Origin of the sequence: Actinoplanes subtropicus (assembly GCF_000721705.1) — a bacterium.
In the GTDB taxonomy this organism is placed as follows: domain Bacteria; phylum Actinomycetota; class Actinomycetes; order Mycobacteriales; family Micromonosporaceae; genus Actinoplanes; species Actinoplanes subtropicus.
In genome coordinates, this window is the sequence record NZ_JOJL01000018.1 from 1 (window position 1) to 56,641 (window position 56,641).

At 70.8% G+C, this 56,641-nt stretch carries 52 protein-coding genes and 2 pseudogenes; 22 read left to right on the plus strand and 32 right to left on the minus strand.

Features of this window, described 5'->3' with window-relative positions; translation table 11 throughout:
* Positions 1–260: 260 nt before the first annotated feature.
* Complete coding sequence (locus IH26_RS53915) at positions 261–971, minus strand: hypothetical protein (RefSeq protein WP_051808447.1); 711 nt, start codon at positions 969–971, stop codon at positions 261–263.
* A gap of 287 nt (positions 972–1,258) precedes the next feature.
* Between IH26_RS53915 and IH26_RS64265 the strand changes: the two are divergent.
* Positions 1,259–2,200: pseudogene (locus IH26_RS64265) on the plus strand (DUF2786 domain-containing protein); the annotation flags it as partial.
* Here the strand turns inward: IH26_RS64265 and IH26_RS58210 are convergent.
* The 4 genes from IH26_RS58210 to IH26_RS0124005 all read right to left on the minus strand — a co-directional run bounded on the left by IH26_RS58210 (position 2,187) and on the right by IH26_RS0124005 (position 4,983).
* Complete coding sequence (locus IH26_RS58210) at positions 2,187–2,597, minus strand: type II toxin-antitoxin system VapC family toxin (RefSeq protein WP_084599036.1); 411 nt, start codon at positions 2,595–2,597, stop codon at positions 2,187–2,189. The pseudogene IH26_RS64265 and the gene IH26_RS58210 overlap by 14 nt on opposite strands.
* Positions 2,594–2,872: a type II toxin-antitoxin system Phd/YefM family antitoxin gene (locus IH26_RS0123995; protein WP_030438475.1), complete on the minus strand. Its 279-nt coding sequence runs from the start codon at positions 2,870–2,872 to the stop codon at positions 2,594–2,596. The genes IH26_RS58210 and IH26_RS0123995 overlap by 4 nt, the downstream gene beginning before the upstream one ends.
* 487 nt (positions 2,873–3,359) lie before the next feature.
* A complete protein-coding gene (locus IH26_RS0124000; RefSeq protein WP_157437362.1) occupies positions 3,360–4,475 on the minus strand; it encodes a hypothetical protein in 1,116 nt (371 codons plus the stop codon).
* The gene (locus tag IH26_RS0124005; RefSeq protein ID WP_030438477.1) at positions 4,402–4,983 is read right to left on the minus strand and encodes a SigE family RNA polymerase sigma factor; all 582 of its coding nucleotides are present in this window, start codon (positions 4,981–4,983) and stop codon (positions 4,402–4,404) included. Before IH26_RS0124005 ends, IH26_RS0124000 begins: the two co-directional genes overlap by 74 nt.
* 282 nt (positions 4,984–5,265) lie before the next feature.
* Between IH26_RS0124005 and IH26_RS53925 the strand changes: the two genes are divergently transcribed.
* The 7 genes from IH26_RS53925 to IH26_RS0124040 all read left to right on the plus strand — a co-directional run bounded on the left by IH26_RS53925 (position 5,266) and on the right by IH26_RS0124040 (position 13,140).
* On the plus strand, positions 5,266–5,649 hold the full coding sequence (locus tag IH26_RS53925; RefSeq protein ID WP_034215889.1) for an SAV_915 family protein: 384 nt from the start codon (positions 5,266–5,268) through the stop codon (positions 5,647–5,649).
* A complete protein-coding gene (locus IH26_RS0124015) occupies positions 5,642–5,956 on the plus strand; it encodes a DUF6317 family protein (protein WP_030438478.1) in 315 nt (104 codons plus the stop codon). The genes IH26_RS53925 and IH26_RS0124015 overlap by 8 nt, the downstream gene beginning before the upstream one ends.
* 121 nt (positions 5,957–6,077) lie before the next feature.
* On the plus strand, positions 6,078–7,277 hold the full coding sequence (locus tag IH26_RS0124020) for a hypothetical protein (protein WP_030438479.1): 1,200 nt from the start codon (positions 6,078–6,080) through the stop codon (positions 7,275–7,277).
* 16 nt (positions 7,278–7,293) lie between these two features.
* Complete coding sequence (locus IH26_RS0124025) at positions 7,294–7,890, plus strand: DUF3592 domain-containing protein (RefSeq protein WP_030438480.1); 597 nt, start codon at positions 7,294–7,296, stop codon at positions 7,888–7,890.
* Between the two features lie 245 nt (positions 7,891–8,135).
* Positions 8,136–9,347: a polysaccharide deacetylase family protein gene (locus tag IH26_RS0124030; RefSeq protein WP_051808448.1), complete on the plus strand. Its 1,212-nt coding sequence runs from the start codon at positions 8,136–8,138 to the stop codon at positions 9,345–9,347.
* 129 nt (positions 9,348–9,476) lie between these two features.
* Positions 9,477–11,492, plus strand: a complete 2,016-nt coding sequence (locus tag IH26_RS0124035) for an ArnT family glycosyltransferase (RefSeq protein WP_030438482.1) — start codon at positions 9,477–9,479, stop codon at positions 11,490–11,492.
* Between the two features lie 94 nt (positions 11,493–11,586).
* Positions 11,587–13,140, plus strand: coding sequence for a M1 family metallopeptidase (locus tag IH26_RS0124040; RefSeq protein WP_034215890.1), 1,554 nt, complete (start codon positions 11,587–11,589; stop codon positions 13,138–13,140).
* Positions 13,141–13,215: 75 nt separating this feature from the next.
* Here the strand turns inward: IH26_RS0124040 and IH26_RS63070 are convergent, their stop codons facing one another.
* Together IH26_RS63070 and IH26_RS64595 are read right to left on the minus strand one after the other, a co-directional pair.
* Entirely contained in the window at positions 13,216–13,401 is a 186-nt protein-coding gene (locus IH26_RS63070) for a hypothetical protein (protein ID WP_245665452.1), read from the minus strand.
* A 188-nt stretch (positions 13,402–13,589) separates the two neighbouring features.
* A pseudogene (locus IH26_RS64595) lies at positions 13,590–13,904 on the minus strand (FAD-dependent oxidoreductase); the annotation flags it as partial.
* Positions 13,905–14,236: 332 nt separating this feature from the next.
* On the opposite strand from IH26_RS64595, the gene IH26_RS0124050 reads away from it, so the two are divergent.
* The 3 genes from IH26_RS0124050 to IH26_RS0124060 all read left to right on the plus strand — a co-directional run bounded on the left by IH26_RS0124050 (position 14,237) and on the right by IH26_RS0124060 (position 18,580).
* Positions 14,237–15,931 carry a serine/threonine-protein kinase gene (locus tag IH26_RS0124050; RefSeq protein WP_030438484.1) on the plus strand — a complete coding sequence of 565 codons (1,695 nt, stop codon included), beginning with the start codon at positions 14,237–14,239 and terminating at the stop codon, positions 15,929–15,931.
* 9 nt (positions 15,932–15,940) lie between these two features.
* Positions 15,941–16,624 (plus strand): hypothetical protein, encoded by a 684-nt coding sequence (locus IH26_RS0124055; RefSeq protein ID WP_030438485.1) that lies wholly within the window; start codon positions 15,941–15,943, stop codon positions 16,622–16,624.
* 96 nt (positions 16,625–16,720) lie between these two features.
* Positions 16,721–18,580, plus strand: a complete 1,860-nt coding sequence (locus tag IH26_RS0124060) for an Hsp70 family protein (RefSeq protein WP_030438486.1) — start codon at positions 16,721–16,723, stop codon at positions 18,578–18,580.
* A 23-nt stretch (positions 18,581–18,603) separates the two neighbouring features.
* Here IH26_RS0124060 and IH26_RS0124065 read toward each other — a convergent pair whose 3' ends face one another.
* The 7 genes from IH26_RS0124065 to IH26_RS0124095 all read right to left on the minus strand — a co-directional run bounded on the left by IH26_RS0124065 (position 18,604) and on the right by IH26_RS0124095 (position 23,605).
* Complete coding sequence (locus tag IH26_RS0124065; RefSeq protein WP_030438487.1) at positions 18,604–18,969, minus strand: helix-turn-helix domain-containing protein; 366 nt, start codon at positions 18,967–18,969, stop codon at positions 18,604–18,606.
* The gene (locus IH26_RS57130; RefSeq protein WP_211268741.1) at positions 18,953–19,120 is read right to left on the minus strand and encodes a hypothetical protein; all 168 of its coding nucleotides are present in this window, start codon (positions 19,118–19,120) and stop codon (positions 18,953–18,955) included. Before IH26_RS57130 ends, IH26_RS0124065 begins: the two co-directional genes overlap by 17 nt.
* A 47-nt stretch (positions 19,121–19,167) precedes the next feature.
* The gene (locus tag IH26_RS0124075) at positions 19,168–19,578 is read right to left on the minus strand and encodes an RpiB/LacA/LacB family sugar-phosphate isomerase (protein WP_030438489.1); all 411 of its coding nucleotides are present in this window, start codon (positions 19,576–19,578) and stop codon (positions 19,168–19,170) included.
* A 213-nt stretch (positions 19,579–19,791) separates the two neighbouring features.
* Positions 19,792–21,015 (minus strand): RNA polymerase sigma factor, encoded by a 1,224-nt coding sequence (locus tag IH26_RS0124080; RefSeq protein ID WP_030438490.1) that lies wholly within the window; start codon positions 21,013–21,015, stop codon positions 19,792–19,794.
* Positions 21,012–21,353 (minus strand): YciI family protein, encoded by a 342-nt coding sequence (locus IH26_RS0124085; RefSeq protein WP_030438491.1) that lies wholly within the window; start codon positions 21,351–21,353, stop codon positions 21,012–21,014. The genes IH26_RS0124080 and IH26_RS0124085 overlap by 4 nt, the downstream gene beginning before the upstream one ends.
* A gap of 68 nt (positions 21,354–21,421) precedes the next feature.
* Entirely contained in the window at positions 21,422–22,489 is a 1,068-nt protein-coding gene (locus IH26_RS0124090) for a TFIIB-type zinc ribbon-containing protein (RefSeq protein ID WP_030438492.1), read from the minus strand.
* Positions 22,490–22,495: 6 nt separating this feature from the next.
* The gene (locus IH26_RS0124095) at positions 22,496–23,605 is read right to left on the minus strand and encodes an SPFH domain-containing protein (protein WP_030438493.1); all 1,110 of its coding nucleotides are present in this window, start codon (positions 23,603–23,605) and stop codon (positions 22,496–22,498) included.
* A 243-nt stretch (positions 23,606–23,848) separates the two neighbouring features.
* Between IH26_RS0124095 and IH26_RS53930 the strand changes: the two genes are divergently transcribed.
* Both IH26_RS53930 and IH26_RS0124105 read left to right on the plus strand, forming a co-directional pair.
* Entirely contained in the window at positions 23,849–25,816 is a 1,968-nt protein-coding gene (locus IH26_RS53930; protein ID WP_245665453.1) for a prolyl oligopeptidase family serine peptidase, read from the plus strand.
* A gap of 158 nt (positions 25,817–25,974) precedes the next feature.
* Complete coding sequence (locus IH26_RS0124105) at positions 25,975–26,208, plus strand: TM2 domain-containing protein (RefSeq protein ID WP_030438494.1); 234 nt, start codon at positions 25,975–25,977, stop codon at positions 26,206–26,208.
* Between the two features lie 23 nt (positions 26,209–26,231).
* On the opposite strand, the gene IH26_RS0124110 is transcribed toward IH26_RS0124105, so the two are convergent.
* Positions 26,232–27,173, minus strand: coding sequence for a nucleoside hydrolase (locus IH26_RS0124110; RefSeq protein ID WP_030438495.1), 942 nt, complete (start codon positions 27,171–27,173; stop codon positions 26,232–26,234).
* Positions 27,173–29,272 (minus strand): ATP-binding protein, encoded by a 2,100-nt coding sequence (locus IH26_RS0124115; protein WP_051808449.1) that lies wholly within the window; start codon positions 29,270–29,272, stop codon positions 27,173–27,175. Before IH26_RS0124115 ends, IH26_RS0124110 begins: the two co-directional genes overlap by 1 nt.
* Before the next feature lie 71 nt (positions 29,273–29,343).
* Between IH26_RS0124115 and IH26_RS0124120 the strand changes: the two genes are divergently transcribed.
* The gene (locus tag IH26_RS0124120) at positions 29,344–29,766 is read left to right on the plus strand and encodes a hypothetical protein (RefSeq protein ID WP_030438497.1); all 423 of its coding nucleotides are present in this window, start codon (positions 29,344–29,346) and stop codon (positions 29,764–29,766) included.
* A gap of 17 nt (positions 29,767–29,783) precedes the next feature.
* Here IH26_RS0124120 and IH26_RS0124125 read toward each other — a convergent pair whose 3' ends face one another.
* Positions 29,784–31,334 carry a sugar transferase gene (locus IH26_RS0124125; RefSeq protein ID WP_084599041.1) on the minus strand — a complete coding sequence of 517 codons (1,551 nt, stop codon included), beginning with the start codon at positions 31,332–31,334 and terminating at the stop codon, positions 29,784–29,786.
* A gap of 283 nt (positions 31,335–31,617) precedes the next feature.
* Between IH26_RS0124125 and IH26_RS0124130 the strand changes: the two genes are divergently transcribed.
* Positions 31,618–32,721 carry an LCP family protein gene (locus IH26_RS0124130; protein WP_342668302.1) on the plus strand — a complete coding sequence of 368 codons (1,104 nt, stop codon included), beginning with the start codon at positions 31,618–31,620 and terminating at the stop codon, positions 32,719–32,721.
* A gap of 82 nt (positions 32,722–32,803) precedes the next feature.
* Here IH26_RS0124130 and IH26_RS0124135 read toward each other — a convergent pair whose 3' ends face one another.
* Positions 32,804–34,051 (minus strand): glycosyl hydrolase family 28-related protein, encoded by a 1,248-nt coding sequence (locus IH26_RS0124135; protein WP_245665455.1) that lies wholly within the window; start codon positions 34,049–34,051, stop codon positions 32,804–32,806.
* Between the two features lie 401 nt (positions 34,052–34,452).
* On the opposite strand from IH26_RS0124135, the gene IH26_RS0124140 reads away from it, so the two are divergent.
* Entirely contained in the window at positions 34,453–35,532 is a 1,080-nt protein-coding gene (locus IH26_RS0124140) for an acyltransferase family protein (RefSeq protein ID WP_281179775.1), read from the plus strand.
* A 56-nt stretch (positions 35,533–35,588) separates the two neighbouring features.
* Here the strand turns inward: IH26_RS0124140 and IH26_RS0124145 are convergent, their stop codons facing one another.
* The 6 genes from IH26_RS0124145 to IH26_RS0124170 form a co-directional block, all read right to left on the minus strand.
* The gene (locus tag IH26_RS0124145) at positions 35,589–36,302 is read right to left on the minus strand and encodes a hypothetical protein (protein WP_157437366.1); all 714 of its coding nucleotides are present in this window, start codon (positions 36,300–36,302) and stop codon (positions 35,589–35,591) included.
* Positions 36,303–36,845: 543 nt separating this feature from the next.
* Positions 36,846–38,063 carry a hypothetical protein gene (locus IH26_RS0124150; RefSeq protein ID WP_030438503.1) on the minus strand — a complete coding sequence of 406 codons (1,218 nt, stop codon included), beginning with the start codon at positions 38,061–38,063 and terminating at the stop codon, positions 36,846–36,848.
* The gene (locus IH26_RS0124155) at positions 38,060–39,643 is read right to left on the minus strand and encodes a hypothetical protein (RefSeq protein WP_157437367.1); all 1,584 of its coding nucleotides are present in this window, start codon (positions 39,641–39,643) and stop codon (positions 38,060–38,062) included. Before IH26_RS0124155 ends, IH26_RS0124150 begins: the two co-directional genes overlap by 4 nt.
* Positions 39,640–40,827, minus strand: a complete 1,188-nt coding sequence (locus IH26_RS0124160; protein ID WP_063763734.1) for a glycosyltransferase — start codon at positions 40,825–40,827, stop codon at positions 39,640–39,642. Before IH26_RS0124160 ends, IH26_RS0124155 begins: the two co-directional genes overlap by 4 nt.
* A gap of 1 nt (position 40,828) precedes the next feature.
* Positions 40,829–41,929 (minus strand): glycosyltransferase family 4 protein, encoded by a 1,101-nt coding sequence (locus IH26_RS0124165; protein ID WP_063763735.1) that lies wholly within the window; start codon positions 41,927–41,929, stop codon positions 40,829–40,831.
* A 27-nt stretch (positions 41,930–41,956) separates the two neighbouring features.
* A complete protein-coding gene (locus tag IH26_RS0124170) occupies positions 41,957–43,087 on the minus strand; it encodes a glycosyltransferase (RefSeq protein ID WP_245665456.1) in 1,131 nt (376 codons plus the stop codon).
* 142 nt (positions 43,088–43,229) lie between these two features.
* Between IH26_RS0124170 and IH26_RS63955 the strand changes: the two genes are divergently transcribed.
* On the plus strand, positions 43,230–43,361 hold the full coding sequence (locus IH26_RS63955; protein ID WP_281179774.1) for a hypothetical protein: 132 nt from the start codon (positions 43,230–43,232) through the stop codon (positions 43,359–43,361).
* Positions 43,362–43,371: 10 nt separating this feature from the next.
* Here the strand turns inward: IH26_RS63955 and IH26_RS0124180 are convergent, their stop codons facing one another.
* Entirely contained in the window at positions 43,372–44,286 is a 915-nt protein-coding gene (locus IH26_RS0124180) for a sugar phosphate isomerase/epimerase family protein (RefSeq protein ID WP_030438508.1), read from the minus strand.
* Between the two features lie 533 nt (positions 44,287–44,819).
* On the opposite strand from IH26_RS0124180, the gene IH26_RS0124185 reads away from it, so the two are divergent.
* Positions 44,820–45,950: a YihY/virulence factor BrkB family protein gene (locus IH26_RS0124185; protein WP_030438509.1), complete on the plus strand. Its 1,131-nt coding sequence runs from the start codon at positions 44,820–44,822 to the stop codon at positions 45,948–45,950.
* Between the two features lie 5 nt (positions 45,951–45,955).
* On the opposite strand, the gene IH26_RS0124190 is transcribed toward IH26_RS0124185, so the two are convergent.
* From IH26_RS0124190 to IH26_RS0124215, 6 genes are all read right to left on the minus strand, one after another.
* Positions 45,956–46,780, minus strand: a complete 825-nt coding sequence (locus IH26_RS0124190; protein WP_030438510.1) for an ABC transporter permease — start codon at positions 46,778–46,780, stop codon at positions 45,956–45,958.
* Between the two features lie 7 nt (positions 46,781–46,787).
* A complete protein-coding gene (locus IH26_RS0124195) occupies positions 46,788–47,546 on the minus strand; it encodes an ABC transporter permease (RefSeq protein ID WP_030438511.1) in 759 nt (252 codons plus the stop codon).
* Positions 47,547–47,742: 196 nt separating this feature from the next.
* Positions 47,743–48,666: an ABC transporter ATP-binding protein gene (locus IH26_RS0124200; protein WP_030438512.1), complete on the minus strand. Its 924-nt coding sequence runs from the start codon at positions 48,664–48,666 to the stop codon at positions 47,743–47,745.
* 41 nt (positions 48,667–48,707) lie between these two features.
* Entirely contained in the window at positions 48,708–49,229 is a 522-nt protein-coding gene (locus IH26_RS0124205; RefSeq protein WP_030438513.1) for a hypothetical protein, read from the minus strand.
* Positions 49,226–51,082, minus strand: a complete 1,857-nt coding sequence (dnaG, locus tag IH26_RS0124210; protein ID WP_030438514.1) for a DNA primase — start codon at positions 51,080–51,082, stop codon at positions 49,226–49,228. Before dnaG ends, IH26_RS0124205 begins: the two co-directional genes overlap by 4 nt.
* 11 nt (positions 51,083–51,093) lie before the next feature.
* Entirely contained in the window at positions 51,094–52,308 is a 1,215-nt protein-coding gene (locus IH26_RS0124215; RefSeq protein ID WP_030438515.1) for a deoxyguanosinetriphosphate triphosphohydrolase, read from the minus strand.
* Positions 52,309–52,352: 44 nt separating this feature from the next.
* On the opposite strand from IH26_RS0124215, the gene IH26_RS0124220 reads away from it, so the two are divergent.
* Complete coding sequence (locus IH26_RS0124220) at positions 52,353–53,939, plus strand: methyl-accepting chemotaxis protein (protein WP_245665458.1); 1,587 nt, start codon at positions 52,353–52,355, stop codon at positions 53,937–53,939.
* Here the strand turns inward: IH26_RS0124220 and IH26_RS0124225 are convergent.
* A complete protein-coding gene (locus IH26_RS0124225) occupies positions 53,933–54,292 on the minus strand; it encodes a VOC family protein (RefSeq protein ID WP_030438517.1) in 360 nt (119 codons plus the stop codon). The genes IH26_RS0124220 and IH26_RS0124225 overlap by 7 nt on opposite strands.
* Before the next feature lie 361 nt (positions 54,293–54,653).
* On the opposite strand from IH26_RS0124225, the gene IH26_RS0124230 reads away from it, so the two are divergent.
* The 3 genes from IH26_RS0124230 to IH26_RS0124240 are packed head-to-tail and all read left to right on the plus strand — an operon-like array spanning position 54,654 to position 56,587.
* Positions 54,654–55,001 carry a roadblock/LC7 domain-containing protein gene (locus IH26_RS0124230; RefSeq protein WP_245665460.1) on the plus strand — a complete coding sequence of 116 codons (348 nt, stop codon included), beginning with the start codon at positions 54,654–54,656 and terminating at the stop codon, positions 54,999–55,001.
* 20 nt (positions 55,002–55,021) lie between these two features.
* Complete coding sequence (locus IH26_RS0124235) at positions 55,022–56,056, plus strand: DUF4388 domain-containing protein (protein ID WP_030438519.1); 1,035 nt, start codon at positions 55,022–55,024, stop codon at positions 56,054–56,056.
* Between the two features lie 42 nt (positions 56,057–56,098).
* Positions 56,099–56,587 (plus strand): roadblock/LC7 domain-containing protein, encoded by a 489-nt coding sequence (locus tag IH26_RS0124240; protein WP_030438520.1) that lies wholly within the window; start codon positions 56,099–56,101, stop codon positions 56,585–56,587.
* The last annotated feature ends 54 nt before the right edge of the window (positions 56,588–56,641 follow it).

Below are 56,641 nucleotides of genomic sequence, written 5' to 3' on the forward strand. Positions count from 1 at the left end.
TCAATCACCAGACACCACGCGAAGCACGTGTCTGCTATCGTCCACCCATCGCCCTCGCGGCATAAAACTCCGGTGTCCGGTCCCGGGGTGGAACTTCAGTCCCGGACCGTGATCTGTGGCTGGCGCGATGGTCGTCGACGGTCGGGTACGGATTGTCCGATCAAACGGCGGTCGACGGCGCTGTGCGCGCACTCAACGCCGAGCGCCTTGCCCGGTACGTCACCGGTGTGTAACCGGTCCGTGCACGACGGTCTCGGGCGTCATGGGCTAAGCGTGGGTCCGCAGAACGTAGTGGTAGTTGCCTTTCCCGACGGTGCGGTTGAGGGTGGCCGTGATCGAGGCGGCGTTGTCCCGTGGGCCCTGGACGTACAGGGGCTGGCCGTTGCGGCCGAACGTGATTGCGCTGGGTGGCGTCCATTCGCCGAGATGCCGGGCGACCAGGTCGAAGTCGGGGTGCGGCTCGAATCCCAGGCACGTGCGTACTCGATGCCACCGAACACCAGATGCTGGACGAGGTCCAGCCCGACCGGCAGTGGCGGCTCGTCGTGGGCGTCGAAGTAGAAGGCGACGAACGCGTCCAGATCACCGGCGGCCATCGACCTCGGCCCGAGGGTGTTCTTCAGCCCCAGGCAGAAGGTGTCAACCAGGTACCCGCAGACCGTCACCCGATCGCGGCGCTCCTGACGGGCGACAACCACGTTGGCCAGACCGCCGTGCAGGTCGGAGCGGTCGAAATCGACATCAGGCCACTCGGGATGCCCGGTCACCGTCAGCCCACCGCTCCACCGCGGACTCACCCAGCAACCCACCAACTGGTGCGGGTTGGCGGCGGCCTGCTCTGCGGCCATGGCCCGCACCAACGCCGTCACCCGCGCGGCGGGGACCCCGACCGTACGAGCGATCTGCTTGGGCGTACATCCTTGGGTCCGCAGCGTGCGCACCCGCTCGATCAACTCGTCATCCGTGCTCATTTACCTGGTCCTTCTCCAGCCGCACTGCTTGGGTCACCCGCTGTTGCCGGCTGCTGCCCACGCCCGTGCCTGGGCGAAGGCCCGCAGCTGATGGTGTCGTCGTCTACCTGCGGGACACGGCATCCTATTCGAGGAGTACGGGACGACACGATGCCTCGTCAGCGTGATGACCAGCCTGGGCACGCGGTATCGAGTAGGTCGTCCGCAACGGCCGCCGATGCTTGGTCAGCAGGTGAACACGTAACGGGCGTAGGTGTCCATGTGTCTCCGGCGCCGAGCAGGCCGTCCCGGGTGGTGCAGCCGGGATCCAGGCTGTCAACCGTGCCCTGCTGGCCCGGTTGCTGCGCGATGTGGAGCAGGCGTGGCGGCGTGGCTGGCAGCCGGCCGAACTGGTCCGGGTGGCGCGCCGTGAATGCGGCGCACGGCACGGCCGGCTGATGGTCGATGGCATCGCGGCGCGGATGCGCGGCTATCCGAAGGCGGCCGTCGACCAGCGGTGGCAGGCACAGCTGACGATTCTCGACGCACGGGTGTGGTGGGAACACGATGACCATTACGTGACGGTCTAGGGTGACCGGCTGGGCCTGGACCGGGCCGCGGTGATCACCGTGATGATCGGCGTGCTTTATCTGCTCGCGACGCTGCCGGCGATCGAGGTGGTCGGTCCGCCGCCTGGCGATGCCCGGCCGGCTGGGGCTGCCGCACCGGCCGATCTCGACCAGCGGATGCTGGATCGGGTTCGGGCGTTGCTGGCCAAGGCGGAATCGACCGACTTCCCAGAGGAGGCGGACGCGTTCACCGCCAAGGCACAGGAGTTGATGGCCCGGCACCGCATCGACCATGCCCTGCTGGTAGCGGCTACGGGCGAACGCGACCAGCCGGTCACCCGGCGGATAGCCGTCGACAATCCGTACGAGGCGCCGAAGTCGCTGCCGCTTCAGGTCGTCGCGGAGGCGAACAGTTGCCGGGCGGTGTGGACGAAGCGGTTCGCCTTCACGACCGTCGTCGGCTTCCCCTCGGATCTGGACTCCACCGAGTTGCTGTTCACGTCGCTGCTCGTTCAGGCGACCAGGGCGATGACCCAGGCCAAACCCGCCACCGACGAGTACCGGCGCAACACCACCCGCTCGTTTCGGCAGTCATTCCTGACGGCGTACGCGTCGCGGATCGGTGAACGACTCAGCGCCGCCGCCGACGAGGTCGGCCAGGAAGCGGTCAGTTCTGGCCGGGACTTGCTGTGGGCAATCCTGCGGCCTTGGCGCATGCGAGCAGTCGCCGGTCGTAGGTGACGAAGGCGATCAATGTCGTCCCGGACTCGTTGGTGAGAACCTGGGCGGTGGCGAGGTGGATGGCGTCGAGGCTGCGCAGCGTCGGCTCGGCGTACGCGGCTGCGGTCGCGCGGATGGTGTTGTCGATCTCCAGTCGGAAGAGCCGTCCGACGGCCGCCGGGACACCGATCAATGCCTGCGGGGCTGACCGGCGCAACGCCCGCGGCACTTCCACTTCGACGAGAGCGGACGAGACCAGCGGCACGTCGTCGTGGGTGTTGAGCCAGGAGACCAGGTCAGCGCTGCATGCTTCCTGCCGAACCAGCTTGACGACGGCGGCGGAATCCAGATAAATCACCAGCGCTCCTCGTCTCGCATCGCGGCGACCGTGTCGGCAACGTCCACACCCTCGTCACCGAGCTTCGGCGGAAGCGGAACAGGACCGCCGCCGGCCGGGGCGACGGCCCGGCCCGAGGCCACCAGCTTGGCCAGCGTCGACCTGTCGTCACCCACCGGAACGAGCCGGGCAATCGGGTGCCCCCGGTCCGTGATCTCCACGGTCTCGCCACCGCGCACCCGAGCCAACACCTGGCTTGTGTTCTGGTTCAGCTCCCGCACACCGATACGCTCCATGCAGCCGAGTGTAGAACAGAATGTTCTACGTCACCAGTCGCTCGGCCGCGGCGGCTTCGATCAGGTTCCTCGTTCATCTTGACCTGCGCAAACGCAGCGACAACGGGTCACCGACTATTCTCGCCGGTTGGTTCGCACGGTGTTGCCTTCGGCCCACGGTACTGGTCTGGGGGCGACCCCAGACCCCACGGTCCGGTGGTCGCTCTGGGCGGTTCGGTCACAGCCGGAGCTTGGCGGCGCCTGAAATCCCGGCGCCGCGACTTGACGGCACTATTGGGCCCCATGACACGTTGCTTGACGACAAGGAACGTCAAGGTGGGCCGCTCACGGCGATAGGTATGACTGGCAGCACGGCCGGCCGCCGGGGACACTGCGGTTTCGGTCGGCGAACTCAAGGAGGCGGTAGCGGCTCGAGCCGTACCGTGAACGCCGTTGGCGAACTGCTGGGAAAGGCCCGGCGGCAAGCCGCCGGGCCGCACCACCGCGATCAGCCGTTGATCGGTACCCAGGTGTTCTGGTCGGTGAGATCCTTGAGTTGCAGGCCCTCGGCGATCTTTCGGATGATCGCGTCGGGCACCGCCGAGGTGAAGTCCGCCACGCCGATCAGGTAGTCGCCGTGTTTGATCGTGCACGAGTGGCGGCCGGCGAAGCAGTTCAGGCCCTCGGCCAGGGGATCCTTGGGCTTGCCCGTCGAGACGACGATCTTGACATTGCCGGGCAGCACCTCGTCGACCGTGGTGGCCGGGTCGGCGACCGGGCCGGCGTGCAGGTAGACGTCGGACTCTTCGCTGCTGTTCGCCGCCGCGGTCTGCTTGACCGCGATCGCCTGCCAGCCCGAGGGCAGGTAACCCAGCTTGTACGGCACCTTGAGCTGGTGCTTCTTCGCGGAGGTGACCAGCTTTGCGGATATTTTCACCGCATCGGCGCGGGTGAGCGCGACGTGGTCGTAATTCGGCACCAGCGTGGCCCAGGCGCCGTCCCGGTACTGCCAGGCCAGCGCGGTGCGGACGTACTTGGTGACCTTGTCGACCGGCGAGAGGTAGGTCAGGTCGATCGCGATGGCCGGGCGGCCGCCGACATCGACGGTGTACCGCTCACCGACCCTGAGGGTCGAATCCTCGCCGAAGGTGAAGTCCCCCGGATCCCATACGCCGGCCCCGTATACCGTGATGGTCGCCCCGGCGTACGGATAGTTCGTGCCGTCGGCGTCGGTCCAGACGTCGCCGTCGCGGTATACCGGAATCTGCTGGTAGCCGGCGGTGATCTGACCAACCGGGCCGACCTGATACGCGCCCACCCGGTAGTCACCGAGCGTAGAACTGAAGTCGACCTTCTTCACCGGAAGTGGCGACGGTGTGGTCACCGGACCGGTCGGCCCCGAGGCCGCCGGCTGGGCCGCGCTGAGCGTGTCCGCGCTGCCGGGCAGCGTGTTCACCGCCGCGAGCACCACACCGAGACAAGCCGCGACGCCCACGGCGCCGGCCGCGACCGCACGCCGCCGCCGGATCCGGCGGCCGCGGGCGATGATGTCATCGGTCGTCGTGTGCGGCGCGGGCGCCCCGCCCCGCACCCGCTTCAACACGTCCAGGATGTCGTAGGACATTGTCGTTCCCTTCGTATGCATAAAGAGTGATGTCGGCGGCGGCCAGCACGGCGCGCAGCGTGTCCAGACCCCGTGCGCTCTGGCTCTTGACGGTGCCCGGCCGGCAACCCAGGACTTCAGCGGTCTCGTCGACGCTGAGACCCTCGAGGAACCTCAGGACGAGGACCGCCCGCTGCCGGGCCGGCACCCGCGCCAGCGCGGCCCGCAGCCGTAGCCGTTCGTCGACCTCGTCGGCCGGATCTTGTCCGCCGACCTCGGGCAGCGCGTCCCCGGCCGGGCGCTCACGCCGCCACGGCCGGCGTTTCTGCCCGATAGCGGCGCGGACCACCATCGTGCGGGCGTACGCGTCCGGCGTCGCGACCTTGTGCCAGCGCAGGTAGAGCTTGGCCAGCGCGGCCGCCACCGCGTCCTCGGCCGCCTGCCAGTCGCCGCAGGTCACATAGGCGAGCGCGCGCAACGGCTCGAACCGCCCGCGCACGAACTCGCGGAAGTCGTCCTCGGCTTCCAATCGGTGTCGCTCCCTCCGACGTCTCGGTCGTGTGTCGCCGGTAAGAGGCGAGGCAGCGCCGGCGAGGTTGCACGCCCGGACGACGAGTTTTCCCGTCCCGGTCAACCGCGGGACGGTCCGATGCCGATAACCCGGGCAGGCGGCAGGAAGCATTCGGTGTCGCCGGCTAGTCGTCTACATCGGAGTGAACGAATGTTTGAACCAAGGTTTACTCTCGGTTCAGGCTTACGCTGCGGATAGCCGCGGAAAGCACTGCTGGACGAATCGCATGGGACAGGAAGCATGCCAATTGATCCAGATGATGGCTCGAGTCCGGTTCCCGCGCGCGTCGAGGCGCAGGCGCAACAAGCGCTGGATTCGACCATCGTGTACGTCCCGGCCCACCCTGGTCCGAAGCCGGGCAGCGGCGTCGTGCGCTTCGAGACCCGCCGCCTTCCCGGCGGCGAGGCCGTGGGCGTGGCCTATCGCAGCCAGTCGGCGCTGGTGGAGGCGCTGGGCCACGCCCAGCCCTGGATAGCCTTGCCGCTGTCGCGCCTGGAACTGATCCTGGGTGCCGCCGGCATTGCTCGCACGCTGATCGACCCCGCGGCCGAGGAGTCGGCCGTCTGGTGGACCCCGGAACGGGTGTCCGCCTTGACCGAGCGCCTGGATGGTGAACATGGGTAGCGGCTTTCAGACGACGTTGCAGGACCTGGCCAACGCCGCGGGGTCGTTTCACGACGGCGCGGACCAGTTCGCCAAGGCGCTCGGTGCCATCACGACGCTCAAGGCCGACTCCGGTGACGGCGGGCTCGACGAGACTGTCCAGGCCGTCCTCGCGGCTATCGACGCCCTGCACAGCCGGGTGGTCCAAGGGCTGCGGGAAACAGGTGACAACCTCGACAAGGTTCGCGCGGACTACCAGCGGTCGGATGTGAGCTCGCGGGAGCTCTACGACGACATCATGCGGGCCGAACCGATCGACAAGGGCTGAGGTAGCGACGGTGGCGGAGCTTTGGGTGGGCGGTGACTCCGCTTCCCTGCGTACGGTGTCGGAAGCTCTTGAACCTTGCGAGTCACGAGCGAAAGCCGTCGTCGGCGTCATCGGCGACGACGTGCGGAAGATCACGCAGGACAACAGCTGGAGCGGCGACGCCGCGACGGCGTTCGCCACGCACTGGGAGATCGCCTCGGTGGCCGCCTCCGCGGTCGGCTCATTCTGCTCGGCCGCGGCGCATATCTTGAGCAACCTGGCGGGGCAGCTCGACAAGACCGACGCGGCTCTGCGCCAAGCGGCGGCCGACGCCCGCGCCCAGGGTGCTCCCATCGGCTCGGACGGCCGTCCGATCACGGGACCGGTCAGCGCGGCCGAGTACCAGGCCGCGGCCGAGTACGAAAACGTCTGGCAGGTGGCGCAGGACGAGGCGGAAGGCTTCCGCGTCGAGGCGAACCGGGCGCTGCAGGATCTTCTGAACGAGATGATGAAGCTGGTCGACGGCGCCGGCGACGGGGTCGAGCTGGCCGGTGCGGACAAGGTGGCGCTGGCCGACTATCTGCGCGGCATCGGGGCCATTCCCGCGGCCACCCGCGCCCACGTCGACGGCCTGGTCGAAACGGCCCGCGCCGACTACCAAACCCGGCGGGCGGCGTGGCTGAAGGAGCGGGACGTGGCCCGAGCCGAGCAACGGGCCATGTCGCTCGACGTCAAGCTCGCCCGCAGCGGGGCATTACGCGATCTCAACGCCCTGCAAGGCGAGCTGGATGCGCTGACCCGCGAGAGCCATCCGATCGCCGGCATGCTCAACGTGAGCGTCGGCGACGTGGTGGACGGTGTGCGGGCGCTGAGCGGGGCGAGCAAGGCCGCCGAGGGGTCGAAAGCGCTCAGCTTCCTGGACGACGTGCCGGTAATCGATGTCGCCGCCGCCGGTCTGGGCACCTATTTCCAGGCGACCGACGACATGTCCAAGGGCGAGAACGCGCCTCGAGCGATCGGTGAGGACCTCACGGCAAACGTCGCCGGCCTGGCCGCCGGCGCCGCCGTGGGTGGCGCGGTAGCGGGCGCGATCGCGGGCGCACCGGTGGTGGCGGTAGCCGCCGGCGCGGCAATCGGAGGCGCGGTCGCGGTCGGCGTCGGCGACCTGGTCTACGAAGGCTTCCACGAGCACTGGGACGAGGACATCCAGAAGGACGGCGTGGTCGGCGGACTCCTGGCCGGGACCGGGCACACGTTCGAAAGCACCGGCCGCGACCTGGGCAACCTGGCCAAGGGTGTGGGTGGCGCGGCGAAGTCCGTCTGGCATAGCGTTTTCGGCTGAAACCGGGAGGTGTCGAATGGGGCGAAAGCAACGACGGCGGCAGGCCCTCGCCGCCGCTGTTCCGGCACCCTCGGCACCGGACCGCAACGGCGCTCGCCTAGGCATCGGCCTCATCTGGACCGTCGTGATGGTGGTCATCGTCGTGGTCGTCGTCTTCGCCGGCCTGCTCCTCGGCGGCGAGTGGTACGAGTGGTGGCACCACCACGGCGGCGCGGATCAGTCGTGGGTCGTGCCGGTCGGCGGCCTGATCGGCGCCCTCCTCGGGATTTCGATCTGTCACCTGGCTCGCGGCTGGGTGCAACGCCTGCGGTTGTCGCGTCTGCGGCACGGCGGCGTCGCCACGACCGGGCAGGTGATAGCCCGCCTCGACGAGTACGCCAGCAACCCACGCGGCCCCGGCATGACCTTGTACCGGGTCAGCGTGGCCTGGACCGACGAAACCGGGCCGCAGATGGGCGAGCGCCGCTACCGGTTCTGGGGCCACGGCGACCGGGCATTCGAGGAACTGACGGAACGCGGGACCGAGGTCAAGGTCCGCTACCCAGCCGGCCGTCCGCGGCGCTTCATCATCGACATCCCGTACGCAACCACCATGGCCGACCAATTCCTCTGAACCTCAGGCAGCGCGCTACGCACGGCACTTCGATGCGAGAACTCCGCCCCGGTGGGCCCCTTGTAGTAGTCCCGCGGGTGATGTGTCGCGGTGGGCACTTATCTGCGATGAAGGAAAGATGTCTGATATGGCGGGTTCGCTCGGTGATGCTAGCCTCGCCCGCTGACGGTCCATCGATCCTCGGTGGCCGATTCACCCGTATAGGGATAGACAGAGGCCTGGGAGCATAAGGGAGAGGTGTCCTGGTGTTCGATCGGCCGGGCGAGGACGAGGAGCCCGACGCGACAGTGGCGATCGGCAGTGAGTCCGAGCCGACCGTCTCCCTCGGCGACGGGTCCGAGAAGACGATCGCGATCGGCGGGGAGTCCGAGGCGACAGCGGCGATCGGCGACGGGTCCGAGAAGACGATCGCGATCGGCGGCGGGTCCGAGCCGACGGTGGCGCTCGGCATTTCGCCCGACGCGACGATCGCTATCGGCCCTGGCCACGTTGCACCCGGTCAGCACGAGCCCGGACATCAAGAACCCGAGCGGCGCCGGCCGGGCCGCGGCGGGCTCGCCGGTGCGGCCGATGGCCTGCTCGGCAAGGGCCGGGAACTGGGTGAGCGGCTAGGCGCCAAGGCCCGGCAGGAGCTGGGCGGTGACCAGCATGTGACACGCCGCCGGCTGCTCGCCGGCGTCTCGGGCGTGGTCGGCCTGGCGCTCGCGGGCGGCATTGTGGTGGAGGCGACGCAGAGCCCGTCACATCAGCCGCGGGCGACGGCGAACTCCCGCGGGCCCAACGGCCCGCGCTCCGCTGGTCCGACCGAGAACGCCCCCACATCTGCGGCGCTGCCCGAGCAGCGGCGCCCGGTCCGCACGCTCGCCGAGTACCGCAAGCTGGTGCCCGGGGCGGCGTTCCCGGCCGACGCGGTAGCGCTGACCATCGACGACGGTCCGCACCCGGTGTGGACCCCGAAGATCCTCGGCCTCCTGGAGAAGTACCACGTGCCCGCGATGTTCTGCATGATCGGCAACCAGGTTCTCGGGCACGAGACGGTCGCCCGGTCGGTCACCGACGAGGGGCACCAGCTGGCCAACCACACCTGGAGCCACCCGATCACCCTCGAGAAGGAGCCGCCCGCCACGATCCGGCGGGAGATCGTCCGGGCCCAGGACAAAATCTACGACACCACCGGTTACGCGCCGAAGCTGTTCCGCTCGCCCGGCGGCGCCTGGTCGAGCACGGTCTTCCAGGCGGCCGCGCACAACGGGCTCATCCCGCTCGACTGGAGCGACGACCCGCGCGACTGGTCCCGCCCCGGCGTCGCCAAGATCGAAAGCAAACTGCTCGCGGCCAAGCCCGGCGAGATTCTGCTCTGCCACGACGGCGGCGGCGACCGCTCGCAGACCTATGCGGCGCTCAGCAGCGTCATCCCCGCGCTGGTCGCCCGCGGTTACCGGTTCGTCGCGCTCTAAGAAAGTCGGATGGTTTTCGGCTCCTGCCGAGACTCCCGACGGTGACCGATTGGGGGAAGAGACTCGTAGCCGATTTTCAGCCCTTACACAACTTGGTCACAGAGGCCGCCAATATCGGCGGGACAAAGTATGACCATGACCCTGATAGTTGGGCAAACAGTCGGCCCGGCGACGGCGCCGGTGGAATCGCGCCGGGGCGCCGCGATCTGGGAACGGCAGGCGCTCGCCGTCCTGCTGATCGGCTCGGCCGTGCTCTACCTGTGGAACCTGTCCGTATCCGGGTGGGCCAACTCCTTCTACGCGGCCAGCGCCCAGGCCGGTTCAATGTCGTGGAAGGCGTGGCTGTTCGCGTCCCTCGACCCCGGCAACTCCATCACCGTGGACAAGCCGCCCGCGGCCATGTGGGTCATGGGGCTGTCGATGCGGATCTTCGGCGTGAACAGCTGGGCACTGCTGGTTCCCGAGGCTCTGATGGGCGTCGCCAGCGTCGCATTGTTGTACGCCGCCGTGCGCCGCTGGTCCGGCCCCGTCGCCGGCCTGCTCGCCGGTGCGGCGCTCGCGCTGACCCCGGTCGCGGTGCTGATGTTCCGGTACGACAACCCGGACGCCCTGCTCGTCCTGACGCTGACCGCCGCCGCGTACACGACCGTACGCGCCGTCGAATCGGCGTCCTGGCGGTGGCTCGCCCTCACCGGGGTCCTGCTCGGCTTCGGCTTCCTCACCAAGATGATGCAGGCGTTCCTCGTCCTGCCCGGACTCGCCTTGGTCTACCTGGTCGCCGCGCCCACCGGCATCGGCCGCCGGATCCGCCAGCTGCTCGGCGCGGGCGCGGCCGTCGTCGTCTCGGCCGGCTGGTTCGTCCTGCTGGTCTCCCTGTGGCCGGCCTCGTCCAGGCCCTACATCGCCGGATCGACCAACAACTCGCTGTGGCAACTCGCCATCGGCTACAACGGCATCAGCCGCATCCTCGGCCGCAACCGGGGCGGGGGCGGCCACCCGACGGCGTCCGGCGTCGGCGGCGTGGGCGGCGGCGGACATACGGCGCTACGGGCGACGGCCCTCGGCGGCGGCCACGCGATAGGCGCCAACACACCCGGCATCGGCCGCTTGTTCGGCGCCGGCTTCGGCCCGGAGATCTCCTGGTTGCTACCGGCCGCCCTGGTCGCCCTGCTGGGCCTGTCCATCGGCACATGGGGTCGCTCCCGCACCGACCGCACCCGTGCCGCGGCCATCCTCTGGGGAGGCTGGGTCATCGTCACCGGCATCACCCTGAGCTTCATGAGCGGTACGGATCACTCGTACTACTCCCTCGTCCTCGCCCCCGGCATCGCCGCACTCGTCGCCATCGGCGCCCGGCAGTTCTGGGTCTGGCGCTCCCCCGCATCCGCCGACCAGCCCCGCCCGCTGCTCGCCCACGTCGCCCTGGCCGCGATGCTCCTGGCCACCGGGATCTGGAACTTCGTCCTGCTCGGCCGATCCACCTGGGCGCCGGGCCTGCGCTGGTTCATCTTGCTCGCCGGGGTCCTGGCGGCGGCCGCGATGCTCGTCCCAGCCTCCCTACCGCGCCGAGCCCTGGTCGTAACGACCGCGACGATCGCAGTCGTAGCCGCCGGCACCGGCAGCGCGGCCTGGGCGATCGCCACCGACGGATCCGCACACACCGGTTCGTCCCCCGAAGCCGGCCCCGCAACCGCCTCCGCCACGGGCAACGGCAGCAGAACCGGCCGCGCTCAGGGCAACGGCCGCGGCACCGGCAAACGCGGCCGGAACGCCGGCCTCCCCGGCCGGCGAGGCGAAAGCGACGCCAACCCCGCCCTGGTGACGCTCCTCGAGGCCACGACCGGCAACCGCTGGGCAGCCGCGACGAACGGCTCCATGCAGGCCGCCCCACTCCAACTGGCAAGCGGAAAATCCGTCATGGCCATCGGCGGCTTCTCCGGCAGCGACCCCGCACCGACCCTCGCCCAGTTCCAGACCTACGTACGCGACGGCGAGGTCCGCTACTACCTGGCCAACGGAGCCGGCGGAACCCGCCGCTCCGGCAACCGCGGCCCATCCATCAGCACCTGGGTCTCCACCCACTACACCGCGACCATCATCGGCAACACCACCGTCTACGACCTGACCAGCCCCAAACCAAACTGACCACAGAGATCCCCGTATTACATCCAGCTGGCGGGGAACGGGCCTTGGCAAAGCCTTGCCCGGGCCTCCACTATCCGAAGTAGCATCAACGGTCATGACTGTGTTGACTGGCGATCGCCTGCCATCCGTCCTGGCCGCCGGTGTCGCCGCCCTGATCGGGGTTACCGGCGCTGGTGTGCTCAGCGTGGCGCCCGCATCCGCGGCCGCTCAGAAGCCGTCGCCCGGGTCCGCGGGGCTCGGCGACCGGCTGTACCCGACGCTCGGAAACGGCGGGTACGACGTCCAGAACTACGATCTCTCGCTCGACTACGCGCGGAAGGACCCGGCCCAGCAGATCACCGGGAACGTCACGATCACCGCGCGAGCCATCCAGAGCCTGTCCCGGTTCGACCTTGATTTCGCCGGTGACGCGGTCGGCGCGGTCACCGTCGACGGCAGGAGGGCCGCGTTCACCCGGTCGGGGGAAGAGCTCGTCATCACGCCCAGCCGCCCGATCCGCGACCGCGCCGTCTTCACGGTCGTGGTGAGCGGCTTCCGGGCTACCCCGGTCGCTCCCGACGCGGATGCGCCGGTCGGCTTTGTCAAGACGCCCGACGGCACCGTGCTCGCCGGCCAGCCCGCCTCGTCGCACAACCTCTTCCCGAGCAACGACCACCCGAGCGACAAAGCCACGTACACGATCAAGATGACCGTGCCGGACGGATGGACCGCCACCGCGAACGGCACGCTGGTCCGCACCAGCGAGAGCCACGGTCGCGAGTCGTGGGTCTACCGCGAGAAGAACCCGATGGCCAGCGAGCTGGTCCAGGTCGCGGTGGGTGACTTCCTGCAGTACTCGCGGGGGAAGGTCGACGGCATTCCGATCCGCGACGTGGTGCCGCGCCGGCTCGCCGGCACCCTGCTGCCCAGGTTCGCCAACGAGCTGGAGCAGATGAAGTGGATGGAGAGCAAGGTCGGCAAGTACCCGTTCGAGAACTACGGCGTGGTCGTCATCGACGGCAACCTCGGCTTCGCGCTCGAGACCCAGACGCTGTCGCTCTTCGACACCGGCTCGTTCCCGTCCGACTCGGCCGGGCTCGACCCGGTGCTGACCCACGAGCTGGCGCACCAGTGGTTCGGTGACAGCGTGGCGCCCGAGGTCTGGAGCAACGTCTGGCAGAACGAGGGCCACGCGTCCTACTACGAGGTTCACTACGCGGCCGAGCACGGCACACTCAAGACGTACGTCGGCTTCGACACGCTCGAGGCCTACTACAAGAACAGGTACGCCCGCGGTGACCAGTACCGCGCGACGTACGGCCCGGTGGCCCGCCCGCTCAAGTCGGACTCGATCTGGGACGTCTTCAACCCGAACGTCTACTCGGGTGGCTCGGTCGTTCTCTACGCCCTCCAGCAGCAGGTGGGTGATCGCAAGTTCGCCAAGATCGAGCGGGACTGGGTGCAGCAGAACAGGGGCAAGTCGAAGTCGACCGAGGACTTCATCGCCCTGGCGTCGAGGGACTCCGGGCAGGATCTGCGCGGCTTCCTCAACGACTGGCTCTACGGCAGCAAGACCCCGCCGATGCCGGGTCACCCGGACTGGACCGTCACCCCGGTGACGCCGGCGACCACGGCCGCGGCGGCGCCGGCAGCCCCACTCACGTATTAGTCACTGCGGGTTCAGGCCGGGGCGCGTCGCCCGCCCCGGCCTTGAACGATCCGCATTTCGCGTCTTGTGGACTGGTCACCGCGCGAGGATCAAGGCCACCGCGGCCCAGAAGGCGAGACAGAACCCGACGACGCCGACCCAGACCGCGACCAGCCAGGCGCGCTCGGCCGGCGGCCGGACAACCTCCTCGGGACGCGGACGGCCGGCCAGGACAAGGGCCACCTCGTGCGGCGACAACAGCGATTGTGCTGATCTGAGCATCTGTGCCTCCCGACATCGGTTGGGCTGGGATGCCTCAAGGATCGCCCACCGAACGCCGTCACCGCCTCTGCCGGAAGTCCACGGTCACGACCCGGACACCCGCCGATCGGCCGATGAGACCACCCACGAGTTGATTCGTTCGGCGCCTGGACCGGCGTTTGCGGGGGTGGGGAGCCGGCCTCCACCACCTCGTGGGCCGCGCCGGCCGCGGCCATCGCGTTCGCCCACGTCCCGGCCTCGGCGCCGCTGACCACGGTGCCGACCTCGTCGACGAGCGCGGCGCCGGCCCCTTCGCTCCATTCGGCGAACAACGCCCGGGAGCGCCCGGCCAGCACCACCATGTCGGGGTAGGCATGCGCCAGACGAAAGATCCGAGTGTCCCCGGCTGAACGCTCACCCATCGGCTGGCCGGGTTCATGACAGCGGACGTCAACTCCATGCCGGAGCAACGCGACGGTCGCCGACAGGCCGATGACCCCGCCACCGATAGCTGCCACGTTCATACCGGCCGACGCTATCAGCGCCCGGCAGCGACATGGGCGCGCGAACTACCTGGTCCGTCTTGCTGCGGTTGCTCGGCCCGGCACCGGTGCCGGACGGCGAGACCTGAGGGCACACCTTTCCGCGTACGCAATCCGGCAGTTGTTCGACCGCGCCGCCGCCTCGACGACGTGCGGTACGGCGACGGACACGCTCCGTGGCTGACGCATTCGTGTTCACCCATATGGTCGGCGACAACAGCCGTTGCGCCGATCCCCGGTTGCTCCCCCGCGACCAGAGAATGGTCGGCGCGGCGGGGGCAGACATCCGCCCCCGAACTGTGGAGTGCCTCGAAATGAGCGGATGGCAGCCGTCCGGCTACACGACTGTCCGTCCGCTCGGCGCCGGCGCGTCGGGCAGCGTCGTGCTCGCCACGCACGACGAGACCGGCGCCCCGGTCGCGATCAAATACCTCACCCGCGAGCTCGGGGACGACACCTCCTTCCGGAATGCCTTCCGGCAGGAGGCGCGGCTGCTCGGGGAGATCAACGACCCGCACGTCTGCCGGCTGTACGAGTACGTCGAGTCCGCTGCGGGCGCGGCGATCGTGATGGAGCTGGTCAACGGGGTGTCGCTGCGGCAGATGCTGCGCGCGCACGGCGCGACCACCCCGGAGTCGGCGCTCTGTGTGCTGAAGGGCTCGCTCAGCGGGCTGGCCGCCGCGCACGCCCGCGGCGTCGTGCACCGCGACTACAAGCCGGAGAACGTCCTGGTGACCGGCGAGGGGCAGAGCAAGCTCGCCGACTTCGGCATCGCCGTTCCGGTCGGTCTGGGTGCGGAGACCCTCGTTTCCGGTACGCCCCGGTACATGGCCCCCGAGCAGTGGACGGGCGCCCCGGCGACGCCCGCCTGCGACATCTACGCGGCCACTGCCACCTTCTTCGAGTGCCTCACCGGCAAGCCGCCGTACGACGGGCCGAACCTGTTCGCCCTGCACGAGCAGCACGCCAACGCGCCCATCCCGACCGATCCGGCGCCGCCGCCGGTGCACGACCTGCTGCGGCACGGCATGGCCAAGCAGCCCACCGACCGGCCCCAGCACGCCCATGCCTTCCTGCACATCCTGGAGCAGGTGGCGGGCGCGGCGTACGGCCCGGATTGGGAGAACCGCGGGCTGCGCGATCTGGCCCGCCGGGCCGCCCTGCTCGCCGCGCTGTGGCCGTTCCCGGACGGCACCGGGGGCGCCACCAGCCTCGCCACCACGGCGCTCGGCGCGGCCACCCAGCGGCTCGGCCCGGCCCGCCGTGGTCGCAAGCGGATCGCGCTGGCCAGCAGCGCCATCGTCGCCGCGCTGCTGCTCGGCGGGGTCGGCTATCACTACGCCGCCGCGACCGAACACGCGGCGCTCGCGGGCGGCAAGGCGAGCCCGGCCACGGTCGATCCGCCGGCGACCGGGCCGTCCGGCGCGAACTCCCCGGGGGCGACGGCCGCCGCCTCGGCGAGCACGCCCGCCGCCTCGACCCCGGCCGGCACGGTGACCCAGGGCGCGACGAACGGCCCGACGCAGCCGGCGGATCCCGGCACCACGCCCGGTAAGTCCCCGTCTCCCTCGACCTCCGGCAAGCCGACGGTCAAGCCCACCACGCCCGCCCCATCCCCGTCCGCGTCGGTCAGCACCTCCCCGGCGCCTCCGCCGGACACCACCGCCCCCACCGTCGGCACGGTCAGCACGAGCCGGACGTTGATCGAGGCGGACGGCTGCCGGTACGGCTACCGGACGAGCACGATCTCGGCCACCGTCACCGACAACAAGAGCGGCCCGGCCGCGCTGAAGGTCAGCTTCCGCTACGCCCTGGGCGGCACCACCTCGACCGTCGCGATGAGCTCGGCCGGGCAGGGCGTCTTCCAGGGAACGATCGGCCCGCTGCCGATGCCGGAGACGGAGACCCGCATACCGATCTCCGTCGTGGCCGTCGACGCCGCCGGCAACTCGGGCAAGTCGGCGTCACCGGCGTACGTGACCCTCCAGAACTACTGCACCCCCGGTTAGGAGTACGCGGTGTCCGCAGCGCAGAGGCCGGGGGAACCGGTCGACGACCGGGCCATGCGGCCGCCCGCCGATCCGTGGGCGACCATCGACCGCCCGGCCGAGACCGTGTACCTCGGCGGTCCCGACACGACCGTCCACCTCGGCCCGGCCGCCCCCGCGGCGCACCCGCCCCAGCCGAATCCGACCGTTTTCGACGACGAGTTCCGTTTCGGTCCCGGCGTACCGGCCGCCCCGCCGGCCGCCCCCGGCTGGCCGGCCGCCGCGCCGGCCAAGCGGCCGCGCCCGCTGTGGCGTCGGCTGGTGTCGATCCTCTCCAGCCTGCTGACCCTGGCGCTGGTCGTGATCGTCGGGCTCTACCTGTGGGAGAGGCTCAGCCCTCTGGTCGTGGAAAGCGCCACGGTGGCCGTGCCCCGTCCGGCCGGGAACCGCTGCGATGTCACCGTCGAGGTGGTCGGCACCGTACATACCAACGGCAAGCGCGGCACCATCCGCTACCAGTGGCTCCGCTCGAACGCGTCGCCCAGCACCGTGCTCACCGAGCAGGTCGGCAGCGGCCAGCGCACCGCCACCATCACCCTCAAATGGACGTTCAACGGCGTCGGCACGACCGCCGAGACCGCCACCTTGAACATCACCGAACCGACGCCGATGGAGGCCCAGACCGCGGTCGCCTACCACTGCCGGCGCGGCTGACCGGAGGGCTTTCTCGCCGCTCCTGAACCAACACGTTGGGGCTGTCGTTCGTCATACGGGCTGACTGGTCCTTCGTCGAACTCGGGAGCGCCCGCGATGTATGCAGTCGGTATCGACATCGGAACCACGTATACCGCCGCCGCCGTCTGGCGGGACGGTCATGCGGAGATCGTCCCCCTGGGCAGTCGATCGGCGGCTGTCCCGTCGGCGGTGTTCCTGCGCCCGGACGGTGCGATCCTGACCGGGGAGGCCGCCGACCGCCGCGGGCTCGGCGAGCCGGACCGGGTCGTCCGGCAGCTCAAGCGGCGTCTGGGCGACACCGCCCCGATCCTGCTGGGTGGCACCCCGTACTCGGCCGCGGCGTTGACCGCCCGGATTCTGCGATCGGTGCTCGATGTGGTGTCCGCCCGGGAAGGCGAGCCGCCGGCAGCGGTCTGCGTCGCCCATCCGGCGGGCTGGGGGCCGTACAAGGCAGACCTGATGCACCAGGTGGTTCGTCTCGCCGACCTCGATCATCCCGTACGGTTCATCACCGAGCCGCAGGCGGCCGCGTCCTTCCACGCCCACCAGAAGCGGCTGGGCCCGGGCGCGGTGGTGGCCGTCTACGACTTGGGCGGCGGCATCTTCGAGGCGGCGGTGCTGCGCAAGACCGCGGACGGCTTCGACCTGACCGGCGAGCCGGAGCGAAACGAGCGCCTCGGCGGCGTCGAACTCGACGACGCGATCCTCGAGCATGTCGTCACCTGGGTCGGGGGCGCGCTGGAACCGCTCGAAAAGACCGATCCGGCGGCGATCGCCCGGTTGCGCGCCGAGTGCGTGCAGGCGAAGGAGGCGCTCTCCGCCGACACCGAGGCGACGATCCCGGTGCTGCTGCCGACGCTGAGCACGGAGGTTCGCCTCACCCGCTCGGAACTGGAGGAGTTGGTCCGCCCGCTGCTGAGGGATTCGATCGAGGCCCTGCGCCGGACGATCCACTCCGCCGGGTACGCACCCAAGTCGCTGGGGTCGGTGCTGCTGGTGGGCGGCTCCGCGCGGATGCCGATCGTCGCGCAGCTGGTCAGCTCCGGGTTGGGCCGCCCGGTCACGGTGAACGACAACGCCACGCACGCGGTGGCGCTCGGCGCGGCCTGGCAGGCGAGCGGCGCGATGGCCGAGACCCGGCCGGCACCGGCCTCTCCCGCCGAGCCGCCGTCCGAGCCGACGGGCGAGATCCCCGTGGTTGTCGAGCCGGTCGCCCAGATGCCCCCGCCGGTCGTGGCCGGCCACCACCTGCCGAGGCGGCCGCTGGTGCCCGCGGCCGGTTTCGCGGGCCGGGTCACCGTCGGCCCGGCGGGAGCCGGGCCCATCGCCGCGCCGCCCGTACCGCCCCTACCGCCGCCGGCCAGGCCCGCCGCGAAGTCCTCCCGTGGACGGATCACGGCACTCGCCGTCTCGGCCGCCGCGGTTCTGCTGCTGGCGACCGGCGGCACGGCCTGGGCGCTGACCCGGCCGCGCGGCCCGGAACAGGCGGCGTCCGTCCCGTCGTCCGCTCCCGCCCGTCGCCAGGCCGCCGCCGTCATCGCGGCCGACGAGAAGTGCACGGACGAGATGAAGAAGAGCACCCGCTGGGTCTGCCTCACCAAGGCGACCCTGCACGACAACACCTTCACCGTCTGGTATCAGGCCGACTGGAACGGCACTCGCCCCGACCTCCAGCACGGCTTCCACCTGCACATCTACGGCGGCGACGGGGCAAGCCCGGACGAGGCGACCATGGGCAGCCAGGCCGTCAGGCACAGCAAGTACTACTTCGAGGACCAGGAGCCTTCCGTACGCAGGACGTCCGACCCGGACTTCCAGGCGATCGGCGACGCCAAGAAGGTGTGCGCCCGCATCGCCGACAGCGGCCACGGGCTGGCAAAGGCCCACGACGGCACCTACCACACCGGCAACTGCATCCCGATCCAACGCTACTGACCCGGACCCGAGGCTCTCTCGGCTCAGCGTCGGATCAGCGGCGTGAAGTCGATTTCGATGTCTTGGCCGGCGACGGTGACGACGACACGAGGATTGTCGCCGGCGGCGGCGAGGTAGCCGGCGAGCGTGGAGAGCAACATGTCAGGTCGGCTCTCGATGCGGCTCATCTCCGACTGGGTAACGCCCATCGCCGTGGCCAGCTCCATCGGGGTGAGGTCGGCCGCTTTGCGTACCGCTGCGAGGTTCTCGGCATAGATGCGGTCGGCTTCCGCCATCTCGGCTCGGATGCCGTCGATGCGCTCGGCGGCGCCACGTCGCGACCGCAGGCGGGCGATCCGCTCCTGCGCCGCCTCGGTACCGACGAAGTTGAACTCAGGCTGGCTGGTCATCGCCACCTCGATTGGTCATTCTGAGGTAGGCCGCAATCACTTGGTCGGCGCGGCTGCCAACGCTGTTGTAGAACACGTCGCCCATCTGGGCCTTGTTGTTGCCGAACAACACGATCACCGGCGGAGCATCCGGCTGGAACCAGACGATCAAGCGGATAACACCAACAGCATAATCGGTGCCGGATCGGTACCACGAAGTTATTCGATCGCGGCTATGTTGGCGGCCTCGTCGGGGTCTGGTTCCGGGGTGTCCAGAAAGGCTCGCAGGACCTCGACGGCTACGTCCGGTGCCAGTCGTTTGAGGCTCATGGCCAGCACGTTCGCGTCGTTCCAGAGACGGGCGCCGCGGGCTATCCACGGGTCCCAGGCGAGCGCGGCCCGCACCCCGGGGACCTTGTTGGCGGCGATGGCCGTGCCGGTGCCGGTCCAGCACATCACGACGCCGTAGTCGGCTCGGCCGTCGACCACCGCCGAGCCGACGAAGCGGCCCAGGTCGGGCCAGCTCTCCGCCGCCTCGGGGCGGACCAGTTCGTGGCCGGCGTCGGTCAGGGCGGCGACGACCGCCCGGGTCGTCTCGTTCTCGTCGTCGCTGGCGAACGCTACCCGCATGGTCGCAGCCTATGCCGCATCAGCGATCCGCCAGATCAGCGGGCCGCCGCACCATCGGGCCGCCGCATCAGCGGGCCGCCAAATCAGCGGGCCGCCGCACCATCGGGCCGCCAAATCAGCGGGCCGCCGCACCATCGGGCCGCCAAATCAGCGGGCCGCCGCACCCATCGGGCCGCCGAAATCAGCGACCGGCCGGAGCAGCGGCCCGCCGGATCAGCGGCCGGCCAGTTGGTCGCGGCGGCGGATGAGGTGCGCCGTCTCCCCGGTGTTGGCGGCCAGCTCGATCGCCCGGTCGTAGGCCGCCCGGGACTCCTCGCTCCGGCCCAGCCGGCGCAGCAGCTCGGCCCGCGTCGCGTGGAACGGGTGATACCCCGCCAGCGGCAGGCCGTCCACCTCGGCGAGCGCCACCGCCGGACCGTCCAGCTCGGCGATGGCGATCGCTCGATTCAGCCGTACGACCGGGGACGGGTCGAGGCGGGCCAGCTGGTCGTACAGGGCGACGATCTGCGACCAATCGGTGGACCTGACGTCGGGCGCGGAGGTGTGGACGGCGTTGATCGCGGCGAGGACCTGGTAGCGGCCCGGCGGCCGGCCGGTGGCCAGGCGCTCGCGGACCAGCGCGTGCCCCTCCGCGATCAGCGACCGGTCCCAGGCGCCGCGGTCCTGGTCGGTCAGGGTGACCAGCTCGCCGGTCGCGGAGAGTCGCGCGGGGCGGCGGGCCTCGGTGAGCAGCATCAGCGCCAGCAGGCCGGCCACCTCGCCGTCCGCGGGCAGCAGGGCGCGGACCAGCCGGGTCAGCCGGATCGCCTCGGCGGTCAGCTCGCCGCGGACCGGTTCCCGCGCCGGGTCGGAGGTCAGGTAGCCCTCGTTGAAGATCAGGTACAGCACCGCGAGGACGCCGGTGACCCGCCGCGGAAGGTCTTCACGGTAGGGAACGCCGTACGGAATCCTCGCGTCCTTGATCTTGGTTTTGGCCCGGGTGAGGCGGCGGCCCATCGCGGTCTCCTGGACCAGGAACGCGCGGGCGATCTCGGGCACGGTGAGCCCGCCGACCATCCGCAGGGTCAGCGCGACCCGCGACTCCATGGCGAGCGCGGGGTGGCAGCAGGTGAAGACCAGGCGGAGCCGATCGTCGTCGATCGCGCCCAGCGGCTCCGGGGCATCGGACCGCAGCATCGACGCCTCCTGATGCTTCTCCGCCCGCTTGACCTCGCGGCGGAGCCGATCGACGGCCTTGCGGTACGCGGTGGTGGTGAGCCACGCGCCGGGATTGGGCGGGACGCCGTCGGCCGGCCAGCGCTCGACGGCGGTCGCGAACGCCTCGGCCGCCGACTCCTCGGCGACGTCGAGATCGCCGACCCGCCGGGCCATGGTCGCGACCACCCGGGCCCACTCCTCGCGGTGCACCCGGGCGATCACCTCGCCGATCTCGGTCATGCCGAGAGAAAAGGCCGCAGCTCGATCCGCCGGTTGCACGCCTTGGAGCCGTCGGCGGCCATCCGGAGAGCGGCGTCGAGGTGCGGCGCCTCCACGATCCAGAAGCCGACGAGGTACTCCTTCGACTCGATGTACGGCCCGTCGGTGAACACCGGCTCGCCCTCCCGCGCGTCCACCACGGTGGCCGAACCCGGCGACGCCAGGCCGCCGGCGAAGACCCAGTTGCCGTCGGCCCGGAGCCGCTCGTTGAAGACGTCGATCGCGGCCGCCTCGACCGGATCGGCCATGACCGGGCCGTTCGCGTCGTCGTGGAGCACGGACATCAGGTACTGCGCCATCGGAATCATCTCCTCGTCGGGTGGCGGCCTTCACCCCCGCTACGAACGACGCGGCCCCGATCCGACACTCAATGTTTGTTCATCGCGATCAGGATCACGATGATGGCGATGACCACGACGGCGGCGGCCACCGCGGCGGCGATCTTCGCGGCGCTGTACGGGCGTTCCCCGGCCACCTCGCCGGTTCGGCCGTTGACCAGGATGTTGTAGGTCTTGCCGGCGTGCAGGTAGCAGGCGATCCAGACCGGCAGCAGCATCAGCTTGAAGGTCACGTCGCCGTACTGCGTGTCGACCTGGCGCACCCGCTGCTCGTCGCCGCCGATGTCCGCCCGGCAGTCCTGCTCGATGACCGACGCCATCCGGGTCTTCGCCGTCTCCAGCCCACTCTCCGGCTCGACGTCGTAGCGCAGCGTCTCGTGGCCGGCCAGGTACTCCGGGCGGTACGCCTCGGAGTCCGGCAGCGGCCACGGCTCGAGCTTGTCCAGGTGCTTCGGGGCGACCCGGGTGGTGCCGGTGATCAGGACGTCGTCGAAGTCGCGGGCCACCGTGCCGCTCGCCGGCCACCAGCGCGTCTTCTGCACCTCGCGGGTCCGGGTCTCGCCGTCCTCGGTGTAGGTCTCGGTCTCCCAGTAGTGCTCGCCGCGCTCACCCCAGTAGTTCGAGACCGTGCGGGCGTCGTACGTCCAATGGGGCAGGTACGTGCTGCGCGACGACTCGGCCGCGGTGACCTTCTTCAGGCCGCTCGGCGCGAACCACCGCGACGACGTCCAGCTCTTCAGCGCCTCGCGCAGGGCCGGCCGGTCCACCCCGAAGGGCAGCACCGCCTCGGGCAGAACCATGTCGCCCGCGGAGAGGTCGGCGACCACGGGAGCGCCGCAGAACTGGCACCGGTCGGAGATCTTGTCGCTCTGCGTGACCGCGCCACAGCCCTTGCAGGTGAAGACGTGCGGCGCCAGCGTCGCGATCGGCTTCCGGGGCAGGCCGGCGAACTGGGCGTACGAGTGCTCCTGGATCTGCCGCCCGGTCGGCGCGAGAGGCGTCTCGGCGCCGCAGTACGGGCACTTGAGCACGGTGGTGCCCGGGGCGAACTCGACGTTCGCCCCGCAGTTGGCACACGGGTACTGCGTCTGGCTCATCGGCGGTCAGCCCTGCGGCGGGAGCGGCGGCGGGACCTGGGCGAAGATGCCGCCCAGCTCGGCGACCTGACCAGCGGCGGTCCACGCTGCCATGCCGTTCTTCCAGACCAGCGTCTCCCGGCGCAGCGAGCCGCTCGCGGCCATCCCGGCAAGACCGTTCTGATCGTACGGTCCCTGCTGCTGGCCGTTCACGCCGACGAACCATTCGGCGGCGTTCGGCAGCGGCGGCGGTGCGGCCGAGGCCGGCGGGCCGGCGGGCGTCGGGGTGTTCATGGCCTGGGTCGCCCGCTGGCCGGCGGCCATGCCGAGGCCGAAGCCGAACGCCTCGCCCGCCCCGCCGGTGTTGTTGGCGGCGTCCTCCATCGCGTTCGCGGCCTGGAACTTGGTGTAGTTGTCCAGGTTCCCGACCACGCCCATCGAGGTGCGCTTGTCCAGCGCCTCCTCCACCTCCGGCGGAACCGAGATGTTCTCGATGATGAACTTGGGGATCGAGAGGCCGCTCGGCGCGAGTTCGTCGGTGAGCACGGTGGCCAGCGTCGAGCCGATCGCCTGCTGCTTGGCGGCCAGGTCGAGCATCGGCACGTTGGCCGTGGCCAGGGCGCTGCCGAGGTGGCTGACCACCATCTGGCGCAGGTACTCCTGCACCTCCTCGGTGCGGAACTGCGGGTCGGTGCCGACCAGCTCGCGCAGCAGCGCGGCCGGGTCGGAGACGCGCATCGCGAACGCGCCGAACGCGCGCAGCCGGACCATGCCGAACTCGGGATCGCGCACGATCACCGGGTTCTGCGTGCCCCACTTCATGTCGGTGAACTGCCGGGTGTTGACGAAATACACCTCGGCCTTCCACGGCGACTCGAAGCCGTACTTCCAGCCCTTGAGGGTCGAGAGGATCGGCATGTTCTGCGTCGTCAGGGTGTAGGTGCCCGGCGTGTAGACGTCGGCGACCTGCCCCTCGTTGACGAAGACGGCCGCCTGCGACTCGCGGACGATGAGCTTGGCGCCCATCTTGATCTCGTTCTCGTACCGCGGGAATCGCCAGACGATGGTGTCTCGACTGTCGTCGAGCCACTCGATGATGTCGATCAGCTCACCCTTGAGCTTGTCCCAAAGACCCATGCGGAACTCCTCGACGTGGTCACCGTGCGCAGATGATCGCGCGGCGACGACGCTATCAACTCACGACCAGCGTCGTCGCGCGGCCTCACGGAGAGAATCGCCTGATCGGGCGGGGTTTCGCGGGCTTTTGCCGGTCCCCGACTGCCCGATACCGGACACTCGGCCCTGGTTCCGGCCGGCCGGGCGGGTGGTTGGCAACGGGTCGTGGCGGTGCGATCGTCGAGCTATCCATCGACGCCGGGGGTGGCTGTGCCGGACGACGACCCGTACCTCTGGCTGGAGTCGCTGGACTCGCCCGCGGTCCGGCGCTGGGTGGCCGACCGCAACGCCGAGACGCTGGCCGCGCTGGGTGGCGAGGGCTTCGTGCGCCGGCGCGACTCGATCCGGGAAGTGCTCGACAACACGGACCATATTCCGTGGCCGGGGTGGCGGGGCGACGGGTTCTACTACAACTTCTGGACCGACGCCGACCACCCGCGCGGGCTGTGGCGCCGGACCACGCCCGATCAGTACCGCCTGGACGAGCCCGCCTGGGACGTGCTGCTCGACCTCGACGCGCTGAACGCGGCCGAGGGCGAGAGCTGGACCTGGGGCGGGGCGACCGTGCTGCGCCCGGGCTTCGACCGCTGCCTGATCAGCCTCTCCCGCGGTGGCGCCGACGCCGGCGTGGTCCGCGAGTTCGACCTGGAGCGCCGGGTCTTCGTCGCGGACGGGTTCGTCCTGCCGGAGGCGAAGAGCGACATCGGCTGGATCGACCGGGACACCGTCTACGTCGCGACGGATTTCGGGCCGGGTTCGCTGACCGCGTCGGGCTATCCGCGCCTGGTCAAACAGTGGCGGCGCGGCACTCCCCTCGCCGAGGCGACGCTGGTGTTCGAGGGGGCGACCGAGGATCTCGACGTGGGTGCCGGCCACGATCCGACGCCGGGTTTCGAGCGCGACCTGGTCACCCGGTCCGTGGATTTCTACCGGGCAAACCATTTCTTGCGTACGCCGAGCGGCGCCCTGGTCCGGATCGACGCCCCGGAGGACGCGTGGCTGCACGCGTACCGCAATTGGCTGCTGATCCGGCTCCGGTCGCCCTGGCTGTCCCATCCGGCCGGCGCGCTGCTCGCCATCGCCTTCGACGAGTTCCTCGGCGGCGGGCGGGATTTCGCCGTGCTGTTCCGGCCGGACGAGCACACGTCGCTCGGCACCTGGCGGTGGACGCGGAACCACCTTCTGCTCACCACCCGGACCGATGTCAAAAGCCGGGTGCACATCCTCACGCCGGGCCCGGAGGGGTGGCTGCGGCGGCCGATTCCGGGCGCGGCCGAGTTCGACGAGATGTCCATTGTCGACACCGATCCCGACCGGGACGACTCGTACGCCATCTGCTTCTCGGGGTTTCTGCGGCCGACCACCCTGGGGCTGGCGACGGTCGGCGGGGAAATGACGGTGGTGAAGAGCGAGCCGGCGTTCTTCGACACCGAAGGGCTGACGGTGCGACAGTTCTTCGCGGTCTCCGCCGACGGCACGCGCGTGCCCTATTTCCTGGTCGGCCCGGAGAACGCGGGACCTACCCTGCTCACCGGCTACGGCGGCTTCGAGTTGTCGATGACACCCGGCTACGACGGTGTTCTCGGGCGCGGCTGGCTCGCCCGCGGCGGCGCCTACGCGGTCGCGAACATCCGGGGCGGCGGCGAATACGGTCCCGACTGGCACCGGGCCGCGCGGCGGGAGAACAGGCTTCGCGCGTTCGAGGATTTCGCCGCGGTCGCCGCCGATCTCGTGGCCCGGGGCCACACGACGCCGGAGCGGCTCGGGATCAGCGGAGACAGCAACGGCGGCCTGCTGATGGGCGTGATGCTGACCCGCTATCCGGAGTTGTTCGGGGCGGTGGTCGCCTCGGTGCCGCTGCTGGACATGCGCCGCTACACCAAGCTGCTGGCCGGCCATTCCTGGATAGCCGAGTACGGCGACCCGGACGACGAGGCCGACTGGGCGTTCCTGCGGGAGTACTCGCCGTACCAATCGGTGCGGCCGGCGCGGTCGTATCCGCCCGTTCTGCTCATCACGTCCACTCGGGACGATCGGGTGCATCCGGGGCACGCGCGCAAAATGGCGGCTCGGCTCCGGGCGTACGGGCAAGGGTCTGGTATTTCGAGAACGTCGAGGGTGGCCACGGCGCGGCCGCGGACAACGAACAATCGGCCACGCTGGAGGCGCTGACCCAGGAGTTCCTGTGGCGCACGCTCGATCCGCCGGGCGCCGGGTCACCCTTGCCATCGCCGGCGCGATGAGTTCGGCCCGGGTTATTGCCCGCGAGCGCGTAGCCCGGCTATCTTGCATCGCCTTCAACGCAATTCTCAACCGGGAGACATAGCGATATGACCGCCATTCAAAGCCCCGCCGCGACGGGTTCGAAGTCCTGGATCGCCGCGCTGCTGCTCTGCTTCTTCCTGGGCAGCTTCGGCATTCACCGCTTCTACGTCGGCAAGGTCGGCACCGGCATCCTGATGCTGGTCACCTTCGGCGGCCTGGGCCTCTGGACGCTGATCGACTTCATCATGATCGCGATCGGCAAGTTCTCCGACAAGCAGGGCCTCGCGCTCGCCCGCTGACTCTTGGCGCCGGCCGGGCGTCCTCAGGGCGCCTGGTCGAGTCGGCCGACCGCGTCCATCAGCAGCCGCCAGAAGGCGGCCACGTCCAGCCCGACCGCGACCTCCGCGTTCGGCGTCCGGCCGGTGCGGCGATGCAGGTCGACCACCGTCGCGCCGCGGGTGTACGCCCCGGCCAGCTCGACCGCGACCGGCGCGGCGACGGTCCGCACGATCGACGGGTCGAGCACCGCGGCCACCGCGATCGGGTCGTGCACCGGCGGATGCTCGAACCCGAACACCCGGCGATAGGCGCTCGCGAAGAACGTCATCAGCTCGGCGCAGATCACCCCGAGCCGGGTGCCCATCGCCAGGAAGCCGGCGATCACCTCCTCGGTGGCCAGCGCCTGATGCGTGACGTTCAGCCCGATCATCGTGACCGGCAGCCCCGAGCGCAGCACGATGTCGGCCGCCTCCGGGTCGGTGACGATGTTGAACTCGCCGTACGGGGTGGTGTTGCCCCGCTCGGTCGAGCCGCCCATGAAGACCACCCGGCGCACCCGCGGCACCACCTCGGGATGGGCGCGCAGCAACAGGGCCACATTCGTCAGCGGGCCGGTGGCGATCAGCGTGACCGGCCCGCCGGCGCCGGCGATCAGCCGCCGCATCAGCTCGGCCGCGTGCACGCCGGCTGCCTCGCCGACCGGCCCGTCGAGGTCCGGGCCGTCGAGGCCGGAGGCGCCGTGGATGTCCTCGGCGACGGTCAGCTCGCCGACCAAGGGCCGGGCGCAGCCGGCCGCGACCGGGACGTCGGGGACGCCGGCCAGGGCGAGGATCCGCAGCGCGTTGCGGGTCGTCTTCTCCAGCGTCTGGTTGCCGGCCACGGTGGTGACGCCGAGCAGGCGCAGCCGCTGGTCGCCGGCCGCCAGCAGCAATGCCAGCGCGTCGTCGTGGCCCGGGTCGCAGTCGATGATCACCGGTTCCGCCATCAGCCCTCCCGCCCGGCGGCCATCCACGCGGCCACCTGCGTACGCGACGTGAAGCCCAACTTGATCAGGATATTCCGGACGTGGCTCTCGACGGTTCGCTCCGAGAGGACGAGGCGGGCGCCGATCTCCCGGTTGGTCAGGCCCTCGGTCATCAGGCGGGCGACCTCACGTTCCCGTCGGCTCAGCGCGCCGTCCTCCTGTTCGCCCAGTGCCCGGCGTACGGCCGCCTCTCGGTCCAGATTTTGACCTTGTTTCTTTCCACGCAGCCCGGCGGTCGCCTCGGCCAGCGCCGGGGCCATGCTCGGATGCACGCCGGAACCGATCTCCGCCCGCAGCCTCTCGGCCGCGCCGAGCAGCACCGGATCCCGCTTCGCCGCCGCGAGCGCGCCGACCAGATAGCACTGCGCGACCCGGTCGTCGATCTCGCGGGCGATCCGCAGCCCCTCGGTGAGCGGCTCGATCGCCTCCGCGGCACGGCCCGATCCCAGGATGGCGTATCCCAGGTTCATCAACATCATCCCGAGGCTGTAGGAATCGCCGGCCGCCCGGCTGAGCCGAACCCCCGCCGCGGCCGCGATCGCCACCGTCTCGAGATCCCCGGTCGCCAGGCCGTTGAGCGCGGCGGCCTGGTGCGTCATCAGCGTCGCGCCGAGATCGTCCAGGCCGGCGGCGATCGCCCGGGCCTCGGCCAGCAACTCCTCCCCCGACTCGCCGCGCATGGTCGCCGCGATCGAGGACATCGAAAGACATTGCGAGAGTACGTCCGGCAGCCCGGCCGCCCGGGCCGCCCCGACGCCGCGCTCGAGCACCCGCCCGGCCGTCGCCGGATCGTTCCGCAGCACGGCCAGGAACCCGCGCGCGAAGTACGTCCACGGGTGCGCCACCGGCGCGGCCAGCACCTCGTCCAGCCACCGCGCGCCCTCGCCGGTCGCCCGGGTGATCCAGTACCAGATCAGCGCGGTCGCGATTCCGGTCGCGCGTACGAAGTCCCCGCGGTCGAGGCAGGCCCGCAGCGCCGCCCGGATGTTGTCGATCTGCGGGCTCAGCCACGCCAGCGCCGGCGCCAGCCGATGCCGGCCGGCCGCCGAGAACTCCTGGCACCGCGACAGGTAGTAGTCGGCGCACCGCACCTCCACCGCCTCGGCCTCCCCCGACTCGCGCAGCCGCAGCCACGCGTACTCCCGCATGGTCTCGTGCCAGCGGAAACCCGCGCCGTCCCGGCCGAGCAGCGACTTGTCGACCAATGAGGACAGTGGCTCCAGCGCCGGCGTCCCGGGCAGCACCGCCTCGACGTCCTCGAGCGTGAACCGCCCGGCGAAGACGGCCAGCCGCGCGAGCAGGCTCCGCTCGTCCGGCGTGAGCAGGTCGTAGCTCCACTCGATCGCGGTGCGCAGCGTCTGGTGACGCGGCAGTGCGGCCCGGTTCCCCACGGTGAGCAGGCCGAAGCGGTCGCTCAGCCGGTCGCGCAACTGCTCCGGGCTCAGCACCCGGGTCCGCACCGCGGCCAGTTCCAGCGCGAGCGGCAAGCCGTCGAGCCGGCGGCACACCTCCGCGACGGCATCTTTGTTTGCCGAGGTCAGCTCGAAACCGCCGGTCGCCGCCCCGGCCCGCTCGACGAACAGCCGGACCGCATCGTCGCCGGCCAGCGGCGGCACCGGCAGCACCTGCTCGCCCGGCACCGACAGCGGCTCCCGGCTGGTCGCCAGCACCCGCACGCCCGGCGCCGCGCGCAGCAGGTCGCCGGCCAGCCGGGCGGCCGCCGCCAGCAGGTGCTCGCAGTTGTCCAAGACCAAGATCAAATTCTTGTCCCGGGCGTACGCCCGGAGCAGCGCACCCGGCTCGGCCGCGGACTGATCGCGCAGATCGAGGGCGGCGAGCACCGCCGACGGGACCAGGGCCGGATCCCGCACGTCGGCCAGCTCCACCAGGTAGGCCGGCGGCAGCGCGGCGACGGCCCGGACGGCCAGCCGGGTCTTGCCCACGCCGCCCGGCCCGACCAGGCTGACCAGCCGCGCCTCGGCCAGCCGCCGGCGGCACTCGGCCAGCTCGCGGCGGCGGCCGACGAAGCTCGACGACTCCGCGGGCAGGTTGCCATGCACGCCACTGAAATTACGCGTATTCAGTACTGCCACGGATGCCCCGGACGCCGCGCCTACTTACCGTGAAGGTCATGTCACAGCAACTTCTCGAGGCCCCGGCGTTGTCTCTCCCGCGCCTGCACGTGCTGCGCCTCGGCTACCTGATCCTCGGCGGCGGCCTGGTCGTCTACAAGTGGCCGCTGCTGTTCCACCACGAGCACCCGTGGCCGCTGATGGATAGCGTGGTGGAGTGCATGCTGGTCGCGATGTCGCTGCTGGCCCTGCTCGGCCTGCGCTATCCGGTGAAGATGCTGCCGATCCTGCTCTTCGAGGTGGCCTGGAAGCTGATCTGGCTGGCGGCGGTGGCCCTGCCGCTCTGGCTGCACCACGAGATGGACCCCGCCGCGCGCGAGCTGGCCGGCGAGGTCCTCTGGGTGGTCGTCATCCTCGCCGTGATCCCGTGGCGCTACGTCTGCACCGACTACCTGTCACGCCCCGGCGACCGCTGGCGCTGAGGCCTGTTTCGCCGCCGTCAGCGGCCACCCCCGCGGAAGACCTCGGCCACCGTGCGCAGGATGACCTTCGCGTCCAGCCAGAGCGACCAGTTCTCGATGTAGTAGTTGTCGAACCGGGCGCGGTCGGAGATCGGCGTGTCCCCACGGAGGCCGCTGACCTGGGCCAGCCCGGTGAGGCCGACCGGCACCCGGTGCCGCATCGCGTATTCGGGGTAGTCCACCGAGAACCGGTCGACGAAGTAGGGCCGCTCCGGCCGCGGCCCCACCACGGTCATGTCCCCGCGCAGGATGTTCCACAGCTGGGGCAGCTCGTCGAGCGAGGTGCGCCGCATGAATCGGCCGAACGGGCCGACCCGCGGGTCGTGGCCGATGTTCCAGTTGGTCTGCGACTCGGCCTCGTCCACCGGGCGCATCGAGCGGAACTTCATCAGGCTGAACGGCTTGCCGTACCGCCCGATCCGCTGCTGGCGGAAGATGATGCCCTTGCCGCCCTCGAGGAAGCTGCCCACCGCGCAGAACAGCAGGATCGGGCTGAGCAGCAGCAGCGCGACGGAGGCGAAGAGCACGTCGGCGGTCCGCTTGACCGCCCACTTCGGACCGGAGAGCGTCGGCCGGCGCAGCGGAACCACCGGGATCGCGCCGATGTGGTCGGGCGAGCCGACCGAGCCGGGGAACTCGCGCAGCCGCGGCACCATCCAGAGGTCGGTCTCGGCCAGGCCGGGCGCCCGCACCGCGCGCAGCAACTGGCTCTCCGGGCAGTCGATGTCCGCGATGATGACCACGTCGCACTCGGTGTAGCGGACCAGTTCCTCGAGGTCCTCCAGGTGGCCGACCAGCGGGTTGCTCTCCCGCTTGAGGTGCGCGGTGGTCGGCACGTCCACGAAACCGGCGAACCGCAGGCCGTACTGCGGATAGCGGCGCAGCAGCCGGGCCAGTTCGATGGCGATCGGGCCGCCGCCCAGGATGATGGCGCCGTGCTCCACCCAGCGGCGCCGCCGGGCCACCAGCACGGCCATCCGGCTGATCGCCCGGGCGGGCAGCAGCAGCACGGCCGAGGCGGCGGCGAGCCGCAGGAAGCCGTCCACGTAGTCGATCGAGTTGTGCCGGGTGGCGACCGCGATGGCCACCACGGCCGTGGCGGCAAGGAAGCGGAAGTACAGCTGCGGGATCTCGTCCAGCACGCTCACGTGCCGGCGGGCCCGGTAGAGGCCGCCGACGGCGAAGGCGACCGCGGCGACGAGGGCCACCGCCACGGAACCCTTCCAGTACTTCTGGTCCCAGGCGATCGGCGCGAGCAGCGCCACCAGGTCGATCGGCAGCGCGAGCATCCAGGCCCGCAGCGACCGGGTGCGGCCGGCGCTCGCCGACGGGATATAGGGAAGCACGACCGTGGAGCGCGCGCCGCCGTCCAGCACGAGGCGCTCGGTGGGCGGCTCCTCGGGGCTGCGCCGAGGCGCCGGGACGGCGCTGATCGGCGTCTCGCCGCTCGGTGCCCACCAGTCGAAGAGATCGGCCGACCGCGGCCCCGCGCCCGCAGGCGGGCCTGGTGAAGGGCTCGTCTGTACCATGTCGTGCATCCCCCGTGCCAAGAAAGCGGCCAACACAACCGCGATCGAGCCGGAATGCTAAGGCCTGTTGTCGGTTCACACCACCGATTCGCTGGTGCCCGGATTCATGCCTTTTGATGATCGTCGAAGGATTCGCCCGGATTCGGAACCGGACAATTGCTTAGCACCCCGGCATCGGATCACCGACATCGAAGAAATGTAATTCATCACAGTCGGCCGACGCAGCCCCGAGGCGAGGACATGGGGGCAGTGGGGGCTTGCCAGGCTCAGTACGATCGCACCCATGCCGACCAGACAGCCGATGCAAGACCGCGACGCCACCGAAATCATCGGCCTGGTAAGCGACTACGACGCCGACGGCACGCCGGCCACGCATGCCGCGCCCAAGAAGCGGATGAGCCGCCGCGCCAAAATCATCTTGTGCGTGGTGCTCGTGCCGCTGATCCTGGTCGGCATCGCTCTCGTCGGCGGCGGCCTCTATCTGCACAACGTCGAGGGCAAGGTCGACCGGGTCGACGCGTTCACCCAGGTCCCCGAGGCCAGCCGCCCGCAGAAGGACGCGGCCGCCAAGGGCGCGGAAAACTTCCTGCTCCTGGGCAGCGACACCCGCGACCCGAACAACACCGGCGGCTCCCGCAGCGACACGATCATCATCCTGCATCTGAACAAGGACCAGTCGGCGGCCCAGCTCATCTCCATCCCGCGAGACACCTGGGTGCACATCCCCAAGGCGGCCAACGGCAAGTACGGCAACACCGATTCGAAGATCAATGCGGCATACGCCTGGGGCGGCGTTCCACTGGTGGTGCAGACCGTCGAGGGGTACACGGGCGTCCGTATCGACCACGTGGCCCTGATCGACTTCTCCGGCTTCAAGGAGGTCGTGGATGCACTCGGCGGCGTCAACATCGACGTCGAGACGTCGTTCACCTCGACCCACGCGCTGAGCGGTCCCGGTGGCGTGCGGCACTTCAACAAGGGCCCCCAGCTGATGGACGGCGCAGCGGCGCTCGACTACGCCCGCGAGCGGTACTCGTTCAAGGACGGCGACTTCGCCCGCATCCGCCACCAGCAGCAGGTGATCAAGGCGATCCTCGACAAGGCCGCGTCCGGCGGCATGCTCGGCAGCCCGGCCAAGCTCAACGACTTCCTCAAGGCCACCGCCGACACGGTCAGCGTCGACAAGGGCCTCAACCTTCTCGACATGGCCATGCAGCTCCGTCACCTGCGCAGCGGCAACCTGCACTTCTACACGAGCCCCACCAAGGGCACCGGCATGATCGGCAACCAGAGCGTGGTCATTCCCGACAAGACCAAGGCCAAGGCGCTGTTCGACGCCGTTCGCACGGACAACGACGCCGCCATCGCCCAGTTGGCCACCGACTGAGCGCAGCCGTCAAAGGCCGGCCGGGAGACCACCCGGCCGGCCTTTCGGCTGTTCCGGTCCCCCCGATGAATGAGGGCGGCGGCTACTCGGCGACTATGACGTGAACTCCGCCGCCGGGAAACTGGGCGCACAACTGAGTCTTGCCGTCCTGCGTTCGCGCGAAGAGCCGCACACCGTCAAGCGGCGGCGTGGGCGGTGGCTCGGGAAGCAGCACGAATGACGGCTCGATCACGAGGTTCTTGGCCGATCCGCCCATTCCCTGGGTCAGTTCGACCCGAGTGGCCGGGTGCGGCTTGCCGATCCAGCCTCGGCCGGTGTCGGCCACCTGGCGTCCGGCCTTGTCGAACACGCCCGGCTGCCAGAGGTTCGCGCGTACGGTCGACAACCCGCGGTCCGCGCCGAAGTCGACGGCCGCGGTCGCGCAGTTCATGATCTTGGTATCGACGACCGCGCCGGAGGGATCGTCCTGGGTCGCCCCGGCCACGAACTGAATGCCGATCTCCGCCCCCGGCCCGTCATGGTTGCCGCCCAGCACTGTGCCGCCGACCCAGCGGCAGTCGCGCGCCGAGATGCGCACCCCGACGCCGCCGTTGAGGTCGGCGTAGCAGTTCACGCAGCTGATCGCGGGAGCGGCGAGATCGAAGGCCACGTCCTGCCGGATTCCCCAGCCGTGACAGTTCACCAGAGAGGCGCCCGAGGAGTCGCCGGCCAGGCGGAAACCGATCGCCTTGTTCTCGAACGCCAGGCAATTGACGAACATCGAGTCGTGCGGCCCGTTGAAGTTGAGCCCGTGTCCCTCGTTGTCGTGCGACCGCACGGCGGTGAGCCGCGCCTCCATCTGGTGCGACGGCGCCGGCAGTTCGGCCGCATTGCCCCATTCGGAGTAGACGCCGTCTTCGCGGCAACCGTGCACGATGACTTCGTTGAGCTCGTAGCCGTAGCCATAGACGCGCAGCCCGTAGCCACCCCGCTCGTTCGCCGGTTTGTTGCCGTCCAGCGTCAGGTCGCGGATGCTGAAGTAGCAGGCGCCGCCGCTCCCGCGCGTACCGGTCAGCTCGTCGAAGCCGTCGGTCTCCAGAATCGCGCTGTTGGCCCCGGGGTGCAGCCGCAGCACCGACAGGTCGCCGCCGGCTCCCCGCAGATGTACGCGCGAGTAGAGCCGCAGCCCACGCGTCAGGTAGATGCCCGGCGGGACGAAGACGACGCCGCCGGCGGGCTTGGCGGCGTCCAGGGCGCGCTGGAGGGCCGCGGTGTCGTCGGTTCGGCCGTCGCCGGACGCGCCGAAGGTCCGGACGTCGAACGCCACGCCGGCCGGCAGTTCGCCGGTCATGGCCGGTGGCTCCTGGCCCATTGCCGAACCGACGAGGCCGCCAACACCGGTCGCGGTGCTCGCGACTCCGCCCAGCAGCACGGCACGCCTCGACACCGACGGCAAGCGCATCGGTCCGCCACCGCGGCGTGCGACCGGCAGCTCGGCGGTCCCATCCGCGTTCCAGGCCGGCGACCCGGGGCGGCGCCGTCTGAGCGCCGTGCCGGTCAACCAGCGATTGCCGCCGGACCTGAGAGCGGTGATCAACTGCCTCACCGCACGAGCGTATCCGACGGGGTGTATGCCGATCCGCTCTCGCTCGACGCCGGTGACCGCGCACGGGGCATTGCGGAACGGCGAGATCCTTTATCCTTCGTTCCGGCACGTCCGGCTGGAGGACAGAGAGCGTGAGGAACGTGGTAGTGGGGCAAGGGTTGGCCGGACCGGGCGATCGGACCGGGGCGAGCGGAACGACGGACCGATCGAAACGCATCGCCTTTCTCGAGGGCGTGCGCGGCGTTGCCGCCATGTTGGTCGTCGTTCAGCACTTGTTCGCCGAGCAGTTCCCCGCCTACCGGGAGTGGACCACGGCGCACCTGGACCTCGGCCGGGTCGGCGTGGTGGCGTTCTTCCTGGTAAGCGGCTACGTGATTCCGCTCAGCCTGGCCGGCCAGACGCTCACCGCGTTCGCCGTTCGCCGGTTCTTCCGGCTCTATCCGGTGTACTGGCTGGCCTTGCCCGTCTATGTGGTGGCGAACGTGGTCACCAACTCGTCGTGGGAGGGCGCCGGCCCGTTCGCCGTGATCCTGAACATCCTGATGCTGCACGGCCTGCTGGGCCTGGTCAGCATCCTGCCGCCGGCTTGGACGCTGAGCATCGAGCTGTTGTTCTACGCGCAGTCCGCGGCGGCCAAGGCGCGGCGCCTGCTCGACGCGTCCGTTCACCTCGGCTGGGCCTGGCTCGCGTTCTACCTGCTGTTGTGCGTCGGCGAACGGGTCACCGGCCGTGACCTGCCGACGACCCTGCCGATGCTGCTCTTCGTCGCCAGCCTGGGTCATGCCATCCATCTGCGGGACGCGGCCGGTCGCCGAGCCTGGCAGGCCCTTCTCGCCGGCGGCGTGCTGCTCGTGCCGCTCGGCGCCTACGTGGGCGTCGACGGCGACGGCCAGTGGCCGCCGTTCACCTATTCCGTGTCGTACCTGGGCGGTCTGGCTCTGTTCGGCGCACTGTACGCGCTGCGGCGTCGCGCCATGGCTCGGCCGCTGATCTTCCTTGGCGGCATCAGCTACGCCGTCTACCTGTTCCACCCGACCCTGATGACAGTGTTCGAGAGCCTCCACGGATTCGCCTACGTGGCGGCCTGCCTCGTGAGCGTGCCCCTGGTCGCCTACGTGGTGCACCGCCTCGTCGAGAAGCCGTCCATCGACATAGGACGGCGGCTGACCGCACGCTTGCGACGGCCGGCGCCTCCGTCGGCGGTACGGGCGTCGGCCGCGCCGTGAAGCGCTGAAAGGCGGCGGCATCCGGTCCTCCGGGTGCCGCCGCCTTCGTGCACGGATCAGCTGTGCCGCTGCCAGAGGTCACGCAGCGGGTCCCACTTGCCGCCGAGGCCCTCCTCGCAGAGGGTCTCCATCATCAGGGCGCTGCCGACCGAGTCGTCCCGGTCCCACCAGATGCCGCAGAGCGCCCGCCCGGTGCCGTCGCGGTACGCGTACTCGACGTACTTGCCCGGGGCCTTGCTCACTCCGCCCGTCTGCCGTGAGGCCGGCTCGATGCCGGGAGCGATGCCGTCGCTGCTGAGGTTCAGCTGCGCCCGCCACGCGCGAGCGCTGTCTTTCTGGGCCGCCGACTTGAACTCGACGAAGTGCAGCGAGACCGCGTAGTACCGGCAGAAGACGTGCTTGCTCTCGTCGACGCCCAATTTCGGGCCGTCCGGCTCGCCGTTCACGGCGCACGCGCCCACGGATCCGAGCCAGGGCTGGGCCAGCGCGGAGAGCTCGCCGTCAAGCTTGGCCCGGTTGATCGCCAGCTGGCTCGCCTCGTACGGCGGAAGAGCGTTCAGGTCATCCGTCTTGGGGGCGGAGCTCGGCTTGTGCGAAGGTGCGGCGCCGCCGGCGGAATGACCGATGAAGTAGCCACCCACGCCGGCGGCCAGCACGGCGACCACGACGCCGGCGAGCAGCCCCACGACGCGACCACGGCTCTTCGACGGCGGCGACGGAACGATCCGCCGGCCGTCCAGCGCCCGGTCGCCCTCCGACGGACGCGTCACCGGCAATCCCCACGCGTCCACCTGCGGCTGCGCCGACTGCCACGACGGGGCCGGCGCGGCGGAGGCCGGCGACCCGGACGACGGCGCTGCGGACCAGGCCGGCGATCCGGACGACGGGGCGCCGGACCAGGCCGGTGATCCGGACGATGGGGCGCCGGACCACGCCTGCTGCTCGGGCGGCACCGACCACTGTCGGGTCGGCGGAGCGGTGTCCTGATACGGGCCGGGCAGGCCGCCCTGATACGGGCCCGGGCCCTGGCCGGGCTGCGGACTCCACGGCTGCCCCGGGTGCTGCTGCGGCTGCGCGGCGCCGGTCTGGGAAGGCGCGGTCCATTGACCTGACGCGGGTGGCGGCGGAGTGGGGTACGACCCCTGTTCCGGCCATCCGCCTTGCGCTCGATCAGCCGGCTCCTGGGGTACCTCATCAATCACGTGGCGCAGAGTATCAGCGGGCAGCCATGATCATCGACCCCTGCTCCGCCTCCGACCAGGGCGGCTGTCCGCGGTACGACACCCGGCCCGCCGTGCCCGGCGGTCCCTCGCTCAGGACGCGCCGACCGACGTGCCTTCGGTCAGCGGGACGGCTGCCGGGGTCGCGGCCGTACGGGCGATGCGGTGGGCGAACCACGCCACCACCAGGGCCTCGCAGATCAGGAGTTGCACGAACAACTGCTCCGTCCGGTCCACCCAGAAGACCGAGACGGCCAGGCCGCCGAGGGCGATCACCCGGGAGCCGATGCCGGACACCACGTAGCGCCGCGGGGGGGCCCAGATCATGTGCCGGACCGACAACCACGTGGAGAACATCAGCAGGCCCTTGTACGCACAGAAGGCGGCCAGCGCGAGAAAGCCCAGCCTGCGGAGATCGTCGGCCAGCAGACCACGAACCCACGGCAGGAACAGGACGATCGCCGAGACGAACGCCCAGCCGGCCACCGTCAGCAGGCGGGTCGGATTGATCCAGCGGGTCTTGCGGCCGAGGACGACGTCCTCGCGGGTGGTAGCCGACAGCGTCACGTGGAACGGGCCGAACGCCAGGTCCATGGCGCGAAGGACGATCACCGCCTCGGGACCGGCCAGCGCGCCGGCCACCGACGGCAGCGCCACCGAATAGGCGAGGTCGACCGAGGCCGTGACGAAGTACGCCGCGCCCACCCGCACGCTCGCCCAGTAGCCGGGTCGAACCGCGCCCGCGGTCAGCCGCTTGCGGGTCGCCAACAGCCAGGCGAGCACGGCCACCTGGCCGGGCACGGCGGCGATGTCGACCCGGACGCCGGCCAGGGCGAACACGAGACCACAGACGATCGTTCCGGCGGCCACCACCTGCGGGATCAGGTTGGCCCGGGACGTCGTCCGGGTGTGTGCCATCGCCCAGAACGCCCCTTCGAGCGGCAGTTGCAGCAGCACGGGGGTGAGCATGAGCAGGCGGTCCGTCCAGGTCACCCCGGGAAGTGCCACCGCGGCCGAGACGCAGCCGATCACCGCGACCGGCGGGATGCTGGCGGCGGCCGCCCGGCGCGCCCACGACTCGACGTCCCAGTGCCGCGGTAGCAGACCGGCCGAGATGGGACGGCCGATCAACGACTCCATCAGAGTGAACGGCAGGGCGAGCAGCGCGCCTTGCAGCGCGACCAGGGGCAGCCGGCTGCCGTCCGCCCAGGATGCCAGCAGGAACAGGCAGACGCTGGCGAGCCGCGACAGCGCCTGCACGGATAGCTGCGAGCCTTGCAGTTTGCGCGCGACGCGCAACAAATGGGTCATCGGTAATGGCGCTCTCGTGCATTCCGGTCCACCGTCGGCCCGGGGTTCAACAGAATGACCGTGTCGTCGACGGTCGGCCGGTTCATCACCACGGTCTCCGCGGCGGAGCCCGGTTGCAGGCGCACCGTCTCCTCGAGCGCGGGATCCCAGGCCCGAGCGGGGCCGGGCGGAGACATCGCCGGCCGCTCCGCCCCCGCATCGGGGCCGGGGAGCTCCTCCGGCCGCCGGGCAGAGTAGGCGAGAAACAGCGCCAGGCACGCCATGGCGTCGCCGTACTCCCAGACCTCGATCATGAGAGCGCCGCAGACCAGACCGGACAGCGCCGCGACATACACCACGTAGTGCGGCCGGTCACGCGTCCGGCGCCACAGCCGGAACAAGCCCCAGACGACCAGACCGGCCACCACGGCGGCAACCAGATAGCCGAACTGCAGGACGACGCTGACGAAGTAGTTGTCGACGAACACCTGCGGGGAGTCGGCCGCCCGCGAATAGGTGGCCGCGCCGACACCGCCGACGCCCAGCCCGTACCACGGCGCGCCGTGGGCGATCAGCCTCCCCCACACGGTGAAGCGCTCGAACAGGCTGTCCGAATCGGTGGCGCCGACCGCCGCGAAGCCGCCGACGACCAGCACCACCACGCCGATGCCGAGGAGGCGGGCCCGCCGGCGGGCGGCCTGGTCGCCGCCCCGGTTGAGAACGACCGCGGCGACCAGGCCGCCGGCCAGCAGCAGCGCCCCGGAGCGGCTGGTGCTCAGTGCCAGACACACCACGGCCGCACCGGCCGCGACGTGCCAGACGACGTGCCGCGGGCGCAGGGTCCGTACCAGGAACAGCGCGGCGTACCCGAGCAGGAACGCGCCGGCGAGCAGGCCGAGTTCGGCGTTGACCTCGGTGAGTCCGGAGGCCCGGAACGTGTCGCCGATCAGCCGGACGGCCCGCCCCTCTTGAAAGCCGAACGCCACGAGCCGGGCCGGACCCAACGCGTACTCGACGACCGCCGCGACCCCGTTCCCGATCACCAGCCATGCGGTCACGGTGAGCAACCGATGCAGATCACGGACCGGCAACCCGGCGAACACCAGGAGCAGGACCACCGGTAGCACGGTGATGCGAGCGCCGGCCGCGGTCTGCGCGAGGCCGTGGTTCGCCACGCCGATCAGGACCCAGACGCCGAAGATCAGGACCGCGGGAACCGCCCAGGCCAGCTGTTGCCGGGAGGGCGGGCGGCGGATCAGTGCGCGGCACATGAGCGAGACCGCCACGACCGACGATGACAGGCTGAGCGCGTACTCCCGGCCGCCGAACGTGTGGCTCATCAGCTCGTCGACGTGGATCATCCAGAGACCGAGCGGCGCCATCAGCACGACCAGGACGTACGTCATGCCCGCCAGCGGACGCACCGCGGCCACGCCGAGCCCGGCCAGCACGACCGGAAGCAGCGGCGGCAGGCCCAGGAGAGCGGCCAGCGGCACCGCGACGACGACGGCGGCGGCCATGACGAGCGCCCAGCGCACGACGGCCCAGCGCGGGATCCGCCACCGGTGAGCGCCGGGCGGCCGCGCGGCACGGCGAGTCATCGCTGCGATGCGTCCGGCGCGGCGGGCGGTCCGGCCACGGTGTCCGCGGCCACCTCGGCATATGCCCGCTCGATCGCGCTGACGTGTGCCTCCCAGCTCAATGCCCGGCCGTCGGCGGCGGCGACGCCGGCCATCCGGTCGTACTCCGGAGGCGGCATGGTCATGGCGCGGCGCAGGACGGCGACGAGATCCTCGCGGCCGTCGAAGGTGAGCAACGCGCCGTCGGACGCCATCGGTGGGCGAGCGACGGTGCTGGCGAGAATGGGGCGACCGGCACGCAGGGTCTCCACGCAGGAGATCGGGAAGTTCTCCGCCCACTGGCTGGGAAACAGCAGCCACCCAGCCTCCTGGAGAGCGGCCTGCTTGCCGGCCGCGTCGAGGAAGCCGAGTGGGCGCACCGAGGGCACGTCCCGGGCGGTGGCGGCGAGCAGGTCACGCAGCGGGCCGTCGCCGGCCACCAGCAGCCGGGCGCCGGGCGGCGCCAGGGCGGCCGCTGACCGCCAGGCGTCCAGCATCAGGTCGACACCCTTGTGCGGGCTGAGCGCGCCGAGGAACAGGAACGTGCCGGTGTGCCCGCGCCGCCAGACCGGTGGCGGGCCCTCCTCCGGCACCGCCAGCGGCACAACCCGCCCGGGCAGGCCCCGGGCGGCCGGCACGTGCCGCTCGACGATCTCGCGGGTGCGCTCGGCCGGCCAAAGCAGGGTGACCCGGCGGAACCGGCCGACGAGCCACGCCGAGCGGAGTTGCAATGCGGCGTCCAGGGCGGTGGAACGGCCCCGGTTGGCCAGCGCGTTGTTCGGATCGGCGAGCGCGTAGTCGTGCACGGTATGGCAAATCGGGTACGCACGGGCCAACCGGGCCAGCGGCAGCGCGCCGAGGCCCTGCCAGTTGTGCACATGCACGAGGTCGGGCGCGAACGCCCGGATGTCGGAGAGGCTCAGCCCGGTGGGGTCGGCGACGTCACCGAGGTGGGTGAACGCCTTGCGCAGCGCGTTCGAACGGCCGCCGAGCCGATCGCTCACCCGGGCATGCACCGCCCGATCGGCCGGGTCGGCGTGCACGGAGTCCCGGCTGAAGACCTGGACGTCGTGCCCACGGCCGCGCAACGCGCCGGTGAGGTCCCGGACATACTGTTCGGCGCCGCCGCGAATAGCGAACGACGAGTGCACCATGGCGATCCGCACGTCAACCTCCCTGCCGTGCCGCCATGGTCTGGCCCGCACCGGCGTCAGAGGTTAACAGGGCAAAAAGATGCTCGGTGGCGGCCCGCCAGGAACGCCCGCCCGGCGCTGTCGTGGCGGGCGGCAGGGCGCCGGCCTCCACCTGGCGCAGGGCGCGGATCATCGCGTCCCCGGTCCAGCTGTCCATCCGCACGGCCGCGCCGCCGGTGGCCTCCAGCAGGGCCGGGTCCGGCGAGATGACCGTCGGCGTGCCGAGCCGCAGTGCCTCGGCCGCGGGCAGCCCGTAGCCCTCGAAGTGGCTCGGCATCAGGAAGGCGTCCGCGCCGGCCACGGTCGCCGCGTATTCGCCGTCGCCCAGCCGGTCCAGGAACAGCACCCGCGGCGCGGCGGCGGACTCCGCCGCCACCCGGCGGAACTCCTCGGCCGGTTGCCCGCCGGTCAGCACCACGAGGTGGTACGCGGACAGCTGGGCGACCGCCTCGATGGCGAGTTCGACGCCCTTGTGCGCGGCGTGCCCGGCAACGACCAGGTACCGGCCACCGCGATGCCGGACGGCGGCGATCGGCTCGGGCAGTGCGCCGGGCGCCACGCTCAGGTCGCTGCCCGGGTGCCACACCGAGGTGCGCGAATACGACACGTCGTAGATGCCGAGCAGGTCGTGCCGGGTACGCGCGGACACGCACAGCAACCGCGCCGACCGCCCGATCGCGGTGCCGTAGCTGAGCCGCCGGTACTGCTTGACCGACGCCGACAGGTCGTGCGGCCACAGCTTGAACGCCAGATCGTGCACGATCGTGGTGACCGGCAGCCGGCTGCCGCGGATCGCCAATGAGGGGCTGAGCGACAGCACGCGGGTGTCCATGGCCGTCCGCCCGGTGGCGCGGCGAAGCGTCTCGGTGGCCGCGGCGATCGTGCCGACCCGGCCGTGATCCTGGCTGCTGAGCACGTCGACCTCGGTCGACCGGTCGTTCGGCGGGGTCCAGCCGGACGGCGCGGCAACTATCCGGAGCGGCCGGCCGGCCGGCCAATAGCGCACCACCTCGCTGAGAACGCGGGTGATCCCGCCCGCGCCCACCCCGCTGCAGTCGACGATCGTGCTGGTCACCGTGCTCCCCCGGGCGAAAGGCGCCGCTCAGCGGACCGCATGGTCGATCCACTGGGCGATCTGGATGGCGAACTGGTCGGCCGAGAAGGTGGCCGCGTGCTCCTGAATACGCCGCGGGGAGAGCTCGCCGAGCCGGCGGACCGCGGCCGCGTACGGTCCCGGCTCGCGGGAGTCGACCAGGAAGCCGGTCTCGCCGTCGACGACCGTCTCGAGCAGGCCGCCGCGGCGCAGGCCGAGCACCGGCGTGCCGCACGCCTGCGCCTCGACCGGGATGATGCCGAAGTCCTCGTGGGCCGGGAAGAGCAGGGCCCGGGCGCCCCAGTACAGCTGTCGCAGGCGGGCGCGCTCCGGGCGTACCTCGAAATGGATCGGCACCCGGGCGCCGGCGGCGAGCTTGCGCAGCCGCTCCTCCTCCGGCCCGGAGCCGGCGATCACCAGGGGCAGGCCGGCCGCGTCGGCGATCTCGATCATCAGGTCGAAGTTCTTGTACGGGATCCAGCGCCCGATGCCCAGCAGGTAGTCGCGCGGCTGCGACCGGTCGGCCGCCGGCGCGTCCGCGAAGTAATAGGTGTCGACCGGCGGGTTGATCACTACGGCGTCCCGGCCCCAGAACCGCTTGATCCGGCCCTGCACCTCGCGGGAGTTCGCCGCGTACGCGTGCACGTGCCGGCTCAGCCGGATGTCGGCCGACTGGAGCACCTTGCGCGGCACCTTGAGCAGCGGGTGCGAGCCCCGCCCGTCGAAGTCGGGGCTCCACACGTAGCGGGCCGGCGAGTGGATGTAACTCAGATGCCGGGTCTGCTCGGGATCACCCAGTTTGACCGTGTGCGCGAAGGCGTGGCTCGACGAGATGACCACGTCGAACTTCTGGTTCGTCAAGGTGCGCCAGACCAGCGGCATGGCCGGCAGGGCGAGGGCCTTGCTCTGCTTCAGCGGGGTGCGGGCCAGCCAGGACTGGCTCAGCCGCAGCCGATCGGTCTGCACGCCCTCGTCCGCCCAGAGGACCAGGCGTTCGGCATGCGGCAGCAGGTCGGCGATGGCCAGGAAGACGGCCTCGGAGCCGCCGGTGGCGCCGAACCACTCGTGCACCATCGCGACCGAGCGATCGGCGAGCAGGGGAAGCCGCGGCAACCACGCGGTCCGGTCGGGCAGCGTCACGCCACATCACCCGCACGGCACAGCCCATCCCACTGCATGTCTTTCTCCCCGTTTTGCCGGCCAACACGATGGCCGGATCAATAAAGCCGTTCACGTTCACCGTTGTCAACCCGGCGACGGACCGGCGGGAAGCACCGATGATGTGACATCGATCTACTCGGCGGCCGGCGAGCTGTACTACGACCTGGGCATCGACGCCTGGGACTTCGAGATCGGCAACGACCTCCGTCATTTCTGTGGACCCGCTGTCACAGGGCGGCCCGCGGCGCCGTAGGCGACGCCGGCTAATGAGCGGGGCAAGGCTCGTTCTCGGGTGCCAGGCCGAGGGCGGCCAGCTCCGCCAGGAGGTACGCAAGGTCCCCGGCCACCTGGTCCGGCCCGGGGTCGGACACCCGGGACCGCAGTGTCAGGTACTCGGTGAGAGGGCCGCCGGCCCCGAACACGTGCCGCAGCGCGGACCGCCACGCCTCGGTCGTCCCGCCCGGCACCGCGGCGAGCCGTACCTCGATGATGGACAGCCCGGCGTCGGTGAGCGACTCGATGCCGGCGGCCGGTTCGGGCCACGTGCGCGCCACGTGACCGAGGTCGAGGCAGACGCCGAGCCGCTCCTTGTCGATGCGGCTGAGCGCGGCGACGGTCTGCTCGGGGGTGTCCAGCACGCAGCCGGGCTCGGGCTGGAAGCCGACCCGGATGGCCCGCCCGTTCTGCCAGGCGAGGTCGGCCAGCCCGGCGGAGAGGCGGCGCAGGATGCCGGCGCTCGCCTTCTCCTCGGCCTCGGCCCAGCCGGCCCGCGGGCCGAGGCCGATGCTGCCGACCGCGCCGCGCACGGCGTCCTCGTCGAGCAGGTCGAGCAGGATGCGGGCGAGGTCCAGGGTGTACTCGCGGCGGGCGGGCTCGGTCCACGCGGGGGTGAGCTCGCCGCCACCCTCGCCGAAGGGCGCGCCGCTCAACGTAACGACCTCGAGGCGGCGGGCGTCGAGCTCGGCACGAAGCCGGGTGCGGGCGCGGCTCTCGACGGCCAGGGTGGCGGCGAGCGCGGGGGAAAGCCAGAGGTTCACACCGAGCGCGTCCACGCCCAGACGGGCCCGGACGGCACCGTACGTGTCGAGCTGCCCGACGATGCCAGGTAGATTGCTCTCGGGTCGTGCGACCGCACAGCTGAGGTGCACGATCCGGCCGGAAGGATGTCTCAGCCGCATCAGAGTCCTCCCCGGGCGTGTGAGCCGGTGCATCTGCACGTGCATCGGCGCGTGCTAGGGCGTCCAGTATGGACCATGTCACGCGCGTCGATCGACGTGCGCGATCCGGTCCGGCGGGTTGCCATGACGCCTCCATCCGTGGGGTCGACCTGACCTCGGATACGAGCGTCATGTGTCCACAGGATCAGCGGCGTACGCGCCGTGCGACGTTGTGACCCGCACGAACATGATCCGGGGCCGCCTCAATCATCGTCCTTCGTGGATATGTGCGGCCAGGGTGACCTGCCGGTAGGTACGCGTTCGGGTGGCCGCGCCAGGCTCCGAAGAGCGCTATCTATGTGCGCCATATGCACTTTCGGACACGCACGCGACGCTCACCCGTGCGAGCGCATGCCGGCGCCCCGCTGCCGGCCGCGCCGAGCCGCGGGCCGGCGCCGCCGGCGCGCGGCCCGGCCGCCCGCTCGCCGACCCGACGTTAGAAACCTCCAGGTGGAGGGCATTCTTCGGAAAAGCCCCGTCCGAGGAGAGCCGCGATGAAACTCGGTCATCACGACGACGACGAGTCGAAGACCGCCACCGTCGCCCCGCAAGACTCACCGGAAGCCGCCCACGCGCGCGCTCGCGGCGCCGAGGACTTCGACCTCGCGGCGGCGGCCACCACCCGGACCGGTGCCGACGCCAACGAGATCGGCGAGACGATCCCGCCGTCGGCCGGTCCGAGCAGACCGTCACAGCTGCGGCCGCGGGGGATCTTCGCCGCGGTCCGGCGGACCTTCAAGCAGTACTCCGAGGACAACATCTCCGACTGGGCGGCCGCGCTCACCTACTACGGCATCCTGTCGATCTTCCCGGCCGCGCTGGTGCTGGTGTCGCTCCTCGGGTTCCTCAACAAGAACGGCCAGCAGACCGTCACGGACACGATCAAGGATCTGACCGGGAACAAGCAGATCCAGGACCTGACCGGCACCGTGCTCGGCCAGGTCCAGGGCTCGGGCAAGGCAAGTTTCGCGGCGATCCTGGGCATCGTGGTCGCGTTCTGGTCGGCTTCCGGTTACATCGCGGCGTTCATGCGCGCCTCGAATGCCGTCTACGACGTGCCGGAGGGCCGGCCGATCTGGAAGACGCTGCCGATCCGGGTCGGCGTCACCGCGGTGGTCGGCCTGATGCTGATCGTGTCGGCCTTCATCGTGGTCTTCACCGGCAGCCTGGCCCAGGTGGTCGGTGAGAAGCTCGGTTTCGGCGGGGTCGCGGTCACCACCTGGAACATCGCCAAGTGGCCGGTGCTGGTGATCCTGATCAGCCTGATGTTCGCGATCCTCTACTGGGCCTCGCCGAACGCGAAGACCGGTGGTTTCCGCTGGGTCAGCCCGGGCGGGATCTTCGCGGTGGTGCTGTGGCTGGCCGCCTCGGCCGCCTTCGCGATCTACCTGGCCAACTTCGCCAACTACAACAAGACCTACGGCACGCTCGGCGGGGTCATCGCCTTCCTGGTCTGGCTGTGGATCTCCAACATCGCGATCCTGCTCGGCGCCGAACTCGACGCGGAGCTGGAACGCGGCCGGGCGATCGCGGCCGGCCACGACCCCTCCGACGAGCCGTTCCTCGAGCTGCGCGACTCCCGGAAGCTCAAGAAGGGCAGCGAGAAGGGCCTCACCGTCGACTGACCCGATCACTTGCACAGCATCTTCCCCATCCGCCGGCCGGCCAGCGTGAGACCGACTGCGAGCAGCGCCAGCAGGTAGAGCACGTCGACCAACTGGCGCGGGCCGACTGGGCCGAGGCTCAGCGCCCGGGTCAGGTCGACCGAGCGGTACAGCGGGGTCACCTCGATCAGCCAGCGCACCGGCGCCGGGTAGTGGCCCGGCGGCACGAACGTGCCGGAGAACAGGAACAGCGCGAACTGCGCGGACGCGATCAGGTCGAAATCCTGCCAGCTGCGGATCACCGTCGAGGTGGCCATGCCGAGCGCGCCGAACGCGAACCCGACCAGGACCGTCGCCGGCAGCATGGCGAGCGCCCGCATCGCCGTCGTGAGGTCGAGCGCCACCATGATGACCAGGAACGCGGCCGAGTAGAGCACCCCGCGCACCATCGCCCAGGCCAGCTCCCCGAGGGCGATCTCGATCGGCCGGATCGGCGTCGCGAGCATGCCCTCGTACAGGCGCATGAACTTCATCTTGCCGAAGAAGTTGAACGTGGTCTCGGACAGCGCCCCGGTCATCGCGGCCGAGGCGAGCATGGCCGGCGCGACGAACTCCGCATACCCCACCAGGCGGCCGTCGGGCAGCCGCAGGTCGCCGATCAGCGCGCCCACGCCGATCCCGATCGAGAACAGGTACAGCACCGGCTCCACGAACCCGGAGATCATCACCACCCAGTACATCGATCGCAGGCAGCTGATGTTCCGCTCGGTCACCGACGCCGCGCGCCGCCCACTCCCCTCGAACACAGTGCCTTTCCAAGAGGCAAGCCGGGGCAGGACCAGACTGACCATCGGCATCTCAGATCACCAACCGTCGGCGGAACCGGGAATGGGCCAGCCGCCAGCCCAACACGCACCAGGCCAGCAGATAGATCGCGTGCCACAGGCCGATCAGGCCGGGCGCCCGGCCGAGCATCGCGTCCCGGCACAGCTCGACGCCGTGCCACAGCGGCAGCAGCCAGGCGACCCAGCGCAGCAGGACGGGCAGCGACTCGACCGGGAAGAACACCCCGGAGAACAGCGACATCGGCAGCACCGCGAAGCGCAGCAGGATCGGCAGGTAGCTCTCGCTGCCGACGGTCGCGCTGTACGCCACCGTCGGCGCCGCCACCGCCAGCCCGGCCAGCGCCGCCACCGGCACCGCGAGCGGCGCCCACCACGAGCCGACCGCGCCGAACAGCACCCCGACGCCGAGGAACACGGCCGCGCTGACCACGATGCGGAACAACATGTACGCCAGGTGGCCGCCGAGGATGTCGGCCACCCGCAGCGGCGCCGCGGCCTGCGCGAAATACACCTTCAGCCACTCGAAGTTGCCGAACACCGGCCAGAGCGACTCGCCGATCGCGGTCTGCACCGCGGTCGACGCGATCAGGCCGGGCACGATCCAGTCGAGATAGGGCACGCCCGCCACCCCGCCGGTCACGTACGCGCCGACGCCGAGGCCGAACCCGACCATGGTCAACAGCGGCATGACCAGGGTGGACAGTGCGCTGGCCCGCCACGTGCGGCGGTAGTTGACCAGGTAGTACTCGAAGACGTAGGCCCCGGCGGTCATCGCGGCCCGCCGATCGCGTGCGGTGGACCCATGGTCACGACTGAGTTAACGTTAGTTTCGGACATCATGGCGGCAAACCTTCCGAGTCGGCGGTTAGGGTGTCCGAACCCGAGGGGGCCTCGGCCCTGTCGTCCTCCCGCTCCGGGCCTCGCCCGGGGCGGGAGTGTCGTGCCAAGCCCCAAAACACGCGCCGTCATCAGTCCACCAACGTCCGGCCGGTGAGGTGCAGGAAGACGTCCTCCAGGCTGCTGCGACGGACCAGCACGCTGGCCGGCATCAGCGACCGCCGCTGCACCTCGGCCGTCGCCTCGTCGCCGTCGTCGACGTAGAGCAGGACCCGGTCGGGCAGCACCTCCAGCCGCTCGCCCAGGCCGGCCAGCTTCTCCGCATACGGCTCCTGGGACTCGGCCGCGAACCGCAACTCGACCACCTCGCGCGTCGAATACCGCTCGATCAGCTCGCGCGGTGAGCCCTCGGCGGCGATCCGCCCGCCATCCATCACCACCAGCCGATCGCACAACTGCTCGGCCTCGTCCATGTAGTGGGTGGTCAGCACCAGCGTCACGCCCTGCTGCTTGAGCCGGAACAGCCGCTCCCACACCAGGTGCCGGGCCTGCGGGTCGAGGCCGGTGGTCGGCTCGTCGAGCAGCACCATCTCCGGCTCGTTCACCAGCGCGCGGGCGATCGTCAGCCGCCGTTTCATACCGCCGGACAGGGGCTCGACCTTGCTGTCGGCGCGCTCGGCCAGCTGCACGAACTCCAGCAGCTCGTCGGCCCGGCGGCGGGCCACCTTCCGCGGGATGCCGAAGAACCGGGCGTAGGTCGTCAGGTTTTCCCGTACGGTCAGCTCGATATCCAAATTGTCCAGCTGGGGGCACACACCGAGCCGCGCCCGAATCTTCGGACCGTCCCGCCGCGGATCAAGACCGAGGATCTTCAGTACGCCGCCGGTAGGCGGGGACACACACCCGATCATGCGCATGGTCGAGCTCTTGCCGGCGCCGTTGGGCCCGAGGAACCCGAATGCCTCACCCCGGCGCACCTCGACATCGATGCCGTCGACCGCGGTGAAATCGCCGAACCGCTTGATCAGACCATGAGCGTGAATGAGCTTGTCCACGCCGCCGACCCTAGGTGGCGGGTACGACAAAAACCTCCGAGTTACTCGGGCGGCGCCGTCGCACCCTGAGCCGCGGAAACCAGCTCGCCGGTCAGCTCGACGACCGCCGGAAGCTTCACCGGCGTGCCCGAGTCGTACCGCACCGACCAGGTCAGGCCGTTCTTGCCCGGCGCACGGCGACCGACCACCCGCACCCCGCCCGCGTTCAGCGGGTGATGCGACGTGTACGCCACCGACTTCGTCACCCGCGTGCGCACCTGATCGGGCAGCTCACCCGGCTCGAGCAGCAGGAACCCGATCACCGGGGCGTCCACCAGCACGGCGTACTCGTCGCGCTCCTCGGCCACCTCGGACGGGATGATCCGCAGCTCCCGCCCCGACCACGCCGCCTTGTGGATCTCGTGCCAGCCCAGCCGCTTACCGCCGGGCAGCCACAGCCCGAGATTGGTGGCCACCAGCGCCTTGTCCCCGTCGACCGGCGCCCAGGTCAGGACCCGCTCCTCCGGCTCGAGGGCGGGCTTCAACGCCGCGGGCAGCTTGGGCCGCCGCCGAAGAAAACTCACAATCCACCTGCCGCCTGTTCGCGCAACGCGCGTGCCTGCTGTTCCAGCGAGAAGAGCTCCCCGGCCAGCGCCAGGTACTCATCCTTGTACGCCACCGGGTTCACCCGCTGCACCTTCGATTTGAGATCACGAATCCGGGTGGTCACCGAACCCATCTGCAGCCGGGCCAGGGTGATCTGCACATACCGCGGGTCGACCATGCCGTCCACGTGCAGCGGCTCCACCGACAGCTCCGAGATCAGGCCCTTGCCGGCCAGGTCGTCGCAGGAGTCGCGTACCTTCTCGATCCACACCACCCCGCCGGCCGAGACCGACTGCACCCCGCCGGCCTCCTGGATGGCCGTACGGATCGCCTGGTACACCCCGTCGCCGTAGTTCTCCGGGCCGACCGTGTCGAACATCGGCCCGGCCAGCACCGGCTCCTGCAGGGCCAGCTTCAGCGACTCCCGCTCGACCTGCCGCTGCGGCGCCTCCGCGGCCCGGGCGACCGGTGCCGCCTCCGCCGGCGTGGAGCCGCGCAGGGCCGCGTTCACCGCACGCTGCACCGGTTCCAGATCCATCCCGAGGTCGCCGGCGAGCTTCCGCGCGTACTCCGGCCGCTTTTCCCTGTCCTTGATCTTGGCAACCAGCGGCGCGGCCCGGCGCATCGCCTCGACCCGCCCCTCGACCGTGTCCAGATCGAAGCGCGCGATCGTGTGCCGCAGCGCGAAGTCGACCAGCGGCTCCCGCCCGGCGATCAGGTCGCGCACCGCGAGATCGCCCTTGGCCAGCCGCAGCTCGCACGGGTCCATGTTGTCCGGGCTGACCGCGATGAAGGTGCGCCCGACGAACCGCTGGTCCTCCTCGAAGGCCCGCAGCGCCGCCTTCTGCCCCGCCGCGTCCCCGTCGAAGGTGTAGATGATCTCGCCGGTGAAGCTGTCGCTGTCCATCAGCAGCCGGCGCAGCACCCCGATGTGATCGACGCCGAACGCCGTGCCGCAGGTCGCCACCGCCGTCGGCTCGCCCGCCTCGTGACAGGCCATCACGTCGGTGTACCCCTCGACGATCACCGCCCGGCCGCGCTTGGCGATCTCCCGTTTGGCCTGGTCGATGCCGTAGAGCACGTGCGACTTCTTGTACAGCGGCGACTCGGGCGTGTTCAGGTATTTCGGCCCGTCATCGTCGTCGAACAGCTTCCGCGCCCCGAACCCGATCACGTCCCCGGTCAGGTCCTTGATCGGCCACAGCAGCCGCCGCCGGAACCGGTCGATCAGCGACCCCGACCGGGCCGGCTTGGTGAGCCCGGCCGAGTTCAGCTCCTCGGCGGTGAAACCCTTCTGCCGCAGGTGCTTGGCGAGCGCGTCCCACGAGTCGGGCGCGAACCCGCACCCGTACCGCTCGGCGGCGTCCCGCCCGAATCCGCGCTGGGCGAGAAACTCGCGGGCCTTCCGCGCCCCCGGCGTACCGAGCTGATCGCGATAGAACTCGGCCGCCGCCACATGCGCCGCGAGCAGCCGCTGCCGATGCCCCGTCTGCGGCCGCGGCGCGCTCGGGGAATTATCCGTCTCGTACCGAAGCTGAATGCCGGCACGGGAGGCGAGACGCTCAATCGACTCGATGAACGACAGATGCTCCGCGTCCATCAGGAATTTGATCGCGTCTCCGCCCTGGCCGCAGCCATGGCAGTAGAAGACATTTCGGGCAGGAGCGACCGTGAAGGACGGGGTCTTCTCGTCATGGAAGGGGCACAGCCCCTTCAGGTTGCCGCCGCCCGCGGGCCGCAACGTCACCGACTCGCCGATGATGTCGGCGATCGACGTCCGGTCCCGGACCAGCGCGATGTCCTCGTCCTTGACCCTGGCCACGGCAGACATCTTGCCTCGCGTCAGGCTCGCGCCGCCACCAGGGTCCGGTGCCAGGCCACCGCGGCCGGGTCGGTGAGCGACGCGACCTGGTCGATCACCACGCGTAGTGCCGCGGCGTCACTCTCCGCCATCTCGTACAGGGGCCGAAAAACCACGTCCAAACCTTCGGGCGTACGGGTGAGAGCGTCCACGAGCTCGACAAGGATCGTCCGTTGCTGTTCGTACCAGCCTTCCGCCGCCCGACTCCGCATCACGTAGCGCAACGCCATGCCCTTCAGCAGCGCGCACTGGTTACGCACCGTTCGCGGGACGATGAGGTCGGCGTCGTACCGGCGGACCGGCTCGGTCCCGAAGCGGCTCTGCGTGGCGCCGACCGCGGAGGCGACGAACCGGCCGGTCAGGATGCTGGTCATCCGTTTGAGGGTGACCTGGGCGGAGTAGGTGCCGTCGTAATCGGCGACCGGCGCCACCGCCGGGTCGGCCAGCAACTGGTCGAGGGCGGCGGCGAGCGCGTCGGCCGGCTCGTCGGAGTAGGTAGCGGCGACGTCGGCGCACAGCTCGGCCCGCTCGGCCGGGTCGTCGAGCAGCGGGCGCAGCGTCAGGTAGCCGCCGTGCACGCCGTCCTCGACGTCGTGCACCGAGTACGCGACGTCGTCGGCCCAGTCCATCACCTGGGCCTCGAGGCAGCGGCGCTCGCCGAGGTCGCCGGGGCGCATCCAGTCGAAGACCGGCCGGTCGTCGGCGTAGATGCCGAACTTGCGGGTGCCGGGTTTGCGGGGCCAGGGGTATTTGCTGCACGCGTCGAGGGAGGCGCGGGTGAGGTTGAGCCCGCCGCCGGGGACCTTCGCCTCGAGCCGGGTCAGCACGCGCAGGGTCTGCGCGTTGCCCTCGAAGCCGCCGCAGGGCTGGGCGACCTGGTCGAGGGCGGTCTCGCCGTTGTGGCCGAAGGGCGGGTGGCCGAGGTCGTGGGCGAGCCCGGCGACGTCGACGACGTCCGGGTCGCAGCCGAGCCGGGCGCCCATCTCGCGGGAGATCTGGGCGACTTCGAGGGAGTGGGTCAATCGGGTACGCAGGAAATCGTCCGACCCGGCGGTGTGCACCTGGGTCTTGGCCGCCAGCCGGCGGAACCCGGCCGAGTGCAACACCCGGGCCCGGTCCCGCTGGTATGGGGTTCTTCCGTAGCCGCTGTCCTTGGTCGGTTCGGGTATCCACCGCTGGGCGTCGAACGCCGTCATGATCTCAGCCTAAGCGGCCCGTCCCGCTTGCCGATGTACTAGACGTGGAGTCCGATTCGCCGTCGCGCAGCATCACGATCCTCGCCCGCCTGGTGGTCATGGCCGTGGCCGGGCTGCTCTCCGTGGGCCTGGTCGTGGGCTTCGCCATCTACAGCTCGTCGGCGCAGGCCAGCGCGGGCCGCGAAATGGCCCGGGTCAGCGACGGCATGAGCGACCAGTGGAACGCCGACATGATGCACGACGGGCTGCGCGCGGACGTGATGTCGGCGATGTACGCGACCAACGACGCGCAGCGCCAGGCGTACGGCGTCCAGGACGTCACCGAACACGCCAAGACGATCCTGGAGATGTTCGACGCGGCGGCCGCCGAGGCCCCGACCGACCTGCAGCCGCAATACGCCGCTGTGCGTCCCCGCCTGGTCGTCTACGCGGACACCGCGGTGTCCCTGGTCGAGACCGCCGGCACCGATCACGCCAAGGCCAAGGCGCAGCTCGAGGGCTATCTGGCAATCTACTCGGAGCTCGAGGAGAAGCTCGGCGCGCTCGACGACGCGATGCTCAAGGCGGTCAAGGCGGCCAGCGACAACGGCACCGCGAAGGCCCGGAGCAGCGACTGGATCATCGTGCTGGCCGGTCTGGCCGGGGCGGTCATCACGGTGCTCGCCGGGTTGCTGACGCTGCGGGCGATCCGCCGGCCGCTGCGCGAGATGCTGACCGGCCTGCGGGCGGCGGCCGGCTGCGATCTGACCGTACGGGTGCCGGTGCTGCGCCGGGACGAGCTCGGCGAGATGGCGGGCGCGCTGAACGGCGCGATGGGCGCGCTGCGGGACACCGTGGCGGCGACCTCGGCGAGCGTGGGCACCCTGTCGGCGGCGAGCGTGGACCTGCGGACGCTGGCCGGCCAGTTGGACACCTCGGCCGAGCAGACCTCGGCGCAGGCGCACAGCGCGGACTCGGCGGCGCACAACGTGTCGTCGATGGTGAACGACATGATGGGCGCGACCGAGCAGATGGCCTCGTCGATCCGGGAGATCTCCCGGCAGACGACCTCGGCGACGGCGACCACCAGCGAGGCCAACCGGAACGCGGCGGAGACGGCGGCGGCGGTGGCCCGGCTGAGCGAGGCGAGCCGCGAGGTCGGCGACATCGTCCAGCTGATCACGAACATCGCCGAGCAGACGAACCTGCTGGCGCTGAACGCGACGATCGAGGCGGCCCGGGCCGGCGAGGCCGGCAAGGGCTTCGCCGTGGTCGCCACCGAGGTCAAGGACCTGGCGCAGGAGACCGCGCAGGCGACCGCGGACATCACCGCGAAGATCTCGGCGATCCAGGAGATGACCTCGGGCACCGCCGACGCGATCGCGGCGATCACCGCGGTGATCGAGCAGATCGACGACGGTCAGCGGGCGATCGCGGCCGCGGTCGAAGAGCAGTCGGCGACCACCGACCTGATGTCGCGCAACGTCGGCGAGGTGTCGTCGGCGGCCGCCGAGATCCGGGCCACGGTCTCGAACATCACCCGGTCGACGGACGCGACCGTCGGCGGGGCGAACACCACCCGCGGCTCCGCCGAGCAGGTGAGCTCGGCGGCCGGGGAGATCCAGACGCTGATCAGCCGCTTCCGCTACTGACCGGGCTTCTTCGCGGACAGCACGCAGAACTCGTTGCCCTCGGGGTCGGCGAGCACGACCCAGCTCACGTCGCCCTGACCGATGTCGGCCGGGCGGGCCCCCATGTCGACCAGCCGCTCGACCTCCGCCTCCTGATCGTCCGGGCGCAGGTCGAGGTGCAGCCGGTTCTTCGCCGTCTTCCGGTCGGGAACCGGGGTGAAGAGCAGGCCGGGCAGCTCGCCGGGGGACCGACGGATCTCCACCTCGTCCGGCGCCTCGTGCACGATCACGTACCCGAGCGCCTCGGCCCACCATCGGGCCAGACGGTGCGGATCGTCGGCGTCCACGACGACCTGTTCCCAGCTGATCGGCATATGGCCGCCTCCTTATCGAAAAGTGACGATCATGTTACGCGCCTTGGGCGGAAGCGACTCGTCTCCGCCCCGAAGGGCCCGGGTTCTCCACGCCGTCCGAAGGACCAGGCGTCGGTAACAGCACAGCCCCGAAGGGGCCCGGGTTCTCCACGCCGTCCGAAGGACCAGGCGCCGGTAACAGCACAGCCCCGAAGGGGCCCGGGTTCTCCACGCCGTCCGAAGGACCAGGCGCCGGTAACGGTGCAGCCGCACAGGGGGTGCGACCCCGATCCGTACGGCCGCCTCAGGATGGCCCACGGTGACGGCGAGAAAGCAGGGGGAAACAACGGTGCCCGGCGTTGATCACTGTTTACAGGAGGCCATGGCGATCCCCGGCGCGGTCGGGGCCAGCATCGTCGACTACACCACCGGCTTCCCCGTCGCCACGACGGGCGCCGCACCGAACGACGACCACGAGGCCGCCGCCGCAGGCACGGCCGACGTGGTCCAGGCCGCGAACAGCCGCTCGCTGTTCGTCTCGGCCGTCCCGCACGACCTGCTCGAAGACCTGATCATCACGACCGCCGGCGGATACCACCTGTTGCGGCCGGTGCAGACCGACTTCGACAGCCGGCTGGTCCTCTACGTCTGGCTCGATCGGGTGCTGGGGAACCTCGCGGTGGCCCGCCATCGCATGCAGAAGCTGGCCGACGACCTGGTAGCCACCTGAACCCAAGGAACGGAGACCGTGTGACCCCCTCGACGACCGTCGCTCCGGGACGCCTGCTAGCGCAGGTGGCCGGGGAGCGGCAGACCGGTGCGCTGGTGGTCGGAGGCCATCCCGGCGGCGCGGTCTACGTCCTCGAGGGCCGGATCATCTACGCCGAGTCGGCGGCGGCGCCCGGGGTGGGCGAGCTGCTCACCGCATCCGGCCGGCTGGCCGGGCGCACCTGGCAGCACGCGCTCGACCAGGGCACCGCCACCGCCCGGGTGGGCCGGATGCTGGTCGAGCACGGTCACCTCACCCAGGGCGAGCTGGAGCTGTGCGTGCTCGGCGCGACCTACGACGCGGCGTACTTCGCGCTGGCGCCGCCGGACGCGCCGGTCCAGTTCCACGGCGGCGTCACGCACTGGCTCGGGCCGGTCGTGCACATCGATCCGGCCGCGGTCGCCCGGGAGGTGCGCCGGCGCGCCAAGATGCTCGACGACATCTTCCCGGACCCGCGGGTGGACACCGCGGTGGTCACGCCGATCGCCCGCCCGCCGCGCGAGCGGATCACGCTGACCGCGCCGCAGTGGGAGCTGCTGGTGCACGCCGACGGGCAGCGCACGCCGGCCGATCTGGCCTTCCTGCTGGGAAAGGCGGGCTTCGCGACCATCCAGGAGCTGCGCCGGCTCGCGGCCGCGGGTTTGCTGGACCTTCCCGACGTACGCGGAAAAGCTCCTGAATTCGTGCGGCTCCCCCGGTCCCGAGGGACGGCCGTGGACGCCCGCCGGGCCCATCCCCGGCGGGACGACTCGCCGACCGTGCCGGTGGTCTCCGGCATGCGACCGGCCGCCCCCGGTCCCCCTGCCCCCGATCCCCCCGCGCCGGCGCCCGCACCGTCCGCGCTGACCGAGGAGACCAGCGCCCACGGCACGGTGTACCGGCCGCCCCGGCTGGCCCGCCGCAAACCCGGCGCGAAGCTGCCGAAAGAAGTCGCCGCCGAGCCCCCGCCGCCGCACCCCGGCACCGACGAAGTCCTGCTCAAACGCATCCGCACCGCATTGAGAGCCTTGCGGTGACGCGCGCGCCTCCGACCTTCCGACGAGAAAGAGAGACCGAGGATGACGGTGGATCCGGCGGTGCTCGAGGAGCTCAACCGCCTGCGTGCCAGGGTGCCGGAACTCTCCGGCAGCGTGCTCGCCACCACCGACGGGCTGGTGGTCGCGCACGACGCCCACGGCATCGAGCCGGACGGCCTCGCCGCGCTGGCCGCCGCGCACCTCGCGCTGGCCCGGCGGTTCGCCCACGCGGTGAACCACGGCGAGCTGCGGGAGTCGGTGGTCGAGTGCGATCGCGGCTACATCACCACCTACACCGCGGGCCCGACCGCACTGCTCACCTTGGTCACCTCCGGCGACGCGAACCTCGCCATGGTCCACCTGGAGGCGCGGCGATGCGTACGCCGGCTGGTTCGGATCTTGTCGGTCGAAGCGAAACCGCAAGCCCGGCCGGAGATTCCCACGCAGGCCGGCCCGGCGGCGCCGCTGGCGCGGCGCACCCCGATGGCCACCCTGCCCACCAACGCCCGGCGCCGGCAGGCGACGGGTTGATCCGAGACGGGAGCGGCATCCGCCGCGACCCACCCGGTACCGCCGTCGAGCGGC

Coding starts and splice junctions, on each gene's coding strand:
- IH26_RS53915 (WP_051808447.1), bottom strand. CDS start 971: ATGAGCACGGATGACGAGTTGATCGAGCGGGTGCGCACGCTGCGGACC.
- IH26_RS0123995 (WP_030438475.1), bottom strand. CDS start 2,872: ATGGAGCGTATCGGTGTGCGGGAGCTGAACCAGAACACAAGCCAGGTG.
- IH26_RS0124000 (WP_157437362.1), bottom strand. CDS start 4,475: ATGTCCTACGACATCCTGGACGTGTTGAAGCGGGTGCGGGGCGGGGCG.
- IH26_RS53925 (WP_034215889.1), top strand. CDS start 5,266: ATGCCAATTGATCCAGATGATGGCTCGAGTCCGGTTCCCGCGCGCGTC.
- IH26_RS0124015 (WP_030438478.1), top strand. CDS start 5,642: ATGGGTAGCGGCTTTCAGACGACGTTGCAGGACCTGGCCAACGCCGCG.
- IH26_RS0124025 (WP_030438480.1), top strand. CDS start 7,294: ATGGGGCGAAAGCAACGACGGCGGCAGGCCCTCGCCGCCGCTGTTCCG.
- IH26_RS0124035 (WP_030438482.1), top strand. CDS start 9,477: ATGACCATGACCCTGATAGTTGGGCAAACAGTCGGCCCGGCGACGGCG.
- IH26_RS0124040 (WP_034215890.1), top strand. CDS start 11,587: ATGACTGTGTTGACTGGCGATCGCCTGCCATCCGTCCTGGCCGCCGGT.
- IH26_RS63070 (WP_245665452.1), bottom strand. CDS start 13,401: ATGCTCAGATCAGCACAATCGCTGTTGTCGCCGCACGAGGTGGCCCTT.
- IH26_RS0124050 (WP_030438484.1), top strand. CDS start 14,237: ATGAGCGGATGGCAGCCGTCCGGCTACACGACTGTCCGTCCGCTCGGC.
- IH26_RS0124060 (WP_030438486.1), top strand. CDS start 16,721: ATGTATGCAGTCGGTATCGACATCGGAACCACGTATACCGCCGCCGCC.
- IH26_RS0124065 (WP_030438487.1), bottom strand. CDS start 18,969: ATGACCAGCCAGCCTGAGTTCAACTTCGTCGGTACCGAGGCGGCGCAG.
- IH26_RS0124075 (WP_030438489.1), bottom strand. CDS start 19,578: ATGCGGGTAGCGTTCGCCAGCGACGACGAGAACGAGACGACCCGGGCG.
- IH26_RS0124080 (WP_030438490.1), bottom strand. CDS start 21,015: ATGACCGAGATCGGCGAGGTGATCGCCCGGGTGCACCGCGAGGAGTGG.
- IH26_RS0124085 (WP_030438491.1), bottom strand. CDS start 21,353: ATGGCGCAGTACCTGATGTCCGTGCTCCACGACGACGCGAACGGCCCG.
- IH26_RS0124090 (WP_030438492.1), bottom strand. CDS start 22,489: ATGAGCCAGACGCAGTACCCGTGTGCCAACTGCGGGGCGAACGTCGAG.
- IH26_RS0124095 (WP_030438493.1), bottom strand. CDS start 23,605: ATGGGTCTTTGGGACAAGCTCAAGGGTGAGCTGATCGACATCATCGAG.
- IH26_RS0124105 (WP_030438494.1), top strand. CDS start 25,975: ATGACCGCCATTCAAAGCCCCGCCGCGACGGGTTCGAAGTCCTGGATC.
- IH26_RS0124110 (WP_030438495.1), bottom strand. CDS start 27,173: ATGGCGGAACCGGTGATCATCGACTGCGACCCGGGCCACGACGACGCG.
- IH26_RS0124120 (WP_030438497.1), top strand. CDS start 29,344: ATGTCACAGCAACTTCTCGAGGCCCCGGCGTTGTCTCTCCCGCGCCTG.
- IH26_RS0124125 (WP_084599041.1), bottom strand. CDS start 31,334: ATGGTACAGACGAGCCCTTCACCAGGCCCGCCTGCGGGCGCGGGGCCG.
- IH26_RS0124130 (WP_342668302.1), top strand. CDS start 31,618: ATGCCGACCAGACAGCCGATGCAAGACCGCGACGCCACCGAAATCATC.
- IH26_RS0124135 (WP_245665455.1), bottom strand. CDS start 34,051: ATGACCGGCGAACTGCCGGCCGGCGTGGCGTTCGACGTCCGGACCTTC.
- IH26_RS0124150 (WP_030438503.1), bottom strand. CDS start 38,063: ATGACCCATTTGTTGCGCGTCGCGCGCAAACTGCAAGGCTCGCAGCTA.
- IH26_RS0124155 (WP_157437367.1), bottom strand. CDS start 39,643: ATGACTCGCCGTGCCGCGCGGCCGCCCGGCGCTCACCGGTGGCGGATC.
- IH26_RS0124180 (WP_030438508.1), bottom strand. CDS start 44,286: ATGCGGCTGAGACATCCTTCCGGCCGGATCGTGCACCTCAGCTGTGCG.
- IH26_RS0124185 (WP_030438509.1), top strand. CDS start 44,820: ATGAAACTCGGTCATCACGACGACGACGAGTCGAAGACCGCCACCGTC.
- IH26_RS0124190 (WP_030438510.1), bottom strand. CDS start 46,780: ATGGTCAGTCTGGTCCTGCCCCGGCTTGCCTCTTGGAAAGGCACTGTG.
- IH26_RS0124195 (WP_030438511.1), bottom strand. CDS start 47,546: ATGACCGCCGGGGCCTACGTCTTCGAGTACTACCTGGTCAACTACCGC.
- dnaG (WP_030438514.1), bottom strand. CDS start 51,082: ATGTCTGCCGTGGCCAGGGTCAAGGACGAGGACATCGCGCTGGTCCGG.
- IH26_RS0124215 (WP_030438515.1), bottom strand. CDS start 52,308: ATGACGGCGTTCGACGCCCAGCGGTGGATACCCGAACCGACCAAGGAC.
- IH26_RS0124225 (WP_030438517.1), bottom strand. CDS start 54,292: ATGCCGATCAGCTGGGAACAGGTCGTCGTGGACGCCGACGATCCGCAC.
- IH26_RS0124230 (WP_245665460.1), top strand. CDS start 54,654: ATGGCGATCCCCGGCGCGGTCGGGGCCAGCATCGTCGACTACACCACC.
- IH26_RS0124240 (WP_030438520.1), top strand. CDS start 56,099: ATGACGGTGGATCCGGCGGTGCTCGAGGAGCTCAACCGCCTGCGTGCC.